The 41,641-nt window shown below is 40.3% G+C and carries 33 protein-coding genes, 2 tRNA genes and 3 rRNA genes; 12 read left to right on the forward strand and 26 right to left on the reverse strand.

Features of this window, described 5'->3' with window-relative positions; all coding sequences use genetic code 11:
- From rrf to tyrS, 6 genes are all read right to left on the reverse strand, one after another.
- Positions 1-94: ribosomal RNA gene (rrf, locus tag J663_RS17525) — 5S ribosomal RNA — on the reverse strand; the annotation flags it as partial.
- 186 nt (positions 95-280) lie between these two features.
- Positions 281-3,171: ribosomal RNA gene (locus J663_RS17530) — 23S ribosomal RNA — on the reverse strand.
- A gap of 352 nt (positions 3,172-3,523) precedes the next feature.
- A tRNA-Ala gene (locus tag J663_RS17535) sits at positions 3,524-3,599 on the reverse strand.
- A gap of 55 nt (positions 3,600-3,654) precedes the next feature.
- Positions 3,655-3,731, reverse strand: a tRNA-Ile gene (locus J663_RS17540).
- A 59-nt stretch (positions 3,732-3,790) separates the two neighbouring features.
- A 16S ribosomal RNA gene (locus J663_RS17545) occupies positions 3,791-5,328 on the reverse strand.
- Positions 5,329-6,204: 876 nt separating this feature from the next.
- On the reverse strand, positions 6,205-7,437 hold the full coding sequence (gene tyrS, locus J663_RS17550) for a tyrosine--tRNA ligase (protein WP_017481201.1): 1,233 nt from the start codon (positions 7,435-7,437) through the stop codon (positions 6,205-6,207).
- A 61-nt stretch (positions 7,438-7,498) separates the two neighbouring features.
- Here tyrS and J663_RS17555 point away from each other — a divergent pair, with 61 nt between their 5' ends.
- Positions 7,499-8,626, forward strand: a complete 1,128-nt coding sequence (locus J663_RS17555) for an anhydro-N-acetylmuramic acid kinase (protein ID WP_032049030.1) — start codon at positions 7,499-7,501, stop codon at positions 8,624-8,626.
- Between the two features lie 126 nt (positions 8,627-8,752).
- A complete protein-coding gene (locus J663_RS17560) occupies positions 8,753-9,595 on the forward strand; it encodes an alpha/beta fold hydrolase (RefSeq protein ID WP_033851298.1) in 843 nt (280 codons plus the stop codon).
- Positions 9,596-9,655: 60 nt separating this feature from the next.
- On the opposite strand, the gene erpA is transcribed toward J663_RS17560, so the two are convergent.
- The 4 genes from erpA to J663_RS17580 all read right to left on the reverse strand — a co-directional run bounded on the left by erpA (position 9,656) and on the right by J663_RS17580 (position 13,739).
- Positions 9,656-9,991, reverse strand: a complete 336-nt coding sequence (erpA, locus tag J663_RS17565; RefSeq protein WP_002115421.1) for an iron-sulfur cluster insertion protein ErpA — start codon at positions 9,989-9,991, stop codon at positions 9,656-9,658.
- A 124-nt stretch (positions 9,992-10,115) separates the two neighbouring features.
- Entirely contained in the window at positions 10,116-11,120 is a 1,005-nt protein-coding gene (locus tag J663_RS17570; RefSeq protein WP_031949370.1) for a putative solute-binding protein, read from the reverse strand.
- A 351-nt stretch (positions 11,121-11,471) separates the two neighbouring features.
- The gene (locus J663_RS19355) at positions 11,472-12,479 is read right to left on the reverse strand and encodes a putative solute-binding protein (RefSeq protein ID WP_002115480.1); all 1,008 of its coding nucleotides are present in this window, start codon (positions 12,477-12,479) and stop codon (positions 11,472-11,474) included.
- Positions 12,480-12,734: 255 nt separating this feature from the next.
- Positions 12,735-13,739 carry a putative solute-binding protein gene (locus J663_RS17580; protein ID WP_033851300.1) on the reverse strand — a complete coding sequence of 335 codons (1,005 nt, stop codon included), beginning with the start codon at positions 13,737-13,739 and terminating at the stop codon, positions 12,735-12,737.
- Between the two features lie 253 nt (positions 13,740-13,992).
- Between J663_RS17580 and J663_RS17585 the strand changes: the two genes are divergently transcribed.
- A complete protein-coding gene (locus J663_RS17585; protein WP_005804875.1) occupies positions 13,993-15,921 on the forward strand; it encodes an ATP-binding cassette domain-containing protein in 1,929 nt (642 codons plus the stop codon).
- A 50-nt stretch (positions 15,922-15,971) separates the two neighbouring features.
- On the opposite strand, the gene J663_RS17590 is transcribed toward J663_RS17585, so the two are convergent.
- The 6 genes from J663_RS17590 to dnaA all read right to left on the reverse strand — a co-directional run bounded on the left by J663_RS17590 (position 15,972) and on the right by dnaA (position 23,735).
- Positions 15,972-16,898 carry a hypothetical protein gene (locus J663_RS17590; RefSeq protein WP_033851301.1) on the reverse strand — a complete coding sequence of 309 codons (927 nt, stop codon included), beginning with the start codon at positions 16,896-16,898 and terminating at the stop codon, positions 15,972-15,974.
- A 135-nt stretch (positions 16,899-17,033) separates the two neighbouring features.
- Positions 17,034-17,426 carry a cytochrome b562 gene (gene cybC, locus J663_RS17595; protein WP_033851303.1) on the reverse strand — a complete coding sequence of 131 codons (393 nt, stop codon included), beginning with the start codon at positions 17,424-17,426 and terminating at the stop codon, positions 17,034-17,036.
- Between the two features lie 35 nt (positions 17,427-17,461).
- On the reverse strand, positions 17,462-19,930 hold the full coding sequence (gene gyrB / locus J663_RS17600; RefSeq protein WP_002115497.1) for a DNA topoisomerase (ATP-hydrolyzing) subunit B: 2,469 nt from the start codon (positions 19,928-19,930) through the stop codon (positions 17,462-17,464).
- A gap of 52 nt (positions 19,931-19,982) precedes the next feature.
- Positions 19,983-21,065 carry a DNA replication/repair protein RecF gene (recF, locus tag J663_RS17605; RefSeq protein WP_033851305.1) on the reverse strand — a complete coding sequence of 361 codons (1,083 nt, stop codon included), beginning with the start codon at positions 21,063-21,065 and terminating at the stop codon, positions 19,983-19,985.
- A 14-nt stretch (positions 21,066-21,079) separates the two neighbouring features.
- A complete protein-coding gene (dnaN, locus tag J663_RS19665) occupies positions 21,080-22,228 on the reverse strand; it encodes a DNA polymerase III subunit beta (RefSeq protein WP_002115478.1) in 1,149 nt (382 codons plus the stop codon).
- A 97-nt stretch (positions 22,229-22,325) separates the two neighbouring features.
- Positions 22,326-23,735 (reverse strand): chromosomal replication initiator protein DnaA, encoded by a 1,410-nt coding sequence (dnaA, locus tag J663_RS17615; RefSeq protein WP_002115442.1) that lies wholly within the window; start codon positions 23,733-23,735, stop codon positions 22,326-22,328.
- A gap of 684 nt (positions 23,736-24,419) precedes the next feature.
- Here dnaA and rpmH point away from each other — a divergent pair.
- The 5 genes from rpmH (at position 24,420) to mnmE (ending at position 28,519) form a co-directional block, all read left to right on the forward strand.
- Positions 24,420-24,554, forward strand: a complete 135-nt coding sequence (gene rpmH / locus J663_RS17620; protein ID WP_000831329.1) for a 50S ribosomal protein L34 — start codon at positions 24,420-24,422, stop codon at positions 24,552-24,554.
- Positions 24,555-24,583: 29 nt separating this feature from the next.
- Positions 24,584-24,976, forward strand: coding sequence for a ribonuclease P protein component (gene rnpA, locus J663_RS17625; RefSeq protein WP_005063921.1), 393 nt, complete (start codon positions 24,584-24,586; stop codon positions 24,974-24,976).
- A 10-nt stretch (positions 24,977-24,986) separates the two neighbouring features.
- Positions 24,987-25,307 (forward strand): membrane protein insertion efficiency factor YidD, encoded by a 321-nt coding sequence (yidD, locus tag J663_RS17630; protein WP_003656027.1) that lies wholly within the window; start codon positions 24,987-24,989, stop codon positions 25,305-25,307.
- A gap of 5 nt (positions 25,308-25,312) precedes the next feature.
- The gene (gene yidC / locus J663_RS17635) at positions 25,313-27,073 is read left to right on the forward strand and encodes a membrane protein insertase YidC (RefSeq protein WP_002115440.1); all 1,761 of its coding nucleotides are present in this window, start codon (positions 25,313-25,315) and stop codon (positions 27,071-27,073) included.
- A gap of 90 nt (positions 27,074-27,163) precedes the next feature.
- A complete protein-coding gene (mnmE, locus tag J663_RS17640; protein WP_025464213.1) occupies positions 27,164-28,519 on the forward strand; it encodes a tRNA uridine-5-carboxymethylaminomethyl(34) synthesis GTPase MnmE in 1,356 nt (451 codons plus the stop codon).
- Between the two features lie 48 nt (positions 28,520-28,567).
- Here mnmE and J663_RS17645 read toward each other — a convergent pair whose 3' ends face one another.
- Complete coding sequence (locus tag J663_RS17645; RefSeq protein WP_033851308.1) at positions 28,568-28,831, reverse strand: metal/formaldehyde-sensitive transcriptional repressor; 264 nt, start codon at positions 28,829-28,831, stop codon at positions 28,568-28,570.
- 57 nt (positions 28,832-28,888) lie between these two features.
- On the opposite strand from J663_RS17645, the gene dmeF reads away from it, so the two are divergent.
- A complete protein-coding gene (gene dmeF / locus J663_RS17650; RefSeq protein WP_033851310.1) occupies positions 28,889-29,848 on the forward strand; it encodes a CDF family Co(II)/Ni(II) efflux transporter DmeF in 960 nt (319 codons plus the stop codon).
- 95 nt (positions 29,849-29,943) lie between these two features.
- A complete protein-coding gene (locus J663_RS17655) occupies positions 29,944-30,642 on the forward strand; it encodes a DsbC family protein (RefSeq protein ID WP_033851312.1) in 699 nt (232 codons plus the stop codon).
- A 53-nt stretch (positions 30,643-30,695) separates the two neighbouring features.
- On the opposite strand, the gene J663_RS17660 is transcribed toward J663_RS17655, so the two are convergent.
- From J663_RS17660 to J663_RS17700, 8 genes are all read right to left on the reverse strand, one after another.
- Complete coding sequence (locus tag J663_RS17660) at positions 30,696-30,947, reverse strand: GlsB/YeaQ/YmgE family stress response membrane protein (protein ID WP_000269732.1); 252 nt, start codon at positions 30,945-30,947, stop codon at positions 30,696-30,698.
- Between the two features lie 172 nt (positions 30,948-31,119).
- Complete coding sequence (gene hpt / locus J663_RS17665; RefSeq protein ID WP_004795560.1) at positions 31,120-31,647, reverse strand: hypoxanthine phosphoribosyltransferase; 528 nt, start codon at positions 31,645-31,647, stop codon at positions 31,120-31,122.
- Positions 31,648-31,846: 199 nt separating this feature from the next.
- A complete protein-coding gene (guaD, locus tag J663_RS17675; protein ID WP_033851315.1) occupies positions 31,847-33,187 on the reverse strand; it encodes a guanine deaminase in 1,341 nt (446 codons plus the stop codon).
- Between the two features lie 56 nt (positions 33,188-33,243).
- Positions 33,244-34,299, reverse strand: a complete 1,056-nt coding sequence (locus J663_RS17680) for an aromatic ring-hydroxylating oxygenase subunit alpha (RefSeq protein ID WP_033851316.1) — start codon at positions 34,297-34,299, stop codon at positions 33,244-33,246.
- Between the two features lie 291 nt (positions 34,300-34,590).
- The gene (locus J663_RS17685) at positions 34,591-35,751 is read right to left on the reverse strand and encodes a glutathionylspermidine synthase family protein (protein WP_033851317.1); all 1,161 of its coding nucleotides are present in this window, start codon (positions 35,749-35,751) and stop codon (positions 34,591-34,593) included.
- Positions 35,752-35,772: 21 nt separating this feature from the next.
- Positions 35,773-36,138: a hypothetical protein gene (locus J663_RS17690; RefSeq protein ID WP_033851319.1), complete on the reverse strand. Its 366-nt coding sequence runs from the start codon at positions 36,136-36,138 to the stop codon at positions 35,773-35,775.
- A gap of 188 nt (positions 36,139-36,326) precedes the next feature.
- Positions 36,327-37,283, reverse strand: a complete 957-nt coding sequence (locus J663_RS17695) for a TerC family protein (protein ID WP_033851321.1) — start codon at positions 37,281-37,283, stop codon at positions 36,327-36,329.
- A gap of 317 nt (positions 37,284-37,600) precedes the next feature.
- Positions 37,601-38,197 (reverse strand): phosphatase PAP2 family protein, encoded by a 597-nt coding sequence (locus J663_RS17700; RefSeq protein WP_033851324.1) that lies wholly within the window; start codon positions 38,195-38,197, stop codon positions 37,601-37,603.
- A 135-nt stretch (positions 38,198-38,332) separates the two neighbouring features.
- On the opposite strand from J663_RS17700, the gene J663_RS17705 reads away from it, so the two are divergent.
- Complete coding sequence (locus J663_RS17705) at positions 38,333-39,583, forward strand: low temperature requirement protein A (RefSeq protein ID WP_033851325.1); 1,251 nt, start codon at positions 38,333-38,335, stop codon at positions 39,581-39,583.
- Positions 39,584-39,651: 68 nt separating this feature from the next.
- Here J663_RS17705 and mpl read toward each other — a convergent pair whose 3' ends face one another.
- Positions 39,652-41,025, reverse strand: coding sequence for a UDP-N-acetylmuramate:L-alanyl-gamma-D-glutamyl-meso-diaminopimelate ligase (gene mpl / locus J663_RS17710; protein WP_033851326.1), 1,374 nt, complete (start codon positions 41,023-41,025; stop codon positions 39,652-39,654).
- A 240-nt stretch (positions 41,026-41,265) separates the two neighbouring features.
- Here mpl and J663_RS17715 point away from each other — a divergent pair, with 240 nt between their 5' ends.
- Positions 41,266-41,628 carry a DMT family protein gene (locus J663_RS17715; protein ID WP_081404809.1) on the forward strand — a complete coding sequence of 121 codons (363 nt, stop codon included), beginning with the start codon at positions 41,266-41,268 and terminating at the stop codon, positions 41,626-41,628.
- Positions 41,629-41,641 lie beyond the last annotated feature (13 nt).

Below are 41,641 nucleotides of genomic sequence, written 5' to 3' on the forward strand. Positions count from 1 at the left end.
ACATGGGTAACCCCACACTACCATCAGCGCTAAGAGGTTTCACTTCTGAGTTCGGGAAGGGATCAGGTGGTTCACTCTTGCTATGGTCGCCAGCACAACTGTTTATGGATACTTGCTTCGTTTTATTCACTGTGTGATACGTTGCGTTTTCCAAATCTTTACAGATGGGCTGATTGGTCTGATTTTCGTTGTTCATTTTAGCTAAGTGTTTAACTAAATCAAGTTGCTTTGCATATTTATGAATTGATTGATGCTTCATATACAACTGCTTGGGTGTTGTATAGTCAAGCCTCACGAGCAATTAGTATTGGTCAGCTTCACATATCACTATGCTTCCACATCCAACCTATCAACGTCCTAGTCTCGAACGGCTCTTTAGAGGAATAAATTCCTAGGGAAATCTTATCTTGAGGTAGGCTTCCCGCTTAGATGCTTTCAGCGGTTATCCCTTCCGAACATAGCTACCCGGCGATGCGACTGGCGTCACAACCGGTACACCAGAGGTTCGTCCACTCTGGTCCTCTCGTACTAGGAGCAGATCCTCTCAAATTTCCAGCGCCCACGGTAGATAGGGACCGAACTGTCTCACGACGTTCTAAACCCAGCTCGCGTACCTCTTTAAATGGCGAACAGCCATACCCTTGGGACCTGCTTCAGCCCCAGGATGAGATGAGCCGACATCGAGGTGCCAAACACCGCCGTCGATATGAACTCTTGGGCGGTATCAGCCTGTTATCCCCAGAGTACCTTTTATCCGTTGAGCGATGGCCCTTCCATACAGAACCACCGGATCACTAAGACCTACTTTCGTACCTGCTCGACTTGTGGGTCTCGCAGTTAAGCGCGCTTTTGCCTTTATACTCTACGCGTGATTTCCGACCACGCTGAGCGCACCTTCGTACTCCTCCGTTACTCTTTAGGAGGAGACCGCCCCAGTCAAACTACCCACCAGACACGGTCCTCGTCCCGGATAACGGGACAGAGTTAGAACCTCAACATTACCAGGGTGGTATTTCAAGGACGGCTCCATTGGAACTAGCGTTCCAACTTCAAAGCCTCCCACCTATCCTACACAAGTAAGGTCAAAGTTCAGTGTCAAGCTGCAGTAAAGGTTCACGGGGTCTTTCCGTCTAGCCGCGGGTACACTGCATCTTCACAGCGATTTCGATTTCACTGAGCCTCTGCTGGAGACAGCGCCGCCATCATTATGCCATTCGTGCAGGTCGGAACTTACCCGACAAGGAATTTCGCTACCTTAGGACCGTTATAGTTACGGCCGCCGTTTACTGGGGCTTCGATCAAGAGCTTCGCTTACGCTAACCCCATCAATTAACCTTCCAGCACCGGGCAGGCATCACACCCTATACGTCCACTTTCGTGTTTGCAGAGTGCTATGTTTTTAATAAACAGTTGCAGCGGCCTGGTTTCTGCGGCTGTCGTCAGCTCAGGAAGCAAGTTCCATCACCAACAACAGCGTACCTTCTCCCGAAGTTACGGTACCATTTTGCCTAGTTCCTTCAGCAGAGTTCTCTCAAGCGCCTTGGTCTACTCGACCTGACCACCTGTGTCGGTTTCGGGTACGATTCCTGTGTAACTGAAGCTTAGAGACTTTTCCTGGAAGCATGGTATCAGCCACTTCGCTGTACAAGTACAGCTTGCTATCGGATCTCAGTATAGAGTACCCCGGATTTGCCTAAGATACATACCTACATCCTTCCACCTGGACAACCAACGCCAGGCTGACTTAACCTTCTCCGTCCTCTCATCGCATTACACAGAAGTATTGGAATATTAACCAATTTCCCATCGACTACGCCTTTCGGCCTCGCCTTAGGGGTCGACTCACCCAGCCCCGATTAACGTTGGACTGGAACCCTTGGTCTTTCGGCGAACGGGTTTTTCACCCGTTTTGTCGTTACTCACGTCAGCATTCGCACTTCTGATACCTCCAGCATACTTCTCAATACACCTTCATCGGCTTACAGAACGCTCCCCTACCACTTGACTAATGTCAAATCCGCAGCTTCGGCACATAGTTTTAGCCCCGTTACATCTTCCGCGCAGGCCGACTCGACTAGTGAGCTATTACGCTTTCTTTAAAGGGTGGCTGCTTCTAAGCCAACCTCCTAGCTGTCTATGCCTTCCCACATCGTTTCCCACTTAACTATGATTTTGGGGCCTTAGCTGGCGGTCTGGATTGTTTTCCTCTTGACTACGGACGTTAGCACCCGCAGTCTGTCTCCCGGATAGTACTCATAGGTATTCGGAGTTTGCATCGGTTTGGTAAGTCGGGATGACCCCCTAGCCGAAACAGTGCTCTACCCCCTATGGTATTCGTCCGAGGCGCTACCTAAATAGCTTTCGGGGAGAACCAGCTATCACCAGGCTTGATTAGCCTTTCACCCCTATCCACAAGTCATCCCCTGGCTTTTCAACGACAGTGGGTTCGGTCCTCCAGTTAGTGTTACCCAACCTTCAACCTGCTCATGGATAGATCGCCTGGTTTCGGGTCTATACCCAGCAACTAAACGCCCTATTAAGACTCGGTTTCCCTACGGCTCCCCTATACGGTTAACCTTGCTACTGAATATAAGTCGCTGACCCATTATACAAAAGGTACGCAGTCACACCACGAAGGTGCTCCCACTGCTTGTATGCATGCGGTTTCAGGATCTATTTCACTCCCCTCACAGGGGTTCTTTTCGCCTTTCCCTCACGGTACTGGTTCACTATCGGTCAGTCAGGAGTATTTAGCCTTGGAGGATGGTCCCCCCATATTCAGACAAGGTTTCACGTGCCTCGCCCTACTCGTCATCATTATGTGTGCCCTTTCGTGTACGGGAATATCACCCTCTACGTTCGCACTTCCCAGAGCGTTCCACTAAAACACACATAACTTAATGGGCTGATCCCCGTTCGCTCGCCGCTACTGAGGGAATCTCAATTGATTTCTTTTCCTAAGGGTACTGAGATGTTTCACTTCCCCTCGTTCGCCTTGCAACACTATGTATTCATGTTGCAATACCTACCTTAAAGTAGGTGGGTTCCCCCATTCAGAAATCTCCGGATCAAAGGATATTTGCCGCCTCCCCGGAGCTTTTCGCAGGCTATCACGTCTTTCATCGCCTCTGACTGCCAAGGCATCCACCACATGCACTTAATTACTTGACTATACAACCCCAAACAGTCGTCAACACCTACAAGTGAGTGTTGTCCGTGCGATTCTTCATCGCTACTATCTGTTGTCTGTGTACTTAAACACTGTACAGCTTCAATCTAAATTCATATACCAAAACGCTTGATTCAGTTAATTTGCTAGTTCTCAATTCATCTAGATTAATTGCTTAATCTAAACTCTTGAGTGAACAATTTATTTCAGACTCAATTTTGCCAATCTGTTAATGAATAAACACGCCTTCGTCAGGTCATGCTTAATACCGTGATACTTAAATCACAGAAGTTAATAAACCAAGACCGAAATCTCTATTTACTAATTTCTGTAATCCGAACTTCTCTTAAGTTCTGGTGGAGACTAGGAGAGTCGAACTCCTGACCTCCTGCGTGCAAAGCAGGCGCTCTACCAACTAAGCTAAGTCCCCAGCTTACATCATCAGTCATGTATCTTTTATCTATAACTTCAACCAGTCAAAGTCATGGTGGGTCTGACAAGACTTGAACTTGTGACCCCACGCTTATCAAGCGTGTGCTCTAACCAACTGAGCTACAGACCCTCAGATACATCTATGAAGAACAACTTGTTGTGGATTCTTACCAATCGTCAATCTTTCGTTAAGGAGGTGATCCAGCCGCAGGTTCCCCTACGGCTACCTTGTTACGACTTCACCCCAGTCATCGGCCACACCGTGGTAACCGCCCTCTTTGCAGTTAGGCTAGCTACTTCTGGTGCAACAAACTCCCATGGTGTGACGGGCGGTGTGTACAAGGCCCGGGAACGTATTCACCGCGGCATTCTGATCCGCGATTACTAGCGATTCCGACTTCATGGAGTCGAGTTGCAGACTCCAATCCGGACTACGATCGGCTTTTTGAGATTAGCATCCTATCGCTAGGTAGCAACCCTTTGTACCGACCATTGTAGCACGTGTGTAGCCCTGGCCGTAAGGGCCATGATGACTTGACGTCGTCCCCGCCTTCCTCCAGTTTGTCACTGGCAGTATCCTTAAAGTTCCCGACATTACTCGCTGGCAAATAAGGAAAAGGGTTGCGCTCGTTGCGGGACTTAACCCAACATCTCACGACACGAGCTGACGACAGCCATGCAGCACCTGTATGTAAGTTCCCGAAGGCACCAATCCATCTCTGGAAAGTTCTTACTATGTCAAGGCCAGGTAAGGTTCTTCGCGTTGCATCGAATTAAACCACATGCTCCACCGCTTGTGCGGGCCCCCGTCAATTCATTTGAGTTTTAGTCTTGCGACCGTACTCCCCAGGCGGTCTACTTATCGCGTTAGCTGCGCCACTAAAGCCTCAAAGGCCCCAACGGCTAGTAGACATCGTTTACGGCATGGACTACCAGGGTATCTAATCCTGTTTGCTCCCCATGCTTTCGCACCTCAGCGTCAGTGTTAGGCCAGATGGCTGCCTTCGCCATCGGTATTCCTCCAGATCTCTACGCATTTCACCGCTACACCTGGAATTCTACCATCCTCTCCCACACTCTAGCTAACCAGTATCGAATGCAATTCCCAAGTTAAGCTCGGGGATTTCACATTTGACTTAATTAGCCGCCTACGCGCGCTTTACGCCCAGTAAATCCGATTAACGCTTGCACCCTCTGTATTACCGCGGCTGCTGGCACAGAGTTAGCCGGTGCTTATTCTGCGAGTAACGTCCACTATCTCTAGGTATTAACTAAAGTAGCCTCCTCCTCGCTTAAAGTGCTTTACAACCATAAGGCCTTCTTCACACACGCGGCATGGCTGGATCAGGCTTGCGCCCATTGTCCAATATTCCCCACTGCTGCCTCCCGTAGGAGTCTGGGCCGTGTCTCAGTCCCAGTGTGGCGGATCATCCTCTCAGACCCGCTACAGATCGTCGCCTTGGTAGGCCTTTACCCCACCAACTAGCTAATCCGACTTAGGCTCATCTATTAGCGCAAGGTCCGAAGATCCCCTGCTTTCTCCCGTAGGACGTATGCGGTATTAGCATTCCTTTCGAAATGTTGTCCCCCACTAATAGGCAGATTCCTAAGCATTACTCACCCGTCCGCCGCTAAGATCAGTAGCAAGCTACCTCTCTCCGCTCGACTTGCATGTGTTAAGCCTGCCGCCAGCGTTCAATCTGAGCCATGATCAAACTCTTCAGTTAAAATCATTTTGCACCTTATTTAAAGACAAGGTGCCAATTCTGGCTCATCAATTACTGACTTAAATTTCGCTCAAATAAACTTCGAGTAATTTAAACCAATCAATCAATGAAAATTATTTCGATTAATCAATCAGTAAAAATCCACACAAGTTGTTCTTCAATTCTCTTAATGATCTTCTTCCTGGTTCGTCACCAGCAAGCTAGGTCGGCTATATTACTCTTAATCTCTTAAAAGTCAACAGGTAATTTCGATATTTTTAAAACTCATCTCTCAAACCAACTTACCATCAAATTCATCACTTAAAGTAATCAACTTAATCACAAGTAACTGTTTTTCAACAAGTTTCTATCTACATCACCGCCGATGGATGTGCATTATAGATGATTAAGATCCCTTTGCAAGGGGTATTTCAGCCTTTTTCACTTGAGTGCCGTTTTTTTCTACTATTTTGCGAAAAAAGTGATATATATGGCTTTTTTTTAGGCATCTTCACTGCCTTTTATTAGTTTTATATTTAAGAATTTGGGACATTTTTAATTTCCTATGTCTTTAATAGAGTTTATAGACATATATACTCCCTTAAGTCCAAAGATTCCAAAGATTCCAAAGATTCCAAAGATTCCAAAGATTCCAAAGATTCCAAAGATTCCAAAGATTCCAAAGATTCCAAAGATTCCAAAGATTCCAAAGATTCCAAAGACAGACTAGAGCAAATACTCTATTTATTGATTAATACTTTCTATTCTTTACTTATTCTATTTTTCTACTTATTAAGTTAATTACAAATTGTTCCACGTGGAACGCTTAATTGTTTTTGTGATCAGAAATAAAAAAAGCAGGATTACTCCTGCTTTTTACTCTATAACTTTATTTTATTAGTCAGTGAAAATTACACGTGCAATTGCTTTTTTACCTGATTGAATAATAAAGCTTCCTTTTTCTTTTACAGAGAAGCTTGCATCAACGGCATTCCAGTCAACTTTTACCGCACCACGAGCAACCGCATCTTTTGCCGCAGCTGCATTTGGGTTTAGCCCCGCTACACGTAAAATCGTAGCAATAAAGATTTCTCCTCCAAACTCACCAAGTGAAATAGTCACTTCTGGTGTGTCTTCAGGTACTTCACCTTCTGTAATACGGTTACCAGCACTCTTATGGGCATTAGCAGCAGCTTCTGCATCATGGAAGCGTTCAACTAACTCAAGTGCAAGGATGCGTTTTACTTCTTGTGGATTACGACCAGCAGCAATTTCATCTAATAGAGCTTTGATCTCATCAAGAGATTTGAAGCTTAATAAATCGAAATAGCGTTCAATTAAAGAGTCTGGCATTGATAAAACTTTTTGGTACATGGCCCCTGGTGTATCAAATACACCAATATAGTTACCTAAAGATTTAGACATTTTATTTACGCCATCTAGACCTTCTAGAATCGGCACAGTGATACACACTTGAGATTCTTGGCCATAACGGCTTTGTAAAGTACGACCCATAAGTAAGTTAAAGGTTTGGTCTGTACCGCCTAACTCAACATCAGCTTCAAGCGCAATTGAGTCATAGCCTTGAACTAAAGGATATAAAAACTCATGAATTGCAATCGGCTGGTGGTTGCTATAACGCTTTGTAAAGTCATCACGCTCTAACATACGTGATACGGTTTGCTGACTTGCTAATTGGATAAGGTCAGCAGCAGACTTTTGATTAAACCATTCTGAGTTAAAACGTACTTTTGTTTTATTCGGATCTAATATCTTGAAAACTTGTTCTTGATAAGTTTTAGCATTGGCTTCTACTTGTTCACGTGACAACGGCGGACGAGTTGCGCTTTTACCAGTTGGGTCACCAATCATCGCTGTATAGTCACCAATTAAGAAGGTAACTTCATGGCCCAAGTCTTGGAAAGTTTTTAGTTTATTAATAAGAACCGTATGTCCTAAATGTAAATCTGGTGCTGTAGGGTCAAAACCAGCTTTAATTTTAAGAGGACGATTCTCTTTAAGCTTTTTCAGTAAATCTTCTTCTGAAATAATTTCGTGCGTGCCTCGTTGGATGAGGGCAAGCTGTTCTTCGGCGGGCAAGAAATTTGACATCACAAAACCTAAACACATCAGTTATTCAATTTGTGCGATATACTAACATTTTTTCAGCGTCTTGCAGGGGAAGTTGCATATGAGCGCAATCTATATCGGCGTAATGACTGGCACTAGTATGGATGGTGTGGATATTGTAGCGGCTTCATTTGAGCCACTACAGCTTCATGCCACTCTTACAGTTCCATTCGAACCCGAGTTACGTGATGAGCTTATGGCATTAACTTTACCTGATGACAATGAAATTGACCGCATGGGTAAAGCTGATGTTGCTCTAGCCCAAATGATTGGTCATGGGATTAATACTCTGATTGAAAAGCATCAATTAGACCGTAGCCAAATTAAAGCAATTGGGTCGCATGGGCAAACCATTCGTCACCGTCCAGAACATGGCTTTACGCTACAAATTGGCGATCCCAACATCATTACTGAAATCACTCAGATTCCGGTTGTTTCAGATTTCCGTCGTAGAGATATGGCAGCAGGTGGTCAAGGCGCGCCATTAGTTCCGGCTTTCCATCAAGCATTATTTCAACATCCAAGTATTCATCGTGTAATTTTGAATTTGGGTGGTATAGCTAATGTGAGTATGCTGCCTGCCAATAACAGTGACGGCGTATTTGGTTTTGATACAGGTCCTGCAAATATTTTGATGGATGCTTGGTGCCATCGCCATACAGGTCATCCATATGATGAAAATGGTGACTGGGCAGCTTATGGTCATCCTATCCGCTCTTTACTCGACCGTCTCCATGCCCACGAGTATTTTTCTAAAGAACCACCTAAGAGCACAGGACGTGAAGACTTTAATATTGATTGGTTAGATGATCAGTTAATCGATTGGCGAAATGATTTAACTTATGATGAGTTAGAAGATACCCCTGAAAATATCCAAGCCACCTTATTAAAGCTTACGGTACGTGCTATTCAAAAAGCGATTTATCGTTCTGAGATGGAAACAGGTGAAGTATATGTCTGTGGTGGTGGTGCTTATAACTCTTATTTGTTAGAACAATTACGTTGGCGTTTACGTAAACATAATTGGTCTGTTCAACCTACCGATGTGTTAGGACTTTCCCCTACTTGGGTCGAGGCTACAGAATTTGCATGGTTAGCAATGCGCTTTGTAGATGGTTTAAGTGGTAATTTACCAGCAGTAACAGGTGCTTCGGATTTCAGAATCCTAGGCACGATCACGGCGGTATAAAACTATTTGTTGATTGATTGGCTAGATTCGACCTCATAGCACATTTACTGACCCGAAATGCTGTTATTTAAATGAGCATAAAAACTCATGATAAATGCCGATAAAAATAATTTAAGGCATGTTTGTATGGATCTAACTAAACGTATTCATCAATACACACGTGGGGCTTGGACATTCGATGTGATTGATTCAGGCCCTATAGATGGTCCTCTCGTTGTTTTATTGCATGGTTTTCCAGAAACTGCTCATAGTTGGGAGCAGACTTCGGAATTATTGCATGAGTATCAATTTAGAACACTTGCGATTCATCAACGTGGTTATAGTTTAAATGCTAGACCTCAAAGCCGATTTCAATATCCCTTGAGTGAACTTGTAGAAGACGTAGCAAGTTTAATTAAACAGCTTGGCCAGCCAGTTTATTTAATGGGGCACGACTGGGGCTCGGCAATCGCTTCGGGCGTTGCTATAAAGTATCCACAATATATTCAACATCTCACTTTAGTTTCTGTGCCCCACCAAGCTGCATTTTTAAAAGCTTTTTTAAGCAGTAGACAACTTTTTAAATCTTATTATTTTGCAATTTTTCAGTTACCGATTCTGCCCGAACTTTTATTTAAAAAGATACCTAAATTGGGTCGTAGGTTTCTAAAGTCATCAGGCATGACTGAACAGCAAATTGCGATATTTGAGGCTGAGTTTATAAAGGAAAATAGATTAACCACGGCGTTGAATTGGTATCGTGGCTTTTTTTGGGACAAACCTCAAAATCCATTTAAAGTTATAGATGTTCCAACTCTTTTTATTTGGGGTAAACATGATATTGCCGTTACAGAAAAAAGCGCCGAGCTAAACTCACATTATTTTAAAAATAGTTATGAATCAATTTTTATGGATGCATCACATTGGATTCCCTATCAGAATGCACCTGAACTCGTGCAATATTTTTTAGAATCTGTCGGTAAAAAATAATGATTTGATCAATAAAAAAACCTCTCAAAATAGAGAGGTTTTTTAAATTTTAAAATTCTATTAAATCGAGAATGAAGAACCACAACCACATGTTGTTGTTGCATTCGGGTTTTGTACGATAAAACGCGAACCTTCAAGACCTTCTACATAGTCAACTACTGAACCAATTAGGTATTGGTAGCTAAGTGAGTCAACCAGCATTTTTACATCGCCATTTACAAATTCTGCATCATCTTCATTTACGCTTTCAGCAAAATTAAAGCCATACGAAAACCCTGAACACCCGCCTCCTGTTACATATACACGTAACATGAGATCGTCATTCCCTTCACTATCACGGAGTTGGCGTACCTTATTGGCAGCATTATCTGTCAAAACTAGAGCTTGGGCATTCATGATGATTGTTCCTCGGATTTTGCTGTGCCTTTCAAAATAAAAAAGACCCTATATTGAGTATAGCATAATCAATATAGGGTCTGTCTTCGAAGTTTAAAGCGAATCTTGAGTATTTTTATCAAGATTATTTGTAATTCTCATCTTGTAAGCCACATTCGAAGTTTTTAGCATCTTGCTTACAACGGAATTGCCATAGTAGTTTCATCATGCGTTTATCATACACACCGCGTTGTGTAAGGTTAATTCGAGATTCACGCATAAGCTTTTGGTAACCCGGTTTATCGGCTGCTGGAACATCCATCCAGTATTTTTGTGGAATATCCGCTTTCATTTTACCCAAGATCGTAAAAGCACGTGGTAGCTGACCTGAAACCCACTCTCTAGATTTCTGTCCAAAACCAGCTGGGAACTTATCAGGTCGGATAATAATATTTCCTGTGACCTGTAAGATTGGATAATTCACGATCGCACCTTTTGTACCTAAACCTTTTTGTAGTTCCAAAGGTTTAAATGCTGCTGCTGGCGCACCAATAATATCAACTTGATGGTTATTAAATTTCGCACCGAAATTTGTTACGTCAGCACTAACCGCCTGTGCCCCGACCTGCTGAACCATAATTTTTTGTGCTTCATCATAATCAAGCACAGCAATTTTCTTACCTGCAGCTTTCGCTACTGTATTTATGCTACGGTCATTTACCAAAAGGTAAGCATCACCAACCGGAATAACACCGACAACCTCATAGCGACCATTAACCATATATTTACTAAAAGTCGGACTCGCTAAACCTTGCATCACTTTTACAGCAAGCTTGAGATCAGGAATGGCCCCAATTGCATCTAATGATCCAGTAAATGAGTTAAATTGGCGACCACGCATCCCTGACACGCTAATACCATCACATTTACCCGCTTTAAAATCTTCAGCAATCACGGCTTCATTCTGGTTTACTTTAAGCTCGATATCAGCTCCCCAGTTTTTAGCGGCAAGTTGATAATCCTTCATCAGCGCATAAACGTCGCCATTTTTTCCAACGAAGTCAAAAACACATACTGTTTGTTTAGCCTGAGCTGCAAAAGAAACTGTGGTAAGTCCCATCGCAAGTAATAGCGTTTTGGAAAATTGCATATTCTTTTTCCTTTCCTTGTGGAGTTTTTGTTTTTCGATACCAAGAAATTTCACACCATCAGGTATGAATCGGATAGGCTTCACATAAAAATCATGTTGGAATATTTTTATAGACCGTTTTTGCTTTTATGATTTTATTTCCATGAAAAATAGATAGCGATTAACCTACCTATTAGCAATTATTTTAATCACTCAAGTCCTTGATCCATTTTTATACCTTCATGTTTCCTTATGAAGTTTTTATCTAAATTTAGCTTAACGTCTTTCTATTTATCCACAATGGCAGAACTGACAGCGCATATAAAACAAAAAGCCTAGAACTCAGTCTAGGCTTTCTGAAAGAAATTAGTATTATTCACCAGGCATTGAACATTCAAAGTTAGCCTTGTCTACAGAACAACGTGCTTTTTTGAGTACAGACATCATTCCAGCATCGTAAACACCGCGTTTAGTTAAGTCCATACGGCCATCACGCAACATTTTTTGATACTTAAGTTTGTCTTCTGCACTTAAGTTCATTTTGTATTTGCCAGGAATTTGCGCTTCTAAACGGTTGATCATTGCAAAGCTCTTAGGTAACTGTTTAACAAACCAGTCACGAGATTTTTGGCCAAAACCAGCTGGGAATTTATCAGAACGTAATACTAGATCTGCTGTAACGTGTAATACAGGGAAGTTCCACATTACACCGTTTGCGCCTAAACCTTTATTTAACTCTAATGGTTTGTAAGCATAAGCAGGTGCACCTACCATATCTACCTGACCATTGTTAAATTTAGCAGCAAAGTTTGAGATATCAGAAAGAACTGCTTGAGCTCCTACACGTTGCACCATAATTTTTTGTGCATCGTCATAGCCAAGTACAGCGAATTTTTTACCCGCAGCTTTTTCAACAGAGTTGATGTTTTTGTCGCGTACGAAAATGAATGCTGAACCTAGCGGAGAAATACCAGCAACTTCGTATTTTTTACCACCCATATTCGTGGTCATTTTTGCTGCATTACGCGCATCTAATACATAAGTAATTGCACGTTGAGCGATTTGGTTGTTTGGAACACCACCGAGTGAGTCGATAGATCCTGCAAATTTATTATATTGGCGTGCACGCATTGCTGTCATTGCTACAGCATCACATTTACCTGCTTTAAAATCATTATCAGCAACAGCCTCGTCCTGACGAGGAACTAAGTTAATTTCAGTACCCCAGCCTTTTGCAGCAAGAGCCCATTCTTCCATCATTTTATATGAGTCGCCTGCTTTTCCTAAGAGGTCGAATACACATACGGTACTCGCTGCTTGCGCTGAAGCAGAAAAACCAACAACAGAAGCGGCAGCCATAGCAAGTACGATTTTTTTCATTTTCTTCATCCTTCCACGGAACAGATTTTTTGTTTGAAGTTTCCTTTCAAACACAGATATTAATCATGTTTTTTAGAAAAAAATAGAGCTTTTACTCAAATATTTTTATCTCATTGAACCATTGTTTGTTGGTTTTAAATTATTTATTAAAAGGAAAAATCGCTAATTTTCCGTAAGTTACTTTTTATATTCACAATTTTCATACCCATATTCAGCTTTGAAATATATGTAGCGTTTTTGTGTTTAAAAAATAAACTACTCTCCATTAAGCGTACATTCAAAATTTGTCCGTTCAACTGTACAGCGGGCGCGCTTTAGCACACTCATCATTGTTGCATCGTATACACCTTGTTTTGTTAAGCTGAGGCGACCTTCACGTAAAATTTTTTGATATTTAGTTTTGTCTTCTGCTGAAAAATTAATTTTAATTTTTGAGGGTACGCTCATTTCTAGCCGTTTTATCATGGCAAAATTCTGAGGTAATTTTTGTATAAACCAAGCACGTGACTTTATACCGAAATCTGTGGGGAACTTATCACTTCGGGCAATTAAATCACCCGTAACGTTAACTACGGGGAAAGTAAACATTGCCCCTTTCACGCCAACCCCTTTACCAATCTCTAAAGGTTTATAAGCATAGGCTGGTGCCGCAATTGCATCGACTTGGCCACTATTAAACTTTTTCACAAAATCGGTAATTTCTGAAGGAATGGGCTTAGCGCCAACGCTTTCCACCATAATTTTTTGTGCTGCGTCATATTGCAAAATAGCAAATCTAGTCCCACGTACTTTTTCAATTGAGTTGAGATTTTTATCCTTCACAAATAAATAAGCTAATCCAATCTGGACAATACCAACGACCTCGTAATTGGTTCCATTTTGTGCAGTCACCATGCGATGTTTATTACGCTTATCTAAAACATAACTAATAGCTTTTTGAGCAATTGCATTACTGGTTACCCCTCCAATAGCATCAATCGAACCTGCAAATTTATTGTAATTTCGCGCTCGCATGGAGGTCATATAAGCGGCGTCACACTTACCTTCACGCAGTCTACGGTCAACTAAGCCTTCATCTTGAAATGGAATTAAAGTGATATCTGCTTGCCATTCTTTCGCTGCAAGCGCCCACTCTTCCATCATTTTATAGGACTCACCTGACTTTCCTAATAAATCAAACACACAGACATTTTGTCCTGCATGTACTGTCCCCACAGCACAGCAAAATGCTGCACCAATTATCCCCAATCTTTTTTTCATTTGACTTTCCTTAGTCTAGTTTTATTAGTAGCTCATTAATCAACCAAATTTTAAACTGTTTTTATTTTAGCCATATTTTTTTAAAAGTATTCTATCTTATTCAATATTTTGAAAATTTCGGATGAATAGCGAAATTTAGAATATCTTGATATATCTAATTATTAATACCTGCTCACTAAAATCCGGAAAGTTTTGTTTTCATCGGCAGTTCTCTTTAAAATACAGCATCCCTAACTCACCTCGATACAATAAGATGATTCAATTTGACCAAGTTTCTTTACGCCGCGGTGGACGTGTTCTATTTCAAAAAGCGTCTATGCAATTACACCCAGGTTGGAAGATTGGTCTAACTGGTGTAAATGGCGCAGGTAAATCGACCTTATTTGCTGCATTACTTGGAAGTTTAGGTGCAGATGAAGGTTCACTTACTCGTCCGACAGGCTGGACCGTGGCGCATATGGCGCAAGAAGTAAAAGCCCTAGATATGCCTGCAATTGATTTTGTTCTTTCAGGTGATGAAGAGTTTTGGGATATTCAAAATAAGCTTGCTCAACCAGATCAACTGACTGATTTTGAATTGGCTAAATTGCATGGCCGTTTTGATGAAATCCATGGTTATTCAGCGCCCTCTAAAGCTGCGCAGCTCATGGCAGGCCTTGGCTTTCTAGAAAATCAATTACGTTTGAATGTTGAGAGCTTCTCGGGGGGATGGCGTATGCGTTTAAATTTAGCGCGTACCCTCATGAGTCGTTCTGACCTACTCTTACTGGATGAGCCAACAAACCACTTAGATTTGGATGCAATTCTGTGGTTAGAAGATTGGCTTAAAGCCTATGAAGGTACACTCATTCTAATTTCGCATGACCGCGACTTTTTAGATGCGATTACAGATCATATTCTTCACATTGAAAATCAAGAACTCACGCTTTACACCGGAAACTACTCTACATTTGAAACTACACGTAGTGAACGTCTTGCCCAGCAACAACAAGCTTTTGAAAAGCAGCAAGAAACACGTGCTCACTTACAAAAGTTTATTGATCGTTTTAAAGCAAAAGCGACTAAAGCTCGTCAGGCACAAAGTCGTATTAAACAACTTGAGCGCATGCAGCAACTTGCACCAGCCCATGTAGATACGCCGTTTACATTTAGTTTCCGTGAACCGACTAAAATGAGTTCACCATTGCTGACTTTAGATAATGCCAGCATTGGTTATGGCGATAAGCAAATAGCCGAAAAAATTAGATTACAAATTACACCAAACTCACGTATTGGTTTACTGGGTATGAACGGCGCAGGTAAGTCAACACTGATTAAAAGCTTGGTTGGTGATTTACCACTTTTGGCAGGTGAACGTAAAGCTTCCGAGCTGCTTAATATTGGTTACTTTGCGCAGCACCAGATGGATGCTTTAGATGGTCACGCTAGTCCAATGCTACAGCTTGCGCGTATAGCAGATAAACAAATTAGTGAAGCCACTCTACGTTCATTCTTAGGTAGTTTTGGTTTTAGCGGTGAACGCATGGATACACCATGTGAAAGCTTTTCTGGTGGAGAACGTGCTCGTTTAGCCCTAGCACTCATTGTATGGCAGCGTCCAAATGTTTTAATTCTCGATGAACCGACGAACCATTTAGATCTTGATATGCGTCATGCACTGAGCATGGCATTACAAGATTTTGAAGGTGCCGTTGTTCTGGTTTCCCACGAACGTCAACTTATTGCAAGTGTATGTGATGAGCTTCTTTTAGTACACGGCGGTAAATGTACTGAGTTCGAGGGTGATTTACAGGACTATGCTAAATGGCTACGTGAAGCACGTCAGCAGCAAATCAATGCTCAGACTGCCGTCGCACAGAACAACTCTTCCTCTGCCGCTCCAGCGCCTGCTAAAGTTGATAAAGAAGCACAGCGTAAAGAAGCAGCTCGCCGTCGTGAACAGACTCGACCTATTCGTAAAAATATTGAAAAGGTTGAATCACAAATTGAAAAGCTACAACCACAGCTCGCCAAAATTGAAGAATCCTTAGCAGACACATCTTTATATGAGGCTGCACGTAAGGATGATCTACTCAAACTTATGAATGAGCAGACAGAGCTGAAAGCTAAACTTGAGCAACACGAAGAGCAGCTTTTGGAACTTATGATGGAGTTAGAAGAAATGGAAGCTTCTTTTGATTAATCCATTTTCTAAAATAAAAAAGCCGATTTCTTAATCGGCTTTTTTATTTGTTAATAAGGCGTATAAAAAGCCCCTAATTCATTTAAATTGGTATTGATCGGTAAAGGCCAAACATTGCTTGATAGACTGTCAGCAATATATAAATCGTATCCGCCTCGACTTCCTGTTTGTCCTGCAAGAGACACCACCATGTAACGCTGATCTAAAGGAGCTGGGTCGGAAGTATCATAATTGGTGTTGTTAAATGGCAAACGTGTAGTTTGTTTATTAGCCATATCATAAATATAGATCTGGTCATGAGGATTTGTTGGGCTATACCAGCGCACATATAAGAACCGACTTCCTTGCCACCATACTGGATAATATGAAGCGATATTGGTCAGTTGTGTATCATAAGCACCCGACTGATCAATACTAAAAATTCTAGAATTATTTCCAGCACCTTTTGCATACAAAATTTGAGTGGTATTCACCATCGAATAAGGCATCGATTCTTCTATATCCCAACCATTTTGAGTCACAGAAGTCATCGTACGATCCGTCATTTTAACGATTTTTAGATCGCCATTTTGTTTAAAAATAATACGCTGGTTATCTATAAATTTAGGGTCTTCATCGCGCTTATTATTGCCCTGAGTTAGGTTAATGGGTAACTCAGTGCTTCCGACTTTCCAAACATACACATCCCATGCATCGCCATAATGCTGTCCAGAATTCACTCCCATAAACGTTAACCATTTTCCATCTGGAGAGAAATGGCTATTCATCATATGGTCAATTTTCCAATTTGCGCCGAGTAATGTGGTCTGCTGTGTTGTGAAGTTATAAAGATAAAGCTTACTGTCCCATGCCTCATAATCACTATAACGATGAAATACTAATTTTCCATAAAAGGTGGGGGCTATCGCAGCATGCAGTTGAAATAAACAATTAAAAAATATGATTCCAATGCATAAGAGTTTTTGTATTTTTTTCATAATTATATTTCCTATTGTTATTAGTAAGTACCGCATAGAGAATATAACTTCGAATAGTTTACTTGTTAAACAAAATACTTTTTTCGGATACAAAAAAGGGCTAATGATGATTAGCCCGTTACCATAAAAAATCAATTATCTAAATTTTTTATGATTTTCATTTCGTATTTTGACTAAATTAATTGCTTCAGTTTTGGCTTGATCTAATTGTCCTTGCTCAACTAAAACAGTTACTTTATCAATTTCGGCAACAAGCTGATCTAAACCAGCTTGGTACTCTTTTACCTTTACATTTTCTGATGGCAAACCTTCGAGTTTATGCGGCAAATATTGCTTAGAAGAAACTGCTGCTTCACGCATTACAACAAGCTGTTTTTTTGCGTTATCAGCATCTTTCGCTTCAGCAAATGCTTTAGTACTCTTAGCTAAAGTTTTCATATTCGTTTCTAGGTCTGCCGCCCAAACAGCAGAACTTCCTAAAAACACACATGAAATTAATAGGCTAGCTAATAATTTCTGATTCATCATTCTCTCCCTAGACTGATTTAGAATCATGTTATGAATTAAGCATCAATATCCGCATTTAAAGCATTCTCTTCAATGAATGCACGACGTGGTTCAACATCATCACCCATTAAGCAAGAGAACATACGATCTGCTTCAATCGCATCATCAATTGTCACCTGCAACATATTACGGTTTTCAGGGTCCATTGTTGTTTCCCACAACTGTTCAGCATTCATCTCTCCAAGACCTTTATAGCGTTGGATCATCATACCGCGGCGTGAATCTTGTAAAATATGTTGCCAAACTTGATGGAAGTTAGCCACTTGAATACGGCGATCACCTTTTTGTAAAAAAGCACCGTCTTCAAGTAAAGTGAACCAACTCTTCGAGTTTTTGAGTAAACGTGCATATTCAGCAGAATTCAGTAAAGCTGCATCAAGCAAATACGCATGCGGCAGATTATGAACATAGACAGTAATACGCGGCCAATAATGCGCAGATTTTTCACCTTGAGCATTTTCACGTTCAAATGCCTCTAGAGAGATTTCTGGACGTAAACTTGGCTGTAATCTGGTAATGATATCGCGCACCTGATCAGCCCATTGTTGTACATAAGCTTCATCATGGTTTTGATCACTCTTGAATGCTTCTACTTCAAGTAAAGCATCCAGTAAGCTAGCTGGATAACGTAAAGTTAAGCGCTGTAAGCTCTTTTGTGAAACTTGATAGTCTTGAATCACTTTCGCCAGTGCTTCACCAGTAATTGCAGGTGCTTCAGCATTGGTATGTAGAGATAGCTCATCAATTGCATTTGAGATGAGATAAGTTTCCAACGCATCATTATCTTTGATGTATTGTTCTTGCTTACCTTTCTTCAATTTATACAAAGGTGGCTGAGCAATATAAATATGCCCACGCTCAACCAATTCTGGCATTTGACGGAAGAAGAAAGTTAACAACAAGGTACGGATGTGCGAACCATCGACGTCGGCATCGGTCATGATAATGATTTTATGATAGCGAAGCTTATCAGGGTTATATTCTTCACGACCAATACCACAGCCAAGTGCAGTGATTAAAGTACCCACTTCCTGACTAGAAATCATTTTGTCAAAGCGTGCACGTTCAACGTTCAGGATTTTACCTTTCAACGGTAAAATAGCCTGCATTTTACGATTACGACCTTGTTTAGCACTACCACCAGCAGAGTCACCCTCGACTAGATATAATTCAGAAAGTGCTGGGTCTTTTTCCTGACAATCTGCCAATTTACCTGGTAAACCTGCAATATCAAGTGCACTTTTACGACGTGTCATTTCACGCGCCTTACGTGCAGCATCACGTGCACGCGCAGCATCAATAATTTTACCGGCAATTGATTTTGCAGCTTGCGGGTTTTCAAGTAAGTAAGCAGAGAACTCTTTGTTCATTGCTTGCTCAACCGCTGGTTTTACTTCACTCGATACTAGTTTTTCTTTAGTTTGAGAAGAGAATTTCGGATCAGGTACTTTTACCGAAATAATCGCGGTTAAACCCTCTCGTGCATCATCGCCTGTCACATTGACTTTTTCTTTCTTGAGAATATTTTCATTTTCAAGATATTGGTTAAGACCACGCGTTAAAGCCGCACGGAAACCTGCTAAATGAGTACCGCCATCCTTTTGAGGAATATTGTTGGTAAAACAACGCACGTTTTCTTGATAACTTTCATTCCACTGCAATGCAACTTCTACACCGATACCGTTTTCTGTATCCGCGGTGAAATGGAAAATCTCGTTTAGATGAGTTTTACCTTCGTTAATGTATTTTACAAACTCAGATAAACCACCTTCGTAGTCATATACATGCTCAAGGTTAATACGTTCATCACGTAAAACAATACGCACGCCCGCGTTTAAAAATGAAAGCTCACGTAAACGACGCGCTAAAATTTCAACGTTAAAAATAGTTTGACTAAAAGTTAGTTCACTTGGCCAAAAACGTACAGTTGTACCACTGCTATCCGTTTCACCAATCACACGTAATGGATATTGCGGATCACCGTGGTGATACTCTTGTTCATGCACTTGGCCAGCGCGATTAATAATTAAATGCAATTTACTTGAAAGCGCATTTACAACTGAAACGCCTACGCCGTGCAAACCACCTGAAACTTTATAGCTGTTATCGTCAAACTTACCGCCTGCGTGCAAGATCGTAAGAATTACTTCCGCTGCAGACACCCCTTCTTCAGGGTGGATATCGGTTGGAATACCACGGCCATTATCAGAAACACTTACCGATTCATCTTCGTGAATCGTGACAATAATTTCGTCACAATGCCCAGCTAAAGCTTCATCGATTGCGTTATCGACAACCTCGAATACCATATGGTGTAAACCGGTACCGTCGTCTGTATCCCCAATATACATACCCGGACGTTTACGAACTGCATCTAATCCACGTAATACTTTAATACTAGAGGAATCATAAGCCTTTTCATTGGTTTGTTCTGTTTGAGAGGCTGATTGAGACTCTGAACTCATGGTTTCTCCCTAGCAAATATAGGTTTATTCAAAGATGGGTAACATCAAAAAATTATGGTGAAGCAAGACTAACTTGACCGGATTCAACATTGAATAATTGATATGAAATAGACAGATCATGTAAGTGTTTTTTTACCGATGCATGATCTAAAGTTGTCATAAAAACCTGGCTACCAAGTTGGCTTAATCGTTCAATTAAACGTTGTTGTGCGGTTAAGTCTAATTCTGCTGTCAGATCATCTAATAATACCACAGTTTCCTTATTACTCGCATGTAACATTGCAATTTGTGACAGTTTTAAGGCAATAATCAAGAGTTTTTTCTGACCTCTTGATAAAACTACATCAGCATGTCCAAACGGAGTTTTTAAGCGCAAATCTGCACGATGTGGGCCATATTCAGTATAGCGTCGTTCGATGTCTTTTTGGTGTTGATTCAGAAAGTCTTGCATGAGTCCCTGCTCTGTATGAAAACCGGGACTATATTCCAGTTCAATCTCTAGATCAGGTAGCAATTGACTTAAATCATTTTGAAAAAAGACATTCCATTGTTCCACAATACTTAAACGCTGAGAGTGTAAAATTTCACCATAATCACTCAACATTTTATTCCACGGCTCTAAATCCGCTAGAGAAATATTCCGTCTGGTTTTAAGTAAAGTATTACGCTGCTTTAATGCACGAGAATAATATTGCCAAGCAAAATAAAACTCAGGTTCCACGTGGAACATCAGCCAATCTAAAAGCTGGCGCCGAGGTTTCGCCCCATGGTCAATAATATCTGTACTTTGTGGATCAATATGCTGCAAAGGAAGCAGTTTAGCGAGTTGTCCTTGTGTAGCCACTGTATCGCCATTGACCTTCATTAACTGCTCACCAGAGGCCAACTTTTGCATGCCAATTTTTTCAGTTGCAGATTGCGCGAAAACAATCGCATCTTCAGCAGAGTATTGAATATAATTTTTAGGTATGTGGGTGCGGAACGACCGCCCTGTTGCAAGCAAATGGATTGCTTCCAGTATTGAAGTTTTTCCTGAACCGTTAGCGCCATAAAATACATTAAACGGTTGCAACCCTTGGAGTGCAACCGTTTTTAAATTACGCACACGTTCAATATTTAAACGCGTAAGATGCATATTAGATAGCCAGATTATACACGCATCGGCATAACGACATAGGTTTGATCAGGATGTGCCGGGTCTTGAACCAATACAGATTGGTTTGCCTCAGTCATGCTCATATTTACATCATCACCATCAAGCACACCTAAAACATCCAGCAAATATTGCGCATTAAATGACATTTCAAGCGGTATGTTTTGATACTGAATCGCTAAATCTTCAATCGCTTCGTCTTGTTCAGGGTTATTTGCACGTAGCTGTAAAGAATCTTGATTAAAATTCAAGAAAACACCACGTAATTTCTCATTACTCAAAATTGCGACGCGTTGTAATGATTGTTTGAACACATCATGGCTAATTAACACATGTTTATCGCCACCACGTGGAATTACACGACGATAATCAGGGAATTTTCCATCAATCAACTTTGTAGTAAAGCGAACAGTGATATCGCCCTGCTCTTTGTCACGGCTTGGCGTATTAATTGTGACATTTAACAATTCACGACCAATCAGCAACGTTAATTGTTCATCTTCAATGCTAAGTAAACGCTGTAATTCACCAACAGCTTTACGAGGCACAATTGCTTGGACCAATTGAGATGATGTAGAAGAAGCAGTAATTTCACAAAGTGCTAAACGGTGACCATCTGTTGTTACTGCACGTAATTGATTTTCATCAATTTCTAATAAAGTACCCGTTAAATAGAAACGTACATCTTGTACGGCCATAGCAAAAGCCGTTTTTTCAAATAAACGCTTTAACTCACGTTGAGTGACCTGTACTTGTGTACCTTGACTATTTTCAGTGGTCAATAATGGATAATCTTCTGCCGGTAAAGTACCTAATACAAAACGGCTATTACCAGATTTTAAAATACATCTTTGATCTTCTGTAATTTGTAAGTCAATCAATGCAGCTGTAGGCAATGATTTACAAATTTCCATCAACTTACGAGCAGGAACAGTTGTTTCACCTGCTTCAATGCATGCCCCTTCTGTTAAAACAGTACTGGCAACCAGCTCGACTTCTAAATCAGAACCGGTAATGGTGAGTGCCTGAGCATTAGTCTGAATTTTGACGTTTGAAAGAATATTCAATGTATGACGACGTTCTACCGCACCGACAACATGCGATAAAACATTGAGTAAGCTTTCTTTAGCGATTTTCAAACGCACGATTCATTCCTCTAGCAACTTGGAGCAAATATTTCATTTTTTAGCTGTGTACTATGCTGCACTTACGTAGACTTTGCAACAATGTCTTATCATTTCATTAACTCTGGAGTAGACGTAATAGATTTTTATAATCTTCGTCAAAAATCGGATCTTCTTCACGTAGACTTACTACTTTTTCGCAAGCATGCATGACTGTACTGTGGTCACGTCCACCAAAAGCCATTCCAATTTCGGGAAAACTATCACCAGTCAACTCACGAGCAAGTCCCATTGCTAACTGACGTGGTCGCGCATAGATTCGAGTCCGCTTTGGTCCTACCAGTTCTTTTAAAGGAATACGGAAATATTCACTCACCACACGTTGGATATTTTCTACACTAATTGTACGTGCACGGATTGCCAACACATCTTTTAAAGACTCGCGGACAACATCAAGATCAATTGGTGCACCTTTAAAACGAGAAATTGCGACGACTTTATTGAGTGCGCCTTCAAGTTCACGTACGTTGGCAACTACTTGTTGTGCAATAAATAATGCACAATTTCGAGGTAAATCAACGCCGCTATTTTCGGCTTTTTTCAATAGAATTTCGATACGAGTTTCAATATCTGGCGGTTCAACGCCTACTGAAAGACCCCAAGAAAAGCGAGAAACCAAACGGGGGTCTAACTCGGTCAATTCTTTTGGATAACGATCTGAAGTTAAAATAATCTGTTTAGATTCATCAAGTAATGCATTGAATGTATAGAAGAATTCAACCAAACTTGCTTCTTTACCTGCTAAAAGATGAATATCATCGACCAACAATAAGTCTAAAGAACGGCAATTTTTCTTAAATTCTTCAACTTTGCCTTTTTGCAAAGAACTTACAAAATCCTGAACAAAGCTCTCAGAGGTCATATACATCACCCGTGCATTAGGCTTGGCTTGCAATAAAGCATTACCAACTGCCTGCATCAAGTGAGTCTTACCCAATCCTGTCGGACCATATAAGAATAAAGGGTTATGCTGTGAAGCACCTAATTGTGTTAATACCTTTCTACATGTTTCAGCAGCCATCTGGTTCGAACGGCCTTCAACAAATAAAGAAAAAGTAAATTGGGGGTTTAATAGTTTCTTTTTCGGTGTTTTTGGGTTCACTACACTATTAGTAGTAGGTGAACTGGAAATAGAATCTGGTTCTTTTTTTACTTTAATACTTTGTTGGGGCGCAGTTTGCAAAGCAGCAGTTGTAGTTGCTGGCTGCTCACCTGATGACAAAATACTACCAGGACGAGAATCAACTAAAATCTCAACCTGACGTACTCGCCCTTCTGATAACTGTTCGGCCAATATAGAAATTAATTCTAAATGGTTCTCTTGAATGTAACGCGTCCAATAAGGATTAGGTGCATAAAGACGCAGTGTCCCTTCTACTTCTTCAGCAACTAATGGGCGAATCCACATCGCAAAGACGTTATCAGAGAGCTCTTGTCGCAAGCGAGTTAAGCAGTCTGTCCAAAGCATGTGTATCCCCTATTTCTTTCTGCGTTTTAAATTCAAATAATCTAAAGATTAACCCTTCCTGATGAGAAGGGGTCGCCATTCTAACCAAGTTATCCACATCTGTCATGACGATTTCAGTTGATTTTGTCTAAAAAGAAATCTCTTGTGAATAAATTTAAATTCAAAATGGCTTGTGTATAACTTTTTGCACAACCTGTGGATAAATTAACACATAAACTTATCCACAATCCATAAATATAGTAAAAACAGAGTTATCAACAACTCAAATATATGTTTTTTAAATTTAAAAGTGCGAAATCCACAGAAAAAGTTATCCCTAATAAGAATAAATTTAAATTTCTAAATTTGAATTTATTTAATAGGGTGGTGATCTTTTGTGGATAACTGCAAAATATGAATTTAAATTCAAATACAGCAAATCCAAACCAAGATGGTATCTTGTTTTGTTGATAAATATGTATATAAGGTGTGTATATATTAAAAGTTCTAATAAAAATAGACAATTACTTTGTGTATAACTTTTAAAGCTATATATTGCACTGAATTATGACCGTGATAAAAAGAAGAGAAGAGATTAAAAATTTGGGTTAAATACAAAACTTTCTTGGTTTTTCATTGACAGCGTAAACATTGCACAATAAAATCGCGGACCTTTATAGAAAGATCATTTTTGGGAGTTTCAATATGAAACGTACTTTCCAACCATCTGAATTAAAGCGTAAACGCGTTCATGGTTTCCGTGCTCGTATGGCAACTAAAGCTGGTCGTCAAGTATTAGCTCGTCGTCGTGCAAAAGGTCGTCATAGCTTAACTGTTTAATACTGTTACGCTGACCAGACTTGGGTGTGATGACACTTTACAGTTTTAGCACAGACGTGCGAATACGCTGTGCTGCAGATTATAAAAGTGTATTTGATGGTGCGCTTTTTAAAGTGCATCAACCCCATTTTTTATTTCTTGCAAAATTAACCGAACAGCCTAAAAGCCGTTTGGGTATTGTTGTTGCTAAGAAAAAAGTGCGCCGAGCGCATGAAAGAAATCGAATAAAACGTCTTGCTCGTGAGAGCTTTCGTCTACATCAGCCGAATTTTGGATCAGACATAGATGTTGTGGTGATGCCGAAAGTTGGTATAGAAACGATTACGAATGCTGAGCTATATCAACAATTAGACTTTGCTTGGCAAAAATTACAGCGCTTAGCAAAAAAACATTCTAAAGTTGGCACAACCTCGCAGAATTAAGAGATAGCCAATGGTCCGTTTTCTACGTTGGTTGATTCGACTGTATCAAATTGCGATTAGTCCGCTTCTTGGACCCCGTTGTCGTTATATCCCGACTTGTTCCCAATATGCGATAGAAGCATTGCAAACTCATGGTGCGATAAAAGGCGTTTGGTTATCTTCTAAACGGATTTGTCGTTGTCATCCGTGGGGAGGATCTGGATATGATCCGGTACCGCCAAAAGCAATTCGTTTTATTTCGTTTCATCAAATAGATTCTCAAACGCATCATGTTGCTGTACCCTTTCGTGATCGTTTACTGAAGCAAAATCTCTCTAACCATTTGGGGTAATAGATATGCAACAATGGGCCAGGTTTGCAATTCTCGGGGCCATGTTTGTCACCGCATATTTGCTCATTTTGGCTTGGCAAAAAGATTATGGAAATGCTGCAACTGCTCCGCAACAACAAGCGGCAGCTGTAAGTTCGCATGAAGTATCTGCTGATTTGCCAAATGCTAAAAATGCAACAGTGGCTTCCGATGTGCCACAAGCAAATATTGCGCAGTCACAAACCACAGATGCAACTGCACCTGTGAATCAACAGCTTATTTCAGTACAAACTGACCTTTACCATATTTGGATCAATCCAAAAGGTGGTGATATTGTTCGTATTGAATTACTCTCACACGACAAAAGCAAAGACAGCGATCAACCTTTTGTTATGCTTGAAAATGATGCCAAGCGTACATATGTTGCTCAATCTGGCTTAATTGGTTTGAATGGACCAGATAGTAGTCGTGGTGGTCGTCCATTATATGCTGTTGAAAAGACATCATATACTTTGGCTGATGCTAAAGGTGTACAGGACCAAAAGGGTCAATCTGAAAAAGTTTTAAACGTTCCGATGGTATTTAAAACACCTGAAGGCGTTGAAATTATTAAAACTTTTACCTTTACTCAAGGTCAATATCCAATTGTTGTAAAACATCAAGTCATTAACCGTAGCCAACAAAGCTGGCAAGGTCAGATGTTTGGACAATTAAAGCGCGATAATTCTGAAGATCCTGGTAAGTCTTCTCAAGGTATTTTCACTCTAGGAACTTTCTTAGGGGGAGCTTGGGGAACGCCTGATGCACATTACAACAAGCTTAAATTTGCTAATTTCTCAGAAGAAAAAGTAAATACTGAGGCGAAAGGTGGATGGGTTGCGATTGTTCAGCATTATTTTGTGAGTGCTTGGATTCCTGGAAACCTTAAGTTGACTCAAGCGAATGGTCAGCCTTATGTAGCTAAGCTTGAATCTCGTCAATCTGCTGATCACATGAATATCATTGGTTTTACCTCACCAGTGATTAATGTCCCGGCAGGCACTTCAATGGAAGTGGATGCAAAACTTTATTCAGGTCCAAAAGTACAATCTGAATTAAAAGATTTAGCTGTTGGTTTAAATCAGACTGTTGACTATGGTTGGTTATGGCCAATTGCGAAGTTATTGTTCCTAGGTCTTCAATTCTTCCATAGCATTGTGGGTAACTGGGGATGGTCAATCATCTTGCTTACCATTATGGTGAAGATGATCTTGTGGCCTTTATCTTCAAAAAGTTATCGTTCTATGGCGAAAATGCGTGTGATTGCACCAGAAATGCAACGCATGAAAGAAGAGTTCGGTGAAGACCGTATGCGCTTCTCGCAAGAAATGATGGCTTTATACAAACGTGAACAAGTAAATCCACTTTCAGGTTGTTTACCATTATTGCTACAAATGCCAATTTTCCTTGCTTTGTACTGGGTACTCATGGAAAGTGTGGAATTACGTCATGCACCATGGTTAGGCTGGATTCAAGACTTGTCAGCAATGGATCCTTGGTTCATCTTGCCGTTAATCATGGGTGCGACAATGTTTGCGCAGCAAATGTTGAACCCGCAACCAGCTGATCCAATGCAGGCAAAAGTGTTCCGCATTATGCCGATTATGTTCACGGTATTTATGTTGTTCTTTCCTGCCGGTCTCGTACTGTACTGGATTGTGAACAACAGTATTACTATTTTACAGCAGTCGTTTATTAATAAGAGCGTTGAGAAAAGTCGTATCAATAAGACTGAATCAGCTTCTTAATCGTTGAACTTTTGCTGAATAAATCCGCTTAAGATGGTAATCTTAGGCGGATTTTTCTTTGGCTGGATTTTAGGTTTTTAGGTGAATAATATGCAAAGTCAAACCACGATTGCCGCAATTGCAACGCCACCTGGGCGTGGTGGTGTGGGCGTGATTCGCCTATCTGGACCTAAGGCTTATGAAATTGCTCAAAACCTGACACAAAAAAACTTGCCTGAAGCGCGTATGGCGGGTTTCCGTAAATTTTATGATGCTGATGCCAGCATTATGGATGAAGGGATTGTTCTATGCTTTCCCAATCCTCACTCGTTTACAGGTGAAGATGTTGTAGAGCTACAAGGCCACGGCGGTCCAGTCATCCAAAATGCCTTGCTTGGGCGTCTATTTGAGCTAGGCGCAATTGCTGCAAAAGCCGGCGAATTTTCCATGCGTGCTTTTGAAAATGGCAAGATGGACTTGGTACAAGCGGAAGCGATTGCCGACTTGATCGATGCGACTTCGCAAGCTGCGGCACGCTCTGCGGTTCGCTCTTTACAAGGCGCTTTTTCAACAAAAATTAATACTGTTTTAGAAAAACTGATTCATTTACGCCTGCATGTTGAAGCAGCAATTGATTTTCCTGAAGAAGAAATCGATTTCTTGGCAGATGGTAAAATTTTAGCTTTACTTGAAGATGTTCAGCAGTCGGTACATGCTGTTCAAACCTCTGCACGACAAGGTCAATTATTACGTGAAGGTCTACAAGTCGTTATTGCAGGTAAACCAAATGCGGGTAAGTCGAGCTTATTGAATGCACTTGCTGGTGTTGAGCGTGCAATTGTGACCGATATTGCTGGTACAACTCGTGATGTTTTACATGAAAAAATTAGCTTAAATGGTCTACCAATCACCTTAACAGATACTGCGGGTCTTCGTGAAACAGGTGACATAGTTGAAAAAGAAGGGATTCGTCGTGCAATCAAAGAAATTGAACAAGCTGATTTGTTATTGCTGGTTTATGATTTAAACCAAGGTGATGACCCATTAAAACTCGCTCAAGAGTATTTTGCGGAACATATTGAACCGCGTCGTTTAATGTTAATTGGTAATAAATGCGATTTAACTGGACAATTAGCTGAAATAAGTGATTTCCAAGGTTTCCGTCATATAACCGTTTCTGCAAAACAAGAGATGGGCGTACAAGGCCTCGTAGACGCGATTACAGCGCATGCAGGCTTCCACCCTGAGGAAGACACCTTTATTGCAAGAACACGTCATTTAGACGCAATGAAGCGCACACAGCTCTATCTTTCAGAAGCACGTGAGCAACTTGTTGTGTTTAACGCAGGTGAACTGGTTGCTGAGTCATTACGTCTTGCCCAAAATGCTTTAGGTGAAATTACCGGTGACTTTAGTGCCGATGACTTATTAGGCAAGATTTTTGGTTCATTCTGTATTGGAAAATAATTACAAAATTCTGAATGATGCACATGGCTGTGTCATTCAGTCACTTCGTTAACCGTATCTTTTTAGAACCTTTAAAAACTCATCTAGCTCATTTTGATCAACTTTTGCATCTTTGAGCACGTGGTGATGTAAATGCTGTTCCATTAATTCACTCATCAAACCGTTTATTGCCCCTTTAATTGCAGCAACTTGTTGTAGTATTTCTATACATGAAATATCTGGCTGTTCAACAGCATGCTCAATGCTGTTGATTTGTCCTTTTAGTCGTTTTACACGATTAACTATTTTTTTATCCTGACCAATGTGACTCATCTGTGTTCTCTTGTATAATTCAATATACTGGTAGGGAGTATATTGGGTTTAAATATTATGCAGGATCATAGTGTATCACGTCATCATCAACATCAGTTTGATGAAGGAAATCCACTTGCACAAAAACGTATTTTGATTGCAACGATTTTAACGGCATCAATGATGGTGTTAGAAATATTCGGTGGATGGTTTTTCAATTCAATGGCGCTTCTGGCTGATGGTTGGCATATGAGTTCCCATATGTTGGCTCTCGGTTTAGCCTATTTTGCGTATCGCGCGGCTCGTCATTATTCCAAAGATCGTCGGTTTAGTTTCGGAACGTGGAAAATCGAGATTTTAGCGGGTTATAGCAGTGCAATTTTGTTGATGGTTGTCGCCATTTTTATGGCGTTTCAGTCGATACAACGTTTATTTAATCCAGTTGAAATTTTTTATAATGAAGCGATTCCGATTGCAATTTTAGGTTTGGTCATTAACTTGATTTGCGCATGGTTACTTCATGATGATGGGCACCATCACCATCACCATCACCATCACCATCACGAGCATGATCATCATCATGATTTAAACCAAAAAGCTGCATTTTTACATGTGGTTGCAGATGCAGTAACTTCCGTTTTTGCAATCATTGCTCTTGTTGCAGGTAAATATTTCGGATGGGATTTTTTAGATGCACTTTTAGGAATTTTAGGTGCTATTTTAGTTGCAAAATGGTCTTTGGACTTAATGAAAGAGACAGGAAAAACCCTTCTAGATGCAGAGATGGATCATCCGGTAGTTGAAGAGATCCGTGAAGTCATTGCTGAGTTTCCTAAACATATTGAAATTACGGATATTCATGTTTGGAAAGTCGCGAAAGGTAAGTTTTCTTGTATTTTGGCGCTCGAAACTGATGATATTTCTTTAACCGCAGACCAGATTCGTCAGGCTTTATCAATTCATGATGAAATTGTGCATATATCGGTAGAAATTAATACTCTAAAACCTATTTATGTTCCACGTGAAACATTGGCATAACTGAGTGTGAGTTTGGTTATAACTCGGTAATCAGTTCTGTTTTCAAAAGCTGAACTGATTAAAATGATCTCCTCTCCTACCTATGAGTCGGTTTTATGCTTAAAAAATTAGGAATATTGGCATTATTTAGCTTAACTGCAAGTGTAAGTTTTGCCAATGTGGATACTGTTCGGGAAAATATTAAAAAACAATATCCTAATTTGAAAATCAGCAATATCCAGAAAACCGAAATGCCTGGACTATATAGTGCTAATCTCGATCAACAAATCATTTATGTTGGTGAAGATGGGCAACATATGTTTGTGGGTTCTATGATTCGGTTAAGAGACCAGAAAAACTTAACCAAAGATCTAGTTTTAGGACAGAACTCAATTGATTGGAAACAGCTGCCTTTAAAAGATGCAATTAAAACAGTCAAAGGTAATGGCCAGCATGTTTTAGCAGTTTTTTCTGATCCAAATTGTCCTTATTGTAAGCAGCTTGAACCTGAACTCGACAAGCTTAAAGACGTGACTATTTACACGTTCATCTATCCTTTAAAACCACAGTCTATTGTTGTTTCTAGACAAGTTTGGTGTGCACCAAATCAATCTTACTCATGGAAAAAACTGATTCAGCAAGGCGTTAAACCAACGGTTACGAACTGTCCAAACCCCATTGACCGTAATTTGGAACTAGGAAAAAAACTAGGCTTTAATGGGACTCCTACCCTGATTTTTGCAAATGGCTTTAAACTGGTGGGTGCACGATCTGCTGAAGAAATTCAGGCCGTATGGAAAGAGTTAGGTCTTTAAAATAAATTTAAAAAAAGCACCATAAGGTGCTTTTTTTATAAATGAATTAAAGTTTAGCTTTTTCGTGCAATCAAGTTGTAGATAAAAAGAATAATGACTGCACCAATCACGGATGCGATAAAGCCAGCAGCTGAGTTTTCGCCGTAAAGTCCAAGTAAGCGACCACCATAAGTGGCTAAAAGTGAACCTGCAATACCAATCAAGGTTGTTACGATGAAACCTGCTTTATCATCCCCAGGATGCAAAGCACGAGCGATTAAGCCAGCAAAGAAACCAACTACAATAGCGACAATAAGTGACCACATATTTGTTCTCCAGTTGTTTTTTTGATGAAGTTAATGATTTTGCTTCATATTCTATCGTGCGGTAGAGCTGTCTATTTTGTCTGTAGCAGATTGCGACTTTTTGTGTCCTTTTTGTTCAAATCTAAAGTTTTATATAAAAAAATAGCACCTTACGGTGCTATTTCTCTGAAATTTATAAACCAATTTCACCAATAAACGGTAAATGGCGATATTTCTGGTCATAGTCTAAACCGTAACCTACAATAAACTTGTCTTCAACTTCAAAACCTAAAAATTTCACTTCTAGATCAATTTCACGGCGAGATGGTTTACTCACCAATGTGCACAATTGAATCGAATTTGGCTCGCGAGTTTGCAACATTTCCATCACTTTGCTTAAGGTATTACCTGAGTCGATAATATCTTCAACAACCAATACATCTTTACCGCGAATTTCACCATCAAGATCTTTCAAGATTTTGACATCTCGACTTGAAGTCGTACCACCGCCGTAACTAGACACTGTCATGAAGTCGAGTTCATGCGGTTTGGTAATTGTACGGCACAAGTCTGCCATGAAAATAACAGAACCACGAAGTAGTCCGATCAGGACCAATTCTTTATCACTATTTGCATAGTGAGCGTTAATTTGCTCGCCGAGCTCTTTGACTTTTGCTTGAATTTCTTCGGTTGAAATCATGATGCTCATTGCAACAGTCATGGCAGATTCCTACAAGATATAAAAGAAAAAATAAAAAAGGTGTTGACCTGCAACACCTCGAAAATCTGAGTTAATGGTAAAATTTTAAAGCAAAATGACGTTTCATGCACCCTTTGATGGCTGTGAAATTTTATCATTTTGCGGATTATGTCGATCATGCTTTAATGCAAGAGTACATATTCCAAATAATAACAAAAACTTAACGGCTCGGGTTTTTTTGGACAGTTTCTTTTTGATAAGCACGGTTTCCATAAATATAAGTCGCCTCAATATTACGGTCATCACCTAAAGTGAATAATGCAAACAGTGAATCTTCAACAGATTTAGATTTAGACTGGCGAAGTTCCTGTAATGCTGTTGGCTTAAGATTTAGTACCACAAAGTCTGCTTCTTTACCGACATTGAAGTTACCTAACTGATCTTGCAAATCAAGTGCTTTTGCTCCACCTAAAGTTGCATGATAGAGCGCTTCATAAGCTGAAAGTTTATCGCCTTGTAATTGCTGAACCTTATAAGCCTCGTTAACAGTTTGCAGCAAACTAAATGATGTACCAGCACCGATATCTGTACCCAAGCCCATTTTCACTTGTTTTTCCCATGTTTTTTTCAACGGAAATAAACCACTGCCTAAGAACAAGTTTGATGTTGGACAAAATGCGATAGCCGATTGCGTATCATGCATACATTGCCATTCTTGATCCTCTAAGTGAACACAATGCGCAAATACAGAACGTTTACCAGTCAGGCCATAATGTTGATAAACATCTAAATAGCCTGCTTGTTCAGGAAATAAAGATTTCACCCAAGAGATTTCATCTTTGTTTTCACTTAAATGCGTATGGACATACACATCCGGAAATTCTTGTTTTAGCTGCCCTGCTCTTTCTAACTGTTCAGGTGTAGACGTTGGTGCAAAACGTGGTGTAATCGCATAGAGCGCACGGCCCTTACCATGCCATTTCTCAATCAGTGCTTTGGTGTCGCTGTAAGCCGTTTCTGGCGTATCACAAAGCGCTTCAGGCGCATGGCGGTCCATGAGTACCTTACCAGCAATTAAACGCATCTGAACCTGTTCTGCGGCTTCAAATAAGGCATCAACAGACTCGGGGTGAACTGTACAGAAAACCAGTGCTGTGGTTGTACCATGTTTCAGCAGCTCTTGAACAAAGAACTGGGCAATTTCACTTGCATATGCTTTGTCTTGAAATTGGATTTCGGTTGGGAAAGTATAAGTATTAAGCCAGCTTAAAAGTTGTTCGCCGTAAGCTCCCACCATTTCGGTTTGTGGAAAGTGGATATGGGTATCAATAAAGCCTGGTACAATCAATTGTTCTGGGTAATGTTGAACCTCAACTCCAGCAGGAAGATGCTGCTCTGCATCTTCCCATGCACCAAACCATTTGATTTTTCCATGTTCACTAATCAATACACCATCTTCTAAATAACGTACTTGATTTGGAATATCAGTTGGCTCAGAGACAGTTTGTTGAATATCTAAAAAACGACCACGCACAACGGTGGTATTTGCGATCAATGACATGGAAAGCCTTTATATTTTCACTTTTTTCGATTGATTGTACCCCAGTTAGCCAATATTTAAACGGTATAACGTTTACTTAGTCCCCATTCAGCTAAAATCCGTCGATAAGTCGTTGATGAACGGTCTGCTTCAAAATGTGCTTCCATCATTAAATCAAGCGGCAGTTCTTCTGGCTTTTGTGATTCGACCATGTCTTGATCTTCGGCAAAAATTTGGGCATTAAATGCATATACCTTTTCTAAATCACCTGTTTGGTCAAAGTTACGGGTGAGTGGAACAAATAAACGGGTTTTATTACTTGAGATAGGACAACAGGCATTCAAAATTTTTAAGACCCCACCTTCTGGAAAATCGACCGTGAGTACGGCTGAAAAAGGTGGATAAACCTCAAAGGTGCGTTTCCACAAAAAGCCTTCTGGCTCGAGATGTTTTAGTTCATGCGGATAATTACTGACATTGCTGATATAGACCGTTTTTAAACCATAGTTGGTACGTTCAGTGTGATATTTAGGGACGATGGGATTATCGCGATTCGCAAAAGCATTGTGATGTACCCACGCAAAATGAGCGACATCAATAAACCCTTCAAGCTGACGACCACTAGAACCACCAATATCCACAAAAGGCGGTAAAATCGCTTGATGCTCTGTATCATCCCAAGTATCTAATACAGGAATATTGGCTTTAGCAATATCACGACCATGAATACTGGTCCAAATGAGGCCGTATCTTTGTACAACTGGAAATTTGGTCAGAGAAAAATGATCAGAAATTTTAGTTAGTTCGGGCTGAGCTGGTATTTGAGTACATTTCCCTTCAGTATTATAGCGTAGACCATGATAAGGGCAGACAATCTCCTCACCATCCACCCAACCTTTGGTTAATGGCACCCCACGATGTGGGCAAATATCTCGAACCAGATGAATTTCCCCACTTTCTGTTTTATATAACGCCATATTGACGTCTAGTAGGGTGACTCGTTGAGGTGCAGTAGAGACATCTTGAGTACGTGCGACGGGATACCAGTGAGTAGATAGAATTTCCCAATCTTTTGCTTCAAAACTGCTGTTACACGGCATGGCAAGGGGCGTTAAAGTTGGAATCGCATTCATGGCATCACTCCTTAAAAAAATCAGGGCTCTCACGAGCCCTTAAAATCTAGGCTTTTTTCTTTTTAGGAGATGCAAAGAGCTTGCCAATATTGATTTTTAATTGAAGAAATAAGAATAAAATTATTAAATTACATAATATTAAGTCATTATATTTTTGAATTTTTGTTCTAATTTAGCTTTAAAAATAAATATTCATTATCGCTATATACGTAAAATGCTCTGTTTGATTACGAATCAAGCATAATAAAAAAGCACCTAAAAAGTGCTTTTTAAAATACCTCTAGGTACTTATTACTCGACAAAATAATGTGCTGCAAAGTGAGCATCATTACCAATAATGTCATAGCAATCTTCACGAATAGACATGCCGGCGCATTGATGTCCAACCATCCATAAACCGAGTGTAGGTAGTTGCCCTGAAAATAATGGGGTATCTACCCATTTCTGTACGACATAACCGTATTTGTCATAGTCATCAAAATAAAAGCTACCAGAAGCCGCGCCTTGGTCATGGCCGTCTTGTAAAACTCGAATATTGGCCCCTTCCCTTGCCAAAATCGGCTTTTTCACCCATTTGCCAGACAACGCTTGTTGCGGGTCATAGGTATGGGTTTCGACCAACAATGGATGGTTTGGATAACGCTTCCAAAGCTCAACCAAAATCGCTTTATTTGAAAGTAACATTTTCCAGCAAGGTTCAATCCACTGTGTTTGTGGATGGATATATTGAGAAAAGGCTTCTTCCCAGATCCATTCCCATGGATAAAGTTTAAATATATTTTGAATGGGGCGATTATGCAGATCGACAAAATTTTGACCGTTCCAACCTATGTTTTCCATAGAAAGCTCGGAAACTTGTAGATGAGCTTGATAAGCAGTATCCATCAAATACTCTAGATTGCCCCAGTCTTCTCTTCCCGCTTCCTGACAAGCAGCAAAATACACATGGCTACCACGTGGTAAAATTGTCTTCCAGCGTTTAATCAGATCTTCATGAATGCTATTGAACTGGTCTCGGTTTGCAATGCCCGAGACTTGTTCTATCCACAACCACTGCGCGACAGAAGCTTCAAGTAAGCCGGTAGGTGTATCGGCGTTGTATTCCAGCATTTTGATATTTCGCCCATCGTAAGCGAAATCAAAGCGGCCATACAGCATCGGAGCATTTTGTTTCCATGAATGTTCAATATGGCTTATGGCTGTTTCTGAAATTTGGAAATAAGCAGGATAGTCGCCCCGTTGAATGAGGTCTCCTACTACCGATAAACACATCTGATGCAGTTCATTTGCCGCATCTTCCAGTTGTTCAATCTGTTTAAGGGTAAACTCATAAGCAACTCCTTCAGACCAGTAAATTGAGCCATCGAGGGAAGGTAAATTGAAATAATCAAAACCAATATTCTGATGCTCCACTTGCCAGTCTGGTCGTGGAGTAAATATTTTTCTTTTCATATTAAGTGAATGCCTAAAGACTTAGCCGCCGAAAGAAAAACCGCTACGACCAAAACCACCACGAATTGGGGATGAAAAAGACGAACTTTTCGCTGTGCTTGAAATAACTGGTCGGCCTACACTCAAATTGCTGTAAGGATGTAAGGTATTACCGTGGTAAGAAACTTCCCGATTATTTTGATAATACGCAGGACCTAAATAGCGATTACCAACATAGCTAGAACCATGTCCACTTGAGCTATTTTCTTCTTCACATGTTTCATTATTCCAGTCGCGAGCACAGTCATATTGGTTGTTATATACATCTTGTACCAAAGGACCATCATTATGGCTACATGCTGTGAGTAATAGAGGGACAACGACAAGATTAATTTTTTTAGAACGCATGAGACTCCACACATTTTAATAAGTATGTTCGGCATAAAATACCGAATAGCTGTTATCTATTATGTTTCTGATTAAGAAAGATAAATTTTAAGTTGGCATATAATATTAATCTGTTTTTTTAAAGTACAGTCTATTTTGAAAATTTAGATAACAAGGCATCTCACGTGTAGATGCCTTGTTGTGATGAATTAAGACTGCAATTGCTTTTTGTTGTGTCGTAAAGAAAGGTAAGCAGTGATTGCTAACACTATTACGATAAAGCTTAACGAGATCCAGATTGGCATGTGGAATACATCAAGCAACAACATTTTTGCACCAATGAACAATAAGATGATGCCTAAGCCGTATGGCAGGTAATGCAATTTAGTTGCAGCGCCAGCAAGTAAAAAGAACATTGCGCGTAAACCTAAAATTGCCATTAAGTTCGCCGTTAAAACAATAAACGGATCGCTAGTTACTGCGAAAATAGCAGGAATAGAATCTACTGCGAAAATCACGTCTGAAGCTTCAACCAAAATCAAAACTAGAAATAACGGCGTTGCCCATAATAAACCGTTTTGACGTACAAAGAATTTGTCACCTTCAAGCTGTGGTGTAATACGCATATGGTTACGTAACCATTTTAAGAGTTTGATATCTTCAATATTGGTTTCTTCTTCTTGGCCTTTTAAGAACTTAAAGCCTGTATATACCAAGAACGCACCGAAGATATAAAGTACCCAGGAAAACTCTTGAACGAACCATGCACCAATAAAAATAAAGAGGGTACGCAGTACGATTGCGCCTAATACGCCGTAGAGCAAAATTTTACGTTGTAGCGCAGCTGGAATAGCAAACGCTGCGAAAATCATTAACCAGACGAAAACGTTGTCAATTGCGAGGGACTTTTCGAGTAAGTAACCTGCAAAGTATTCCATGGTTTTTTGGTTTGCTAAGTTCACCCCAACCGTTTGTTGTAGGTAAAGCCATAAACCACCACCAAATAAGGCTGCGACGCTTACCCACGCCACACTCCAGTAAGCAGCTTGCTTAATTGAGACATCCTGACCTTGCTTTTGCTTAAAGCCTAAAAAGTCAATCAGGAGCATGACAATGACTATGCCAAAGAATGCTACATACAGCCATAAATTGCCGATTGTTTCCATAAATCCTCCATACATCCGGCAATTGGGCATAAAAAAACCTCAACCAGTTGCCAGATGAATTAAACATCTGTTTCAACATGATCAAGGTCTTGCCTACATCATGAATTTCACGATGCTCAGATACCGACTTTTTAATAAAAGTGTATTGACGATATCTGACACATAACATTGCTGTTATGTTTGGAGGAGGCTACTCCCCTTGTCAAACTAAATTCTGTTTTGGATAAAACATATCCAAGTCCACATAGAATGGCAGATTTTTTTGTATTACGCAACTGAACTTAATGTCGTAGTTCTAATGCCAAAAGATCTATGAATTATTTAATCAAACCGCGGTCTAAAAGTGGTTTGCATATAATTTGGTAAAGGTGAATACAGAATGCGGTCAAAGCTGTACCGTAAGTATTCCAGAAGTAATAACCCGCTGTATTGACCAGTAGTGCGACAATAAAAGCCCCTAACATGTCTAAAGGGAAATGCACACCTAAATAAATACGTGACCACGCCACTACAAATGACAAAAATAGCAGAATAATTCCAATCATTTTGCGCTGCGCAAACAAATAAGACAGAGCAATAGTGCTGAAAATCAGCATGTGATTACTTGGAAAAGATGCCGTTGGTGCATGTTCAATAAACGTAGTACCCACACCCATTACAAACGGTCTGGAGTGATGGTAAAACAGAGAAATAACATAACCGACTAAAAGCGAAACACAGGTTAAAAAGACAGATTTAATAACCCTATTTTTTAAATCTTGATCGCCATAAAACCATAAAAATGTAAGGATGAATAAAAGAATATAGAGGAGATCATTAGCGAAAAAGATAGCAAGACGAATGATAAATTGACTCGCATCCTGAGCCCCATTAATCACATGGAATAAGCTAAGGTTGAGTGTTTCTAAAGACATTCATATTCCAAACACGAACAAAAACGTGAGCTATGATAAAGAATTAAGCTTAAGGTCTTTATAAAGAATTGTCACAAAAATGAAATATAGCTCGTTTGTGAGTAAAGATTAAACAGCAGGTCTAGATAATTTTTAATGCGTGTTCTGGCCGTTAATATTAAAGTGTTAACGTGTTGGCACTTTATTCGAGAACGTTATTTTATGACTACTCAAGAAAAACAGAAAAAATTAAGTTTGAGGCCTTTAACTCCAAGAGATCCAAAACAGCCGCATAGAGCAGCAACTCCCCTCGAATTATTGTTCGATTTGATTTTTGTGGTCGCGATTGCAACAGCAGGTCAGCAGTTACATCATGCAATTATTGAAAATCACCTCTGGCATGCGCTACCAAGCTACCTGATGGTATTTTTTGCGCTGTGGTGGGCATGGATGAATTTTTCATGGTTTGCCTCGGCTTACGATAACGATGATGCATTGTATCGATGCCTTACCTTTGTACAGATTGTAGGTTCATTGGTGATGGCAGCGGGTATCCCTGATGTATTTCGTAGTCAGGATTTTGATGTAATCATTATTGGTTATGTGATCATGCGAATGGCCTTAGTGACTCAGTGGCTCCGAGCTGCAAAACATGACCCAGAAAGGCGTATTACAGCTTACCGCTATGCTGTAGGCATTGTCTTGGTTCAGGTAGGTTGGTTAGTTGCTAATTTTGCACACATACTTTCTATTCCTCTATTTTTATTTTTAGCAGTGATGGAGCTATTTATTCCTATCTATGCAGAAAAATATAATCCAACGCCGTGGCATCCTCATCATATTGTAGAACGTTATGCCTTACTCACAATTATTGTGTTGGGTGAGTCGATTGTCGGTAGTTTTAATGCCATACGTGATGCTTTAGCCGCTCAGTCAATGAATATCCCTGCCATTTTCTTGGTGGTCGGCGGATTGTTGTTGAAGTTCGCAATGTGGTGGGCTTATTTTGACCGTAGCGAACAACACCATCATGTAAAAGGTGTACGCCCATTTGTTTGGGGATATGGTCATTATTTTGTTTTTGTCAGTATTGCTGCGGTAGGTGCTGCGCTTGCTGCTGCCGTGGATGTTACAACCCATCATGCGCATATTTCTGATTTATATATGGGAATAGTTGTTGCGGTGAGTGTAGTGCTTTATACCACCTGTATTTGGATACTTTATGAGTTCCAATGCTTATCTGGAATCACGAAATGGTTTTACCCAATCACAGCGCTCATTATTTTATGTATTCCGTTTATTTGTAATAACGTGGGATATAGCGTTTTTGCGATGGGCATTGTCTATAGTTTACGTTTAATGGTTTCTAATAAATTTATGGCCAATATAGAGCCAGAAAAGCTTTAAAAGTCACTGATAAAAAAAATGGGTTTCAATTTGAAACCCATTTTTTATTGAATCATCTAAAGCGAAATTTAAGCAGCTTTTGCTTTTAATGCGCTCATTAATTTTTGATGTAAGCCACCGAAGCCACCATTCGACATAATCACCACAGCATCGCCCTCACCTGCTTCATTGACAATACGCTCAATAATTTCATCAAGTGAACGGCTCACTTGAGCATGGTTAGAAGCAGCTTCAATCACAGGTTGTAAATCCCAATCTAAGCCTTCTGGCTGATACCAGATCACTTCGTCTGCTAAGCGTGCTGAATGTGCTAAGCCATCTTTATGACTGCCCATACGCATAGTGTTTGAACGTGGTTCAATAATGGCCCATAAACGGCGTTCACCTAAGCGTTTGCGTGCGCCATCTAAAGTTGTGTCAATTGCTGTTGGATGGTGAGCGAAGTCATCATAAACCTCAATACCATTGACTGTGCCGAGTAACTCCATACGACGTTTCACACCGCCAAAGTTAGACAAAGCTTCACAAGCTTGTTCAAGCGTAACACCTACATGTTGAGCGGCTGCAATGGTTGCCAAAGCATTCGCTACACTATGTTGCCCTGTCATGCTCCATTTCACTTCGCCAACGACATTACTATTTTCGAGTACTTTAAAATGGCTACCATCAATTGAAATGAGTTCGGCAGACAGAGCAGCTTTTTCATTTGTCTCTAAACTTGTACGAATCACTGGTGTCCAGCAACCCATTTCAAGCACTTCATCAATATGAGTTTCAGTAATTGGCGCAATAATACGGCCTTCACTTGGAATGGTACGCACAAGATGATGGAACTGTTTTTGAATCGCTGCTAGGTCATCAAAAATATCGGCATGGTCAAATTCAAGGTTATTTAAAATCGCCGTTTTTGGGTGATAGTGAACAAACTTAGAACGTTTATCAAAGAAAGCAGAGTCATATTCATCGGCTTCAACACAGAAGTATTTTCCACCGCCTAAACGAGCACTTTCACTAAAACCAAGTGGAACACCACCAATTAAAAAGCCCGGATTTAAACCAGCTTGATCAAGTACCCAAGCCAACATGGTCGTAGTAGTAGTTTTTCCGTGAGTACCTGCTACGCCAAGTACATGCTTACCTTGTAAAACATGATCGGCAAGGAACTGTGGCCCAGAAATATATGGTAGGCCTTCGTTTAGCATATATTCAACAGCATCAATACCACGTTTCATGGCATTGCCGACAATAACCAAGTCTGGATGAGGCTGTAAATGACTACGGTCATAGCCTTGCATGAGTGTAATGCCTGCATTTTCTAACTGGGTAGACATCGGTGGGTAAACGTTTAAATCGGAACCAGTTACCTTATGTCCTAAATCACGAGCCAAAAGTGCTAAAGAGCCCATAAAAGTGCCACAAATACCCAAGATATGCAGATGCATTGCTCGCCTTCTCCACTGCTTTTGTACACAACATTAAAATGAATTGCTGTGTGTGCATTATTGATAAATTTGCCAGCAACGATAGCAAGGCTAAACTCGAAAAGATAGTCAAAAATCGTTGTTGTTCTATGTGTTTGAGACCCTAATAAAACTACAGCTTTATTTTTTAGATTTAAGCTGAATTACAGTTTTATCTTTTATAATGTTTTGTATCGTTAAAATACTTAAATCATCGTGATGATGAAGGATGTGCCTTTGAGCCCAACGGTTTTAGCTTTTACGCTATTAATTATTTCTAACTGCTTTATGACACTTGCATGGTATGGGCATCTTAAATTTTTGCACCACGCTCCACTTTGGCAAGCGATTCTATTCGGTTGGATTATTGCCTTACTTGAATACAGTTTTATGATTCCAGCCACTCGTATGTTAAGCGTGCAAGGCTGGTTACTCGGTGAAATGAAGATCACTCAGGAAGTGGTTACATTGGTAGTGTTTGTACCTTTTATGATTTTCTTGTTTAAGCAACCCTTTAAACTCGATTACTTATGGGCGATGTTATGCCTATTTGGTTGTGTTTATTTCGTATTTAGAAGCCAGTAAGCTCCTATGGCTT

The sequence above is a fragment of the Acinetobacter sp. 826659 genome (assembly GCF_000588515.1).
GTDB lineage: Bacteria > Pseudomonadota > Gammaproteobacteria > Pseudomonadales > Moraxellaceae > Acinetobacter > Acinetobacter pittii.

Excerpts from the sequence above, each read along its gene's own strand:
- tyrS (WP_017481201.1), bottom strand. The coding sequence starts at position 7,437 with ATGTGTTTAGGTTTTGTGATGTCAAATTTCTTGCCCGCCGAAGAACAG.
- J663_RS17555 (WP_032049030.1), top strand. The coding sequence starts at position 7,499 with ATGAGCGCAATCTATATCGGCGTAATGACTGGCACTAGTATGGATGGT.
- J663_RS17560 (WP_033851298.1), top strand. The coding sequence starts at position 8,753 with ATGGATCTAACTAAACGTATTCATCAATACACACGTGGGGCTTGGACA.
- erpA (WP_002115421.1), bottom strand. The coding sequence starts at position 9,991 with ATGAATGCCCAAGCTCTAGTTTTGACAGATAATGCTGCCAATAAGGTA.
- J663_RS17570 (WP_031949370.1), bottom strand. The coding sequence starts at position 11,120 with ATGCAATTTTCCAAAACGCTATTACTTGCGATGGGACTTACCACAGTT.
- J663_RS19355 (WP_002115480.1), bottom strand. The coding sequence starts at position 12,479 with ATGAAAAAAATCGTACTTGCTATGGCTGCCGCTTCTGTTGTTGGTTTT.
- J663_RS17580 (WP_033851300.1), bottom strand. The coding sequence starts at position 13,739 with ATGAAAAAAAGATTGGGGATAATTGGTGCAGCATTTTGCTGTGCTGTG.
- J663_RS17585 (WP_005804875.1), top strand. The coding sequence starts at position 13,993 with ATGATTCAATTTGACCAAGTTTCTTTACGCCGCGGTGGACGTGTTCTA.
- J663_RS17590 (WP_033851301.1), bottom strand. The coding sequence starts at position 16,898 with ATGAAAAAAATACAAAAACTCTTATGCATTGGAATCATATTTTTTAAT.
- cybC (WP_033851303.1), bottom strand. The coding sequence starts at position 17,426 with ATGATGAATCAGAAATTATTAGCTAGCCTATTAATTTCATGTGTGTTT.
- gyrB (WP_002115497.1), bottom strand. The coding sequence starts at position 19,930 with ATGAGTTCAGAGTCTCAATCAGCCTCTCAAACAGAACAAACCAATGAA.
- recF (WP_033851305.1), bottom strand. The coding sequence starts at position 21,065 with ATGCATCTTACGCGTTTAAATATTGAACGTGTGCGTAATTTAAAAACG.
- dnaA (WP_002115442.1), bottom strand. The coding sequence starts at position 23,735 with ATGCTTTGGACAGACTGCTTAACTCGCTTGCGACAAGAGCTCTCTGAT.
- rpmH (WP_000831329.1), top strand. The coding sequence starts at position 24,420 with ATGAAACGTACTTTCCAACCATCTGAATTAAAGCGTAAACGCGTTCAT.
- rnpA (WP_005063921.1), top strand. The coding sequence starts at position 24,584 with ATGACACTTTACAGTTTTAGCACAGACGTGCGAATACGCTGTGCTGCA.
- yidD (WP_003656027.1), top strand. The coding sequence starts at position 24,987 with ATGGTCCGTTTTCTACGTTGGTTGATTCGACTGTATCAAATTGCGATT.
- yidC (WP_002115440.1), top strand. The coding sequence starts at position 25,313 with ATGCAACAATGGGCCAGGTTTGCAATTCTCGGGGCCATGTTTGTCACC.
- mnmE (WP_025464213.1), top strand. The coding sequence starts at position 27,164 with ATGCAAAGTCAAACCACGATTGCCGCAATTGCAACGCCACCTGGGCGT.
- J663_RS17645 (WP_033851308.1), bottom strand. The coding sequence starts at position 28,831 with ATGAGTCACATTGGTCAGGATAAAAAAATAGTTAATCGTGTAAAACGA.
- dmeF (WP_033851310.1), top strand. The coding sequence starts at position 28,889 with ATGCAGGATCATAGTGTATCACGTCATCATCAACATCAGTTTGATGAA.
- J663_RS17655 (WP_033851312.1), top strand. The coding sequence starts at position 29,944 with ATGCTTAAAAAATTAGGAATATTGGCATTATTTAGCTTAACTGCAAGT.
- J663_RS17660 (WP_000269732.1), bottom strand. The coding sequence starts at position 30,947 with ATGTGGTCACTTATTGTCGCTATTGTAGTTGGTTTCTTTGCTGGCTTA.
- hpt (WP_004795560.1), bottom strand. The coding sequence starts at position 31,647 with ATGACTGTTGCAATGAGCATCATGATTTCAACCGAAGAAATTCAAGCA.
- guaD (WP_033851315.1), bottom strand. The coding sequence starts at position 33,187 with ATGTCATTGATCGCAAATACCACCGTTGTGCGTGGTCGTTTTTTAGAT.
- J663_RS17680 (WP_033851316.1), bottom strand. The coding sequence starts at position 34,299 with ATGAATGCGATTCCAACTTTAACGCCCCTTGCCATGCCGTGTAACAGC.
- J663_RS17685 (WP_033851317.1), bottom strand. The coding sequence starts at position 35,751 with ATGAAAAGAAAAATATTTACTCCACGACCAGACTGGCAAGTGGAGCAT.
- J663_RS17690 (WP_033851319.1), bottom strand. The coding sequence starts at position 36,138 with ATGCGTTCTAAAAAAATTAATCTTGTCGTTGTCCCTCTATTACTCACA.
- J663_RS17695 (WP_033851321.1), bottom strand. The coding sequence starts at position 37,283 with ATGGAAACAATCGGCAATTTATGGCTGTATGTAGCATTCTTTGGCATA.
- J663_RS17700 (WP_033851324.1), bottom strand. The coding sequence starts at position 38,197 with ATGTCTTTAGAAACACTCAACCTTAGCTTATTCCATGTGATTAATGGG.
- J663_RS17705 (WP_033851325.1), top strand. The coding sequence starts at position 38,333 with ATGCGTGTTCTGGCCGTTAATATTAAAGTGTTAACGTGTTGGCACTTT.
- mpl (WP_033851326.1), bottom strand. The coding sequence starts at position 41,025 with ATGCATCTGCATATCTTGGGTATTTGTGGCACTTTTATGGGCTCTTTA.
- J663_RS17715 (WP_081404809.1), top strand. The coding sequence starts at position 41,266 with ATGAAGGATGTGCCTTTGAGCCCAACGGTTTTAGCTTTTACGCTATTA.